General features: G+C 45.6%; 42 protein-coding genes. 12 read left to right on the forward strand and 30 right to left on the reverse strand.

Translation table 11 applies throughout. The annotated features are described in order from the left end of the window. Nucleotides 1-2 precede the first annotated feature (2 nt). From K5Q92_RS16510 to xthA, 3 genes are read left to right on the forward strand one after another with little or no spacing between them, the layout of a single operon-like run. Nucleotides 3-539: a septation protein A gene (locus K5Q92_RS16510; protein WP_259649599.1), complete on the forward strand. Its 537-nt coding sequence runs from the start codon at nucleotides 3-5 to the stop codon at nucleotides 537-539. Beyond that, on the forward strand, nucleotides 539-838 hold the full coding sequence (locus tag K5Q92_RS16515) for a YciI family protein (RefSeq protein ID WP_202721400.1): 300 nt from the start codon (nucleotides 539-541) through the stop codon (nucleotides 836-838). Before K5Q92_RS16510 ends, K5Q92_RS16515 begins: the two co-directional genes overlap by 1 nt. Before the next feature lie 18 nt (nucleotides 839-856). After that, the gene (gene xthA, locus K5Q92_RS16520) at nucleotides 857-1663 is read left to right on the forward strand and encodes an exodeoxyribonuclease III (protein WP_220770029.1); all 807 of its coding nucleotides are present in this window, start codon (nucleotides 857-859) and stop codon (nucleotides 1661-1663) included. Between the two features lie 150 nt (nucleotides 1664-1813). On the opposite strand, the gene K5Q92_RS16525 is transcribed toward xthA, so the two are convergent. The 3 genes from K5Q92_RS16525 to K5Q92_RS16535 all read right to left on the reverse strand — a co-directional run bounded on the left by K5Q92_RS16525 (nucleotide 1814) and on the right by K5Q92_RS16535 (nucleotide 5035). Further along, a complete protein-coding gene (locus tag K5Q92_RS16525; RefSeq protein ID WP_220770030.1) occupies nucleotides 1814-3262 on the reverse strand; it encodes a methyl-accepting chemotaxis protein in 1449 nt (482 codons plus the stop codon). A gap of 124 nt (nucleotides 3263-3386) precedes the next feature. Beyond that, nucleotides 3387-3875, reverse strand: a complete 489-nt coding sequence (locus tag K5Q92_RS16530; RefSeq protein WP_220770031.1) for a DUF1097 domain-containing protein — start codon at nucleotides 3873-3875, stop codon at nucleotides 3387-3389. A gap of 515 nt (nucleotides 3876-4390) precedes the next feature. Further along, entirely contained in the window at nucleotides 4391-5035 is a 645-nt protein-coding gene (locus K5Q92_RS16535; RefSeq protein ID WP_220770032.1) for an MBL fold metallo-hydrolase, read from the reverse strand. A gap of 293 nt (nucleotides 5036-5328) precedes the next feature. On the opposite strand from K5Q92_RS16535, the gene K5Q92_RS16540 reads away from it, so the two are divergent. Both K5Q92_RS16540 and K5Q92_RS16545 read left to right on the forward strand, forming a co-directional pair. Next, nucleotides 5329-6630 carry an alpha/beta fold hydrolase gene (locus K5Q92_RS16540; protein ID WP_220770033.1) on the forward strand — a complete coding sequence of 434 codons (1302 nt, stop codon included), beginning with the start codon at nucleotides 5329-5331 and terminating at the stop codon, nucleotides 6628-6630. A gap of 220 nt (nucleotides 6631-6850) precedes the next feature. Beyond that, nucleotides 6851-7045 carry a DUF4250 domain-containing protein gene (locus tag K5Q92_RS16545; protein ID WP_202721406.1) on the forward strand — a complete coding sequence of 65 codons (195 nt, stop codon included), beginning with the start codon at nucleotides 6851-6853 and terminating at the stop codon, nucleotides 7043-7045. Between the two features lie 19 nt (nucleotides 7046-7064). Here the strand turns inward: K5Q92_RS16545 and galK are convergent, their stop codons facing one another. The 3 genes from galK to K5Q92_RS16560 all read right to left on the reverse strand — a co-directional run bounded on the left by galK (nucleotide 7065) and on the right by K5Q92_RS16560 (nucleotide 10034). Beyond that, nucleotides 7065-8234 (reverse strand): galactokinase, encoded by a 1170-nt coding sequence (galK, locus tag K5Q92_RS16550; protein WP_220770034.1) that lies wholly within the window; start codon nucleotides 8232-8234, stop codon nucleotides 7065-7067. Continuing rightward, a complete protein-coding gene (locus K5Q92_RS16555) occupies nucleotides 8234-9301 on the reverse strand; it encodes a UDP-glucose--hexose-1-phosphate uridylyltransferase (protein WP_220770035.1) in 1068 nt (355 codons plus the stop codon). The genes galK and K5Q92_RS16555 overlap by 1 nt, the downstream gene beginning before the upstream one ends. A gap of 199 nt (nucleotides 9302-9500) precedes the next feature. Then, the gene (locus tag K5Q92_RS16560; RefSeq protein ID WP_220770036.1) at nucleotides 9501-10034 is read right to left on the reverse strand and encodes a lactoylglutathione lyase family protein; all 534 of its coding nucleotides are present in this window, start codon (nucleotides 10032-10034) and stop codon (nucleotides 9501-9503) included. A 136-nt stretch (nucleotides 10035-10170) separates the two neighbouring features. On the opposite strand from K5Q92_RS16560, the gene K5Q92_RS16565 reads away from it, so the two are divergent. Further along, on the forward strand, nucleotides 10171-11154 hold the full coding sequence (locus tag K5Q92_RS16565; protein ID WP_259649601.1) for a LysR family transcriptional regulator: 984 nt from the start codon (nucleotides 10171-10173) through the stop codon (nucleotides 11152-11154). Nucleotides 11155-11362: 208 nt separating this feature from the next. Further along, nucleotides 11363-13234 carry a methyl-accepting chemotaxis protein gene (locus K5Q92_RS16570; protein WP_220770037.1) on the forward strand — a complete coding sequence of 624 codons (1872 nt, stop codon included), beginning with the start codon at nucleotides 11363-11365 and terminating at the stop codon, nucleotides 13232-13234. Nucleotides 13235-13306: 72 nt separating this feature from the next. Here the strand turns inward: K5Q92_RS16570 and K5Q92_RS16575 are convergent, their stop codons facing one another. From K5Q92_RS16575 to K5Q92_RS16630, 12 genes are all read right to left on the reverse strand, one after another. Then, a complete protein-coding gene (locus K5Q92_RS16575; protein ID WP_220770038.1) occupies nucleotides 13307-15406 on the reverse strand; it encodes a glycoside hydrolase family 97 protein in 2100 nt (699 codons plus the stop codon). 105 nt (nucleotides 15407-15511) lie between these two features. Next, nucleotides 15512-17575 (reverse strand): hypothetical protein, encoded by a 2064-nt coding sequence (locus K5Q92_RS16580; RefSeq protein WP_220770039.1) that lies wholly within the window; start codon nucleotides 17573-17575, stop codon nucleotides 15512-15514. Nucleotides 17576-17743: 168 nt separating this feature from the next. Continuing rightward, nucleotides 17744-18634, reverse strand: a complete 891-nt coding sequence (locus K5Q92_RS16585; protein WP_220770040.1) for a helix-turn-helix domain-containing protein — start codon at nucleotides 18632-18634, stop codon at nucleotides 17744-17746. Nucleotides 18635-18739: 105 nt separating this feature from the next. Continuing rightward, complete coding sequence (locus K5Q92_RS16590; protein WP_220770041.1) at nucleotides 18740-20794, reverse strand: DNA topoisomerase III; 2055 nt, start codon at nucleotides 20792-20794, stop codon at nucleotides 18740-18742. 598 nt (nucleotides 20795-21392) lie between these two features. Next, on the reverse strand, nucleotides 21393-22907 hold the full coding sequence (purF, locus tag K5Q92_RS16595) for an amidophosphoribosyltransferase (RefSeq protein ID WP_220770042.1): 1515 nt from the start codon (nucleotides 22905-22907) through the stop codon (nucleotides 21393-21395). Between the two features lie 100 nt (nucleotides 22908-23007). Beyond that, nucleotides 23008-23496: a CvpA family protein gene (locus K5Q92_RS16600; protein ID WP_202721415.1), complete on the reverse strand. Its 489-nt coding sequence runs from the start codon at nucleotides 23494-23496 to the stop codon at nucleotides 23008-23010. Between the two features lie 115 nt (nucleotides 23497-23611). Further along, a complete protein-coding gene (gene dedD / locus K5Q92_RS16605) occupies nucleotides 23612-24259 on the reverse strand; it encodes a cell division protein DedD (RefSeq protein ID WP_220770043.1) in 648 nt (215 codons plus the stop codon). Further along, a complete protein-coding gene (gene folC, locus K5Q92_RS16610) occupies nucleotides 24252-25532 on the reverse strand; it encodes a bifunctional tetrahydrofolate synthase/dihydrofolate synthase (protein WP_220770044.1) in 1281 nt (426 codons plus the stop codon). Before folC ends, dedD begins: the two co-directional genes overlap by 8 nt. Nucleotides 25533-25700: 168 nt before the next feature. Further along, nucleotides 25701-26486, reverse strand: coding sequence for a tRNA pseudouridine(38-40) synthase TruA (gene truA / locus K5Q92_RS16615; protein WP_220770045.1), 786 nt, complete (start codon nucleotides 26484-26486; stop codon nucleotides 25701-25703). Nucleotides 26487-26651: 165 nt separating this feature from the next. After that, complete coding sequence (locus tag K5Q92_RS16620; protein WP_220770046.1) at nucleotides 26652-29780, reverse strand: FimV/HubP family polar landmark protein; 3129 nt, start codon at nucleotides 29778-29780, stop codon at nucleotides 26652-26654. Between the two features lie 180 nt (nucleotides 29781-29960). After that, complete coding sequence (locus K5Q92_RS16625; protein ID WP_220770047.1) at nucleotides 29961-30977, reverse strand: aspartate-semialdehyde dehydrogenase; 1017 nt, start codon at nucleotides 30975-30977, stop codon at nucleotides 29961-29963. Between the two features lie 2 nt (nucleotides 30978-30979). Then, entirely contained in the window at nucleotides 30980-32110 is a 1131-nt protein-coding gene (locus tag K5Q92_RS16630) for a 4-phosphoerythronate dehydrogenase (protein ID WP_220770065.1), read from the reverse strand. A 338-nt stretch (nucleotides 32111-32448) separates the two neighbouring features. Here K5Q92_RS16630 and K5Q92_RS16635 point away from each other — a divergent pair, with 338 nt between their 5' ends. Both K5Q92_RS16635 and K5Q92_RS16640 read left to right on the forward strand, forming a co-directional pair. Further along, a complete protein-coding gene (locus K5Q92_RS16635) occupies nucleotides 32449-32679 on the forward strand; it encodes a hypothetical protein (RefSeq protein WP_220770048.1) in 231 nt (76 codons plus the stop codon). Nucleotides 32680-33114: 435 nt separating this feature from the next. Next, nucleotides 33115-34401, forward strand: coding sequence for a hemolysin family protein (locus K5Q92_RS16640; protein WP_220770049.1), 1287 nt, complete (start codon nucleotides 33115-33117; stop codon nucleotides 34399-34401). Between the two features lie 77 nt (nucleotides 34402-34478). On the opposite strand, the gene K5Q92_RS16645 is transcribed toward K5Q92_RS16640, so the two are convergent. Both K5Q92_RS16645 and K5Q92_RS16650 read right to left on the reverse strand, forming a co-directional pair. Further along, complete coding sequence (locus K5Q92_RS16645; RefSeq protein ID WP_220770050.1) at nucleotides 34479-35399, reverse strand: ornithine cyclodeaminase family protein; 921 nt, start codon at nucleotides 35397-35399, stop codon at nucleotides 34479-34481. A 1-nt stretch (nucleotide 35400) separates the two neighbouring features. Beyond that, nucleotides 35401-36567: a DSD1 family PLP-dependent enzyme gene (locus tag K5Q92_RS16650; protein WP_220770051.1), complete on the reverse strand. Its 1167-nt coding sequence runs from the start codon at nucleotides 36565-36567 to the stop codon at nucleotides 35401-35403. A gap of 145 nt (nucleotides 36568-36712) precedes the next feature. Here K5Q92_RS16650 and K5Q92_RS16655 point away from each other — a divergent pair, with 145 nt between their 5' ends. Next, on the forward strand, nucleotides 36713-37621 hold the full coding sequence (locus K5Q92_RS16655; protein WP_220770052.1) for a LysR substrate-binding domain-containing protein: 909 nt from the start codon (nucleotides 36713-36715) through the stop codon (nucleotides 37619-37621). A 245-nt stretch (nucleotides 37622-37866) separates the two neighbouring features. On the opposite strand, the gene K5Q92_RS16660 is transcribed toward K5Q92_RS16655, so the two are convergent. Next, on the reverse strand, nucleotides 37867-38226 hold the full coding sequence (locus K5Q92_RS16660; protein ID WP_220770053.1) for a nuclear transport factor 2 family protein: 360 nt from the start codon (nucleotides 38224-38226) through the stop codon (nucleotides 37867-37869). A gap of 136 nt (nucleotides 38227-38362) precedes the next feature. Then, entirely contained in the window at nucleotides 38363-39574 is a 1212-nt protein-coding gene (gene fabB / locus K5Q92_RS16665; RefSeq protein WP_220770054.1) for a beta-ketoacyl-ACP synthase I, read from the reverse strand. 231 nt (nucleotides 39575-39805) lie between these two features. Here fabB and mnmC point away from each other — a divergent pair, with 231 nt between their 5' ends. Then, complete coding sequence (gene mnmC, locus K5Q92_RS16670) at nucleotides 39806-41731, forward strand: FAD-dependent 5-carboxymethylaminomethyl-2-thiouridine(34) oxidoreductase MnmC (RefSeq protein WP_220770055.1); 1926 nt, start codon at nucleotides 39806-39808, stop codon at nucleotides 41729-41731. Nucleotides 41732-41796: 65 nt separating this feature from the next. Here the strand turns inward: mnmC and K5Q92_RS16675 are convergent, their stop codons facing one another. The 7 genes from K5Q92_RS16675 to prmB form a co-directional block, all read right to left on the reverse strand. After that, a complete protein-coding gene (locus K5Q92_RS16675; RefSeq protein WP_259649602.1) occupies nucleotides 41797-42462 on the reverse strand; it encodes a DUF3313 domain-containing protein in 666 nt (221 codons plus the stop codon). Between the two features lie 294 nt (nucleotides 42463-42756). Continuing rightward, a complete protein-coding gene (locus K5Q92_RS16680) occupies nucleotides 42757-43281 on the reverse strand; it encodes an RNA methyltransferase (RefSeq protein WP_220770057.1) in 525 nt (174 codons plus the stop codon). Between the two features lie 48 nt (nucleotides 43282-43329). Next, nucleotides 43330-43599, reverse strand: a complete 270-nt coding sequence (locus tag K5Q92_RS16685; protein ID WP_220770058.1) for a YfcL family protein — start codon at nucleotides 43597-43599, stop codon at nucleotides 43330-43332. Nucleotides 43600-43729: 130 nt separating this feature from the next. Further along, the gene (locus K5Q92_RS16690; protein ID WP_220770066.1) at nucleotides 43730-44851 is read right to left on the reverse strand and encodes an ATP-NAD kinase family protein; all 1122 of its coding nucleotides are present in this window, start codon (nucleotides 44849-44851) and stop codon (nucleotides 43730-43732) included. Nucleotides 44852-44889: 38 nt separating this feature from the next. After that, nucleotides 44890-46053: an MFS transporter gene (locus tag K5Q92_RS16695; protein WP_220770059.1), complete on the reverse strand. Its 1164-nt coding sequence runs from the start codon at nucleotides 46051-46053 to the stop codon at nucleotides 44890-44892. Further along, nucleotides 46053-47147 carry a chorismate synthase gene (gene aroC / locus K5Q92_RS16700; RefSeq protein WP_220770060.1) on the reverse strand — a complete coding sequence of 365 codons (1095 nt, stop codon included), beginning with the start codon at nucleotides 47145-47147 and terminating at the stop codon, nucleotides 46053-46055. Before aroC ends, K5Q92_RS16695 begins: the two co-directional genes overlap by 1 nt. 135 nt (nucleotides 47148-47282) lie before the next feature. After that, nucleotides 47283-48227: a 50S ribosomal protein L3 N(5)-glutamine methyltransferase gene (prmB, locus tag K5Q92_RS16705; RefSeq protein ID WP_220770061.1), complete on the reverse strand. Its 945-nt coding sequence runs from the start codon at nucleotides 48225-48227 to the stop codon at nucleotides 47283-47285. A gap of 79 nt (nucleotides 48228-48306) precedes the next feature. Between prmB and smrB the strand changes: the two genes are divergently transcribed. Further along, complete coding sequence (gene smrB / locus K5Q92_RS16710; RefSeq protein ID WP_220770062.1) at nucleotides 48307-48837, forward strand: endonuclease SmrB; 531 nt, start codon at nucleotides 48307-48309, stop codon at nucleotides 48835-48837. Nucleotides 48838-48982: 145 nt separating this feature from the next. On the opposite strand, the gene sixA is transcribed toward smrB, so the two are convergent. Continuing rightward, nucleotides 48983-49453, reverse strand: a complete 471-nt coding sequence (gene sixA / locus K5Q92_RS16715; protein WP_220770063.1) for a phosphohistidine phosphatase SixA — start codon at nucleotides 49451-49453, stop codon at nucleotides 48983-48985. Between the last annotated feature and the right edge of the window lie 233 nt (nucleotides 49454-49686).

Here is a 49686-nt window from a genome sequence, read left to right on the forward strand (position 1 = left end):
AGTTGCTCGACTTTTTAGCTCTAATTATCTTTTTTGCTGTCTATAAATTTTTCGATATTTACATTGCCAGCGGAGCATTAATCGCTGCAACCGCACTGCAACTTGTCATCAGTTACATGCTTTATAAAAAGCTTGAAAAAATGCATCTTATTACGTTTGTGATGGTGGCGGTATTTGGCTCATTAACCCTTATCTTACACGACGACTCTTTCATTAAATGGAAAGTCACCATCGTCTATGCCCTATTTGCTATCGCCCTCGGTGTTAGTCAAATGATGAACAAGCCGCTGCTAAAAAGCATGCTAGGCAAAGAGCTTGTCGTCGAAGATAAAGTCTGGGCACGCGTCACTTGGTATTGGGTCAGCTTTTTCGTTGTTTGTGGCCTAGTGAATATCTATGTCGCATTTAGTTTATCTCAAGAGACTTGGGTTAACTTTAAAGTATTTGGCTTAACCGCACTAACGCTTATCAATACCGTGTTAACCGTGGTTTACCTGTTTAAAAACATGTCTGAAGAAGATCGTAAGGAACTTAAATAATGTGGTACATGATTTCATCGCAAGATATTGAAAATAGCTTAGAGAAACGTCTATCCGTTCGTGCAGATCACCTAGCCCGTCTGCAGCTTCTCGCTGACGAAGGCCGCCTATTGATTGCAGGCCCACATCCTGCAATCGACAGTGAAAACCCGGGTGAAGCTGGATTTACTGGCTCTTTAGTCGTTGCCGACTTTCCATCACTTGAAGATGCTCAGTGCTGGGCCGACGCAGACCCGTATATCGCCGCAGGCGTGTATGAGAGTGTCATCGTTAAACCTTATAAGTTAGTATTGCCGTAAAATTTAAAGGATCGAAAAGTGAAAATTGTTTCATTTAATATCAATGGATTGCGAGCTAGACTGCACCAACTTCAAGCCTTGATCGATAGCCATCAGCCCGACATTATCGGCCTGCAAGAGACTAAAGTTCATGATGAAGCCTTCCCCGTGGCCGATGTTGAAGCTATGGGCTATAAGGTACATTACCATGGTGGCAAGGCACATTACGGCGTCGCTATGCTATCAAAAGCTGAGCCTATCAAGGTACAAAAAGGCTTTCCAACCGATGAAGAAGACGCTCAACGCCGTATGATCATGGGCAGCTTCATGCAGGATAATGGCCGCACGTTAACGGTACTGAATGGTTATTTCCCTCAGGGTGATAACATCAACCATGAAACCAAGTACCCAGCTAAGCGCAAGTTCTATAAAGACTTAATGCTATACCTAAACGAGTATCACAGCAGCGACGAAGATATCGCGATTATTGGCGACATCAACATTTCTCCTGTAGATCTTGATATCGGTATTGGCGAGCCTAATGCTAAACGCTGGCTTAAAACCGGTAAGTGCAGCTTCCAACCAGAAGAGCGTGAATGGTTAAAGACGCTGATGGATTGGGGATTAGTCGACACGTTCCGTGAACTTCATCCTGAACGTAGTGAGCGCTATTCTTGGTTTGACTATCGCAGCAAAGGCTTTGTCGATAACCGTGGTCTGCGCATCGACGTGGTATTGGCAACCAAATCTTTGGCTCAACGCCTAACCGAGTCAGATGTAGATTACGATCTACGCGGCATCGAAAAGCCATCTGATCATGCGCCTATTTGGAGCACATTCAACTAGAGCAAGGGAAGTAACGCCTCATATATACGAGGCATCTTTAGTTAACAACTAACGTTTTTTCCATAAAAAAATGCCAGCTTATGCTGGCATTTTTATTATCGACTTAACTAGAAAATCAGCTTGTAGCTTAAGGTAAAGTTCGCTGTAAAATTAGCAGACCTTGTACCGAGCCAAAATCTGCTCTAAACCTTGAGAGGAACCTGCTAAATTAGCCGCTAAGCTCACCGAGTTCTGCGCGGTATCCTTGATGGTTTCGGCCTGAATTCGGATATCATTCAATTGAGTGGCAATTTCACGTGAAGCAACACTCTGCTCCTCAGATGATGCTGCAATTTGTGAGCTCATATCGAATACGATACTGATGGACTGTGCCATGCTAGCAACGTCTTGACCTACCGACTCAATCGCTATCCGCCCTTTGTCAGCCTCAGACACGATATCATTCGTAATATGAGACAGTTTTCCAGTGCCCGTTTGTAGCCCCTCGATCATCGACTGGATCTCAACCGTCGCCTGTTGGGTACGGCTAGCAAGCGTTCTCACTTCATCGGCAACAACCGCAAAGCCTCTTCCCTGCTCTCCAGCTCTCGCAGCCTCGATAGCTGCGTTAAGTGCCAACAGATTAGTCTGCTCGGAAATACTATTAATCGTAGTCACCACGGCGCCGATATCCGTTGCGGCATGTGACAGGTCTTCAACCGATACTGAGGCTTCAGAAATTTTTCCCGTTAACACACCGATACGCTCTATCGCTTCACCGATTAACTCCTGACTATTCGCTGCCTGAGTCGCATTCTGTTGGGTTTGTTCCGACGTGTTAGCCGCGCTATGTGAAACCTCTTCCACTGCCGCAGTCATTTGTGACATGGCCACAGCAACCGTATCCAAAAATTGATGCTGGTTATCGGTGAGTTCTTCGCTGCGCCCCGCTTGCTGAGTGAACTCATCAGCCGCTTCGTTAAGGGTTTGCGCATTATGCGAAATGGCCTGCACCATCTCACTCATGTTATCGGCGCTACGGTCAATCTCACGAGCGATTAGGCTGAAATCATCTTTACCAAAGAAGTTAAGTCGTTGGCTCAAATCACCGTCGGCTAAACGTTTAATGGCCATGTACATGTCCCACAGCCCCCCGCCAAGCGAGGTCGACACCCAGTAACTGAGCAGGTACAGAGGAAATAACCCGATAAAGGCTAGCAGCAACATCTTATTGGCATCAGCGAGTGCACTTTGCTCCCAATTTGCCACATCGACTTGATTGGTTAGTGCCTTATCACCAACTTGAGCGCTCACTGTGACAACATCATTGTGCCTTTCGGTCACAAGGCTATGGGTAACTCTCAGTCCTGCCTGTTGAGCAAACTCGACAAGCTCAGTTCCTGCCAGCGCTTGAGCGTTCGCGATAGCGGCATAGGAATCGATACTCGATTGCGCGCGACTTAGGGAGGAAGATTCGATTAAGGAGTTGCTACTGTTGTAATTGAACAGGGCGATAGCAGCGGTGATTAGTGTCACCATGGTACAAATCACCCAGAACTTACCGTTCAAGCTCAGTTTGATTAGTACAGCATCGACTTTACGAAAACTAATCTGTTTCATTATGATCTTTCCTTGGCTTAAGCCTTACGCATACCGCTCATATCGTGCCAATAGAAGCACTAGATTGAGGGCATGGGTAACTATTTTTATAATTTTTAATAATAACCCAGAGCAGTATTAGCAACTAAGATTCTTTTATCTCAGCAACCGAGGTCCCCTGCAGTCTTTGAGTCAAGTTAATAAGCTGACCTGTTAGTAAACTCATGCTATAACCCAGCACAGCACCAAGTAACAGCGGCGGAATAATCGCTGGGATATCAGCGCCCATAGCAAAGGTAATACAGCAACCGATAAAGGCACCAGGTATGAAGGCCAACTTTTGGTAGCTAGCTTGTAAGCACATGGCTGCTGTCGCAATCCCGGTAAAGGTGTACCCCATCAAAGGTGACACGAAGAAGCTGCTACCGGATATGATCAACCAGCCCCAAAACACACCTGACAAATTCGTTGTCATAGCCATCAGCATGCCCTTTATACCCGAATGTGTTTGAGCAAAGAAAGTGCTACAACTTAGAAAGCCTATCCAAGTCACAAGATGAAGCGCATCGGCAACACCAGCCCATACAGCTGCAAGTAATCCTGCCGAAATAGCAATCTGCCAACGATTTTCCATAGCCTACCTCTTTACGTTTAATCCGCTCAAAGTGAGCCAATTAGTATCAGGTGAGCTAAATTACCTTTTTTATATGTAAAAAAACACGATCCAGACCCAATTATCCGTGTCAATTGTCGATAAACCGCACAAAAATGCCAGTTTTGTAGTAAAAAAACTGATTAATTGCTAACAGGAAGTAACCTAGCAGAAGGATATAAAATATATTTTAGTGGTAAAAATGACCCACAGAGGTCGATATTTCAAGGCTAGAAGTCTACGACTTCGCTTAATGCATAGCTGTTAATCCGCAGGCAAGCCTCTAAGATAGGTACTAAGATAGGTACTAAGATAGGTACTAAGATAAGTCAAGGGGATAAGTGACGCTCTAACTGCCATGTGTCCTAAATCGTGACATACTCAAAAAGCAAAACAGCACTGCACTTACTATCATTAATCGCTGTGATTAAGCGCAATAGTTAAACACGGTGCTGTAAGCCACATTTTCTGGCGGTTAAGCTCAGCCTGTTTAAAGGCTAACTAAATAACTGATCGGCCACAAATGGGTTCTGTACACGCTCATCACCAAAGGTCGATAGTGGCCCGTGACCCGGGATAAACTGCACATCGTTACCTAATGGCCAAAGCTTTTGGGTGATCGAGTCAATCAAATCTTGATGATTCGAGAGTGGGAAGTCCGTTCTGCCAATAGAGCCTCTAAATAGCACATCACCAACCCAAGCCAGCTTTGCCGATTCGGCAAAAAACACCACATGACCAGGAGTATGGCCAGGACAATGTAGTACCTTTAGGACTAAATTGCCCACGCTAACTTCATCGCCCTCTTCGAGGTACTGAGACGGAGTAAAAGCATCGCAATGAACAAAACCAAAGTGTTGACTCTGTTTAGGTAAGCTATCTAGCCAGTAATCATCCGCTTTATGGGGACCCACTATCGGCACATTAAGCTGTTCAGCTAATAATTTAGCCGCGCCGACATGGTCAATATGCCCATGGGTCAGTAATACTTTTTCGATCACTAGGTTATTTTTACTGGCCTGTTCAAGGATCCGCTCGACATTCCCACCAGGATCGACCACGGCCGCCTTCATGGTTTCTTCGCACCAAATTAAACTACAATTTTGCTGAAATGGGGTGACGGGTATTAACTGATACTTCATCGATAATCACCTAAGACTCTATATTGCGCTGTGAATAGCTAAAGATTACGCGAAGTTGACCCTTTCGACTAATAGTTATTGGCAATTATTTGCCCCAAAGCTCACAAAAGCTGCACTATTTAGGCAACTAAGCAAGCTTGAGCAGTACCGAGTTCTTTTCAATCACATTAACACTGCATTGGTCATATTTTTTGGTATACAATCGGTGCGGTTTGCTTTGCTTGCAACAAAGACTCCAAGCCCAAATAAATGCTGAAAAATAAAAATCATACTCATCAAAAAAGGCCAACTTAATGACTTATGAATTCTCTGCCCAACAGACTTTTGCAGGCATGGTGAGCCGTAAACATCAATTTCGCTTACCGCTGGATTACCAAGAACCCGATGGCGAACAGATTACGGTTTTCGCTCGAGAGCTCTCAAGCCCTGAACACCTAGACAAAAAGCTGCCCTTTATCGTTTTTTTCCAAGGCGGGCCTGGATTTGGTGCCATCCGTCCAGCGGCGAGTGGCGGCTGGGTAAAGCGTGCGCTACAAGAATATCGAGTCTTATTACTCGACCAACGCGGCACAGGGCTTTCCACGCCAGTGAATTATGCCAGCTTAGCGCACCTATCAGCCTCTGAGCAGGCTCAATATTTAACTCACTTTAGGGCCGACAATATCATTCGTGATGCCGAGTCTATTCGTAAGCAACTCACCGAAGGTGAGAAGTGGAGCATCCTTGGGCAAAGCTTTGGCGGATTCTGTGTGCTCAAGTACCTAAACGATGCACCTGAAGGATTAACCGAGGCCTATATTACCGGCGGTATTCCATCGCTGACTCGCACTGCTGATGAAGTCTATCAAGCAACTTATAAACGTGTACTCGCGAAGAACCACGACTTCTTTAACCGTTTTAGCGATGCCCGCGAGTTAATTGACTCTCTAGTGAAGCATATTCAAGCCAACGAGGTTCGACTTGCCACTGGTGAACGGCTAACGGTTGAGATGCTGCAACTACTCGGGATTAATATCGGAATGGAACAGGGTCCTGAAAGTGTCTATTACCTACTCGAGCAAGCATTGACTGAAACGGCATCAGGGATCCAAGTTAATCCACTCTTCTTGGCTCATTTCTGCCAACTTCTGGATTTCAACACCAACCCGATTTTTGCCTTGTTACATGAGTCTATCTATTGTCAGCAAGCAGCATCTAACTGGGCGGCCCATCGAGTGAGAGAACAATACCCAGAATTTAACTACAGCGCCGATAAGCCGTTTCTGTTTACGGGTGAGATGATCTATCCATGGATGTTCGAACAGTTCAATAATCTAAAACCGTTGCAGCAAGCCGCCCAAAGCCTAGCCCAAAAACAGAACTGGCCAAGCCTGTATCAAGTCGACAAACTTGCTAATAACCAAGTCCCCGTCGCAGCAGCCATATACAGTGAAGATATGTTTGTTGAAATGCAGTACAGCCTAGAAACCGCAGCAAGCGTCGGTAACTTGAAGTATTGGCTAACCTCAGAATATGAGCACAACGGCATTCGTATGGATGGCGAGCATATTCTCGATAGATTAATCGCAATTAATCGCGGGGAAAAGCTGCGTTAATTAAGAAACACTTAAGCTTAATAGGACATTATGTAATCTGTTCCTCACCTGTATCACTTTCGCAAGCCTTTTTAAGGCTTGCTTTTTTTTGTCTTAAAATGCCCCCTTCTTCCCATTGGAAAATCCACGATTTAGCGCACATACTTTAATTATTATCGGTTCATCATCTATAAGGATCCGAACCGAACATAGAGCACATACTCAGCTTAAGGGGGCTTTTATGAACAGTGACAAACTCGCCACACTGCCGGCTGAGATCTTAGTCGGCATCGCAAATGAACACCTACGTTTAAACTGTAAAGATAGGCAGGCGCTATTTTATGATCTTGATATCGAAAGTGAGTTATTGGAGCAAAAGTTGGCGGCAAGCGGATTTGAGTATGATCCTAGCTGCAACCAATATAAGCCTCGCTAAAGCAACTGCAGCATAGCCACTAACTAAAAGCCCCTGCTTTTGCCGAGCAGACATATATGTCTGCCTTTAATCCCGTCTGTTTAAAGTAATCACGTTCAACCACGACTCTAACGGTATCAAGCAAACGATGGGGGACTAACGCGATAACACAGCCGCCAAAACCCCCACCCGTCATTCTCACGCCACCGCTTGAGCCTATCGCGCTCGATAGGCTACTAACAAGATAATCTATCTCTGGCGTCGTTACCTCAAAATCATCCCTTAAAGAAGCGTGAGAGTCTGCCATCAACTGGCTCATAAGCACAATATCCCCCTGACCTAATGCGTCAAATGCGCGCTCGGTTCGCACATTTTCGGTGATCACATGTCTTGCCCGCCTATAGAGCCGCTCCGATAAATCACTTTTGCCAGCCTCTAGCAGCTGTAGACTAACGCCGCGTAGTGATGACTGATTAAAAAACTTCGCAACCTCATTGCACTGCTGACGCCGCTCGTTATATTCACTGCCAACCAGCTGTCGTTTAACATTGGAGTTAACAATAACTAATCGCAAATTATCGGGAATCTTAGCGTAGCGGTAACTTAGGTCATTACAGTCGAGCAGCATCGCCTGCCTATCTTGGCCTAAGGCTGAAATAAGCTGATCCATGATGCCGCAATTACAGCCAACATACACGTTCTCCGCTTGCTGACCGATAAGCGCCGCACAAATTCCCTCTAGGTGAAAACCAAACAGCTCAGTTATCGCTTTAATAAGCGCTATCTCAAGCGATGCTGAAGAGCTTAATCCCGCGCCTTGAGGGAGAGTGCCACTTATGAGTAAATCACAACCCTGTATATTGACCTTACCCGTGCGTTGATTTTCCTGTGATAAAAGGTGGCTGAGCAGCGCCTGAAATACGCCTTTGACATAATGGCCCCAACCGATTTGATCATCAAAACTAATGGTATCTAACCCAAAGCTGAGTTTTTCGCCATTGATGTCACTGGCAATCACATGGATCTCATTATCATCACGTTTTCTCGCGGCAATGTAAGTCCCCATATCGATGGCAGCAGGCAGCACAAAGCCATTATTATAGTCGGTATGATCACCAATAAGATTGACCCGTCCGGGGGCATAGGTAACGACCTGAGGCTCACGTTTAAAAGCCTGATTAAACAACTCGCTAACGGTTTGCTTATCCATTAACTCTGCCCCTGTTGAGATAACTTGTAGTGTGGGCTGTTGGCATTTCGTAGACGCTCTGCCGCTTGCTCGGGAGTGAGATCGCGCTGAGTTTCAGCCAGCATTTCATAGCCCACCATAAACTTTTTAACGCTGGCACTGCGCAGTAAAGGTGGGTAAAAATGAGCATGTAATCGCCACTCGCTGTGCTCTAAAGTGTCAAACGGTGCACCTTGCCACCCCATAGAGTACGGAAAAGAGCACTTAAATAGATTGTCATAGCAGGTTGTCAGCTGTTTTAAGATCTCAGCTAGTGAGTTTTGCTCTGCCTCTCCAAGCTCCGTTATCCGTTTGATCTCAAATCGTGGCAGTAACAAGGTTTCAAATGGCCAGCCAGCCCAATAGGGCACGACCACCAGCCAATCATCGTTGTAGACCACGACGCGTTCCTGCCGCTCTAACTCCTTTTCTGCATAATCACCCAGCAGATTGCCGCCATATTGCTCTGTATATGCCAGCAGATTTTGCTGCTTTTTGGCCACTAAACTGGGTAACTGACTCTGAGCCCAAATTTGCCCATGGGGGTGAGGGTTCGAACACCCCATGGTTGCGCCCTTGTTTTCAAAGATCTGCACCCAAGAATACCGCTCTGCTAACTCTTCACTCTGGATCCGCCAAGTATGAATCACTTGCTCAATTTCCGCTGTTGACAGCTCAGGCAGCGTCTTAGAGTGATCGGCAGAAAAACAGATCACTCGGCTCTCTCCTCGCTCAGTGCTAAAGCGAAACAGCGGGTCGCTATCACTAGCGTCAGGGGTATCGGGGAGCAATGCCGAGAAATCATTTTGAAACACAAAGGTCGATTGATAATCTGGATTTATTTCACCATTGGCGCGGGTGTTACCGGCACACAAGAAACAATCCTTATCATAGGATGGCGCAGATAAGGGGGCAGTGGTCTCCACCTGCCCAAGCCAAGGTCGCTTAGCGCGATGGGGCGCTAGGAGTACCCACTCAGAAGTCAAAGGGTTATATCTGCGATGGGAGTGTTCATTGGGGTCAAACTCAGGGGCGGTTTGCTGCGTCATAAGCAAGGTTTTCAAGCCGTAGGATAATACTGGGTATGCTCGTCTAGTTAAGCCTGAGAGTCATTCCTGAAAAGGGGCTTTTAACTCCCATAAAACACTTAATTCCTTATACTCAAACGGTGATAAAGATTCACACGCATAAATAATACCAATAACCTCAAATGGCTATTGGTATTATCGATAGTCAAATATAGAACGATTAGCCGTTATACGCGCCACTAGAATAGTGAAGCTCATAGCTATGGGAGTAGATCTCGAGAATATTCCCAAATGGATCTTCCATATAGATCATGCGGTATGGCTTCTCTCCTGGATAATAATAACGTGGCGCCTTCATTCGCTTCTTACCACCTGCTGCGACAATCTTGTCGGCTAACCCTTCTACGTCAGGGTCTTGAACACAAAAATGAAAGATCCCTGTTTTCCAGTATTCAAAATTATCTTGTGGATTCTCTTGGTTCTTAAACTCAAAAAGCTCAACACCAATGCGGTCACCAGTGGAAAGGTGAGCGATACAAAATCGTTCCCAACCCGCACCGAAGACATCCGTGCACATCTCCCCTATCGCACTGTCATCTTCAACAACTTCGGTAGGCTCCATAATCAAATACCAGCCGAGTACTTGGGTATAAAATTCTACGGCAGCCTCGAGATCTGGCACAGAGATCCCAATATGAGAAAAGGTTCTGGGGTAAGGCATTGCCGATTGATGCGCTTGAGTGAACTGTGACATAACTGACCTCTTATTTTGTCGTTGATAGTGAACTTCATTTAGATGGCGTTAATATACTCAGCGAGAAACAGAATTTAAAATTATCATTTACTTTCATTTTGATAATTTTTAATTATCATTATTAGAGGCAAAGCAGATGACGGATCGTGATTATGGCTCTGCTCCTACTGGGAACTTCACCATGGCGTTAAAGCGACTTAGGTCGTCAATGCAAGGAACTCCAATGCTCAATCCTATTTGGTTACAAACTTTTAAGACCCTTATTGATACAGGGCACTTTACCCAAACCGCTGAAAAATTAAATATGACTCAACCGGGCGTGAGCCAACAGGTAAAGAAGCTAGAGCAAGCTTGCGGTCATGAGCTCATTAAAAGATTCAACAAGCAGTTTGAAATTACCGAGCAAGGTAGACAGGTTTATCAGTACGCTATCGAGTCTGCGAGTAATGAAACCAAGCTGATAGAAAGCCTAGGTTTTGACGCTCCCCACTCTGGATTATGCAGTCTGTCTTGCTCAGGTGCCTTAGCGCTCCTGTATTACCCAGAATTACTTAAATTACAACAACGCTACCCTGCACTCTCTATTCAATTAGAGGCGGCTCCCAACCATAAGATCTTAAAAGAGATAGCCGAAGCTAACATTGATCTTGGATTGGTCACCCACAAACCCAATAGCAGCGAGTTCCATAGCATCCCCATAGGCCATGAACCTTTATGCCTTATTTTGCCAAAACACTACAGGGATAAAGCGATCGACTCGAACGCTTTGAATCTATGTGGTGTAGTCAAACACCCTGATGCGGACCATTATTTATCTCTCTACTTTGATCAATGTGCCACGCCAGAACTTGCCGGGCTAAATATTGAAAAACTCCCCACGGCTAGCTACGTCAATCAACTTAGCCAAATTCTGCTACCAGTTTCCATGGGGATCGGCTTTACGGTACTTCCTAAGAGTGCATTCGATAGTTTTCCCCATAAAGAAAGGCTCTATGTACACATGCCAAAAACTGCGGTTACAGAGCAAGTTTACTTAGTTCATAAGCGTAACCGCCAGTTACCTGTACGCTATCGAATAATTGAAGAACTGTTAAAACAATGCCTAAGCAGCAGAGAATAACCTGGTTAATAATCATGCAAAAGCCAACTTAACGAGCTTAAGCGTGTAATTTATTTACACATTGTTGGGTTATTCACTTTTTGAACAGCAATAATTGTGCGAAAATACCCCCAAATAAGTGGTTAACTTTCAGTTAACCACATCTAATAACAGTCGCAGCCGTTCCTACAAGCCGAAACATCACTTACTTGTAAAAATAAGACATCAAATGAATTCATATTCGCTCAAGAAAAAAATTCTTCTCTCTGTTGTGCTCGCTTTTTCCGTCGTGATCGGACTTCTATCATGGCAAAGCTTTTCTAGCCAAAAGCAACTGCTATTGCAAAGCAGTGTGGATCAGGTGCGTCAACTTGGTGAACAGCAAGCTAAACGAATAGATGAGTGGTTAGCTGACCGACAAGGGATCGTGGCCGCTAGCGCCGCTAAAATAGATGGCGATAGTTTAAATGTATTGCAGCAAGCACAGCTATCAGGGCCTTTTGAGCTTTCCTATTTCGGTTCTCAAACTGGCCAAATGCTCGACTCAGACCCGAGTATCGACCGCACCGGATATGATCCCCGCAGCCGCACTTGGTATCAGCAAGCGATGGCGAAACAAGGCCCAATCTTAACTAAGCCCTATATCGATGTGGCCTATAACATTTTAGTCGTTTCAATGGCTCAGCCTGCCCCTGGCGGTGTAGTAGGCGGCGACCTATCCATTGCAAGTCTTGTCGATAGTGTTAACAGCATGCAGCTACCAGCAAAAGGTTACGCCATCATGATGCACAAAGATGGCACCGTTATCGCCTATAAAGATCACGCGAAGTCGATGGGACCGATTCAAAATATCGATCCACAACTGAATGCGCAGGTCGCATCGAAAAGTCGCCAGTCAGGAAGTCTATTGCCCTTGTACTTTCAAAGTGAGGGGCGAGATAAGCTAGTATGGGGAACCGAGATCCCAAATACCGACTGGGAACTGATTTTTGTTCTAGATAAAGACAGCCTAGAAGCGCCACTAACCACCTTGTTACTGACACAGGTTGGCCTCGCAACATTAGCACTAGTTGTTAGTATATTAGCTATCTCTTGGTTCCTAACGATTCTGTTAGCGCCACTTGGTCGTGTATCTCAAGCCCTTGCTCATATAGCCGATGGTAATGGCGATCTCACCCAACGCATTGAAATCGACAGTCATGATGAAGTCGGTGTATTAGCGAGCAGCTTTAATCGCTTTGTCACTAGCCAACATCAGCTGATCAGTCATATTCGTCAATTGGCCAGTGAACTAGAAACCGATGCTCAGCAAAGCTTAGCCACAAACCAAAATACGGTAAATGAGCTGCAACGTCAGCAGCAAGAGGTAACTATGGTTGCGACAGCAGTTACCGAGATGGCAAGTGCAACCCATGAGATCGCCGCGAATGCCGAAAATACCGCAACGGCCGCTCAGCAATCGGCCACCAGTAGCGAAGAAGGTAAAAGCTTAGTCGATAAGACCCGTAGCACCATTAACTCACTCGCTAATGAGGTCGGTGAAGCAACTGATGTCATCGGTGAGCTAAACCTGCATGCTCAAGCAATTTCGGGTATTTTGACCACCATTCAAGGTATCGCCGAGCAAACCAATTTGTTGGCGCTGAACGCAGCAATTGAAGCGGCTCGTGCTGGTGAACAAGGTCGTGGATTTGCCGTTGTTGCCGATGAGGTAAGAGTCCTATCTCGCCGCACTCAAGACTCGACGCAAGAGATCTACACCACGATTGAGACGCTACAAAACACGACTCAAAAGGCTGTGCTATTGATGCAAAGCAGCCAAGGCTTAGCCAGTAACAGCGTAGTCGATGTAAACGCAGCAGCTCAGGCACTTGAGGAGATCACTCAAGCGGTGAATGTTATTTCTGATATGGCGAGCCAAATTGCCACTGCAGCCGAAGAGCAAACTCAAGTCACCAATGAGATCACTCAAAATACCGTCGCGATTAAAGATGTCACTGATGACATCACCGAATCATCGATGGAACATTTGAATCAGGCACAAACCCTAAAAGATAGAGCCGATAACCTTAACTCTAAGGTCGAAACCTTTATCCTGTAAGTGATTACAGCAGCATAAAGGCAAGCCTATCGGCTTGCCTTTTTACTTAGCACCGCGTTACTTAGCGCTACATTATTTAGAATTGAGTACAGGACTCAAACGTGCCGCCCAACCACCGCTAGGCGCAAGCTGGATTTTAATTTGGCTTTGAGCCGTTACCGCTTCCCTCTTAACCGAATAATCACTTGCATAACGATGGGCATTCGCTCCATCGGCAATACTGTACATTTGGTACTGCGTGTTATCGCTACCAAGAAAGCTCAAATCTAGGGTGAATTCCCGCGCCTTTGAGTTACCCATCACGCCTATAAACCACTGCTTTCCCGAACGTCTCGCAATAATTATATGGTCGCTTATCTTGGCCGAAAGTACCTGAGTCTCGTCCCATACCGTTGGTACACTGGTGATAAATTCGGTGCTTTCATGCTCGCGAAGATAGTGTGATGGCGTGTCGGCGAGCATCTGCAGCGGACTTTCAAATACCACATACATCGCCAACTGGTGAGCCCGAGTGGTCTTGCTCATTGGGCGGTTGAAGTTAATATCAAAGTTTTCAGGTTGGGCGTTCACCATGGCGCCTGGCGTGTAATCCATCGGGCCAGCAAGCTGGCGAATAAACGGCAGAGTTAAGTTATGCTCCGCTGTGATGTAGTCGGCCCATTTATTATGCTCCAGCCCCCGCACACCTTCTCGAGTGATCACATTAGGGTAAGCGCGGCGTAAGCCCGCAGGCTTATATGAGCCATGAAAGTCCACCAAGAGTTTACGCTGTGCAGCTAGCTTGGCGATCTTCCAGTAATAATTGACCATGGCCTGATCGTCTCGCTGCATAAAGTCGACTTTTATCCCAGCAGCGCCCCATTGCTCAAATCTATCCAGTGCCACTTCAAGCTCATTGTCCAGCGTCTTCCAGATCACCCAGAGGATCACATTGACTTTTTTACTCTTACCGTAGGCGATGATCTCTTCAACATCGATTTCATCGACAACATTGAGGACACTGTCTAAATGATGCCAGCCTTCATCTAACACTATGTACTCGATGCCATACTTAGCCGCAAAATCGATGTAGTACTTATAGGTTTGGGTATTGATCCCAGCGTTAAAATCAACACCAAAAACATTGTTAGCATTCCACCAATCCCAAGCCACTTGACCAGGCTTGACCCAACTGGCATCGATAGCCAGTTCATCGGCCAACAAATAAGACAGCTCATTGGTGAGCAACTCTGCATCGTTTTGCGCAATGGCAAAGACACGCCAAGGAAACAGAGCCGAGGCTGACGAAGTGCTTATCGCCTCTCTGCTAGCAATATAATCGGCTCGCTGAATAATATGCTCATTTCTATCCGAGTCTTGCTTAAGCTCGCTCTTGAGTACAACTGCAGGAAAGCGGGCATTAAGCCCTTGCTTATCGTTACCCTCAAGCCAGAGGCCGGGATAATCTCTTAAGCCTGTCTCGGTAATAACCAGCTTAATATCATCGACATTCACTAATAGCGGCAAGCTAGCAAACTGCTCAGCGCCAATTTCCGATAATCGTTTCGGTAAATAAAGACGTTCGTTATGGCTGATGAAGCTTGTTTCCTCAGGAAAAAGTAGCCGATGGTCGCCATCAAAGTTCAACGATACTGTTTCACTGTTAACCACTAATCCCCCATCTTGCTCAGTGGTGAAACGGTAGGCCATCCCTTGGTCGAACAGCCTAAACGTGAGCGCGAGCTGGTTATCAAAACGCAGTGTCAGCTGATTATAGTGCTCTTGCACCCGTTTAGATTTTTGCTGCACATGGGGAGCGAGTTCACGGTTAACAGTAAGACGCTTAGCATCTATGACCTTAGCCTCACTTAAGTGCAACCTCATGCCTTGAAGCACGATATCGGCAACGGACTCTTTCAACACCGACTTACCCAATACGGTTAACGAATAACGAACGCCTTTTTCTTCTGGGTCGCTGACAGTTAACCGTAACTCGCCGCTGGGCGAGGTTAAGGTATATGGCCCTTTAAGCTCTGCTGCGTTAGCGGCTCCAATAGCTGTTAGTAATAAACCGAACACTAAAAAGTTAGCGAAGCGACTAACTAAGCGAATAGCTGAACGACTAACAAAACCATCAACTAAGCCGCTAGCTATCCAGATCTGAATTACTAATTTATAAGATAATGTCTTCATTGATCTCCCTAGCCAAGCTTGAACAAGCAAAGCGCTAATTAAACAGTCAAAGCCAATAAAAGCAGGTTAAGTGGTATTCGCTTAACCTGCTTCGATTGCTCAGCCTTATAGACTGACACTGATAGGAGATTGACCGTCCCAGCTAAACTGCTGCAGCCCGCCCTGCTCCTGCTCTATGGTGACATTAAAACCTTGCTCACTACCTTCTACACGGCTTACACAAACATCGAAGTGACTCTCGAAGGCTCGAATATGCTTCAAGCACATATTGTCCCAAGTTGTTGGCAGATAAGGCGCAATATCGAAACGTTTGAAACCCGTTGGCTCTATACCAAAAATGCCTTCGGTTACCACGCGGGCATAGAGCGCACTCTCAGCTGACAAGTGGCGCTGATCACCTTCAGGCCACGCCTCGACAGCGTAAGGTACATGCTCGCCTAACAAGCGTTTACGTGAGTAATATTTAAAGTAACGCATTGCAGTATCTGTCTCTTGGGCTGCAAAAATTCCTCTAAAGGCATAAAGAGTTGCACGGTCCCAGAAGGTTTTATTACCCGCTTCACTGTAGATCCCATCTGCGCTCCATAAATGTTCAGATAATACAGCGGCAAGAGTTTGATCTTTTCTGTCAAAAACACCGAAGGAGAATGGCAGCGCAATCCAGGCTCTTAGCTTATCGTTCCCCTCATAATATTGATAAGTATCGAAGCCTTGCACATTGGCGCCAAAATAGGCCTCAATATCGTTAGCCAGCTTTTTTGCACGCTGTTGGTAGTCGCTAGCTAAGGCGTGACGTCCAAGCTCATTGTTCAAGTGGCTCGCCGAAATCAAGGCTCCATAGGTCAACATATTGGTGCTTAAGTTAACATCGCCCGCTGGAAAACGCCCTTCTAGCTCATCGCTGTCCGATGCAATAACCCCCTCATCCGTTTGCTTAGCGAAACTAAAATCGATACACCAATCGATCAGCGGTAGCAGTGCTTTGGCCTGCTGCTTATCGCCATAGGCCAGTGCAAAACGGCTAGCGCCATAGGCAATCATGGCGCAGTCCCCCCTATCACCTGCGCCATTCCAGATATCGTCACCTTCGGCAATAATCGATGACGGAATCGCCTTGCCCTCATCATTCATAAAGCGAGCAAAGTGTTCGAAACTATTAATCGCCGACTCGTTACCGACATCATTACCAAGAAACGGAAAGAAAGGATTGATATATTCTGCCTGATCGTTGGCCCAGATAGCGGCGTAATAACGTCCGCCGCCAGGCGCATGCATCAAGCCGCCCTTGGTTCGAAAAATGGACTCGGCGCTACGTAACTTAGCAAACTCAAACATCTTATTGATGTTCTCATCAGGTGTATTCAGCTGCAGGTTTTGATTCAGGCTCGCCACATACTCATCACGTAGCGCAACCTCTTTTGCCCCATCAAATTGTCGACTTTGTCCCGCTTTGGTGGCCTTAAAGTCCAGATAGACGGTCAGGCTGTCATCCGGTGCGAGATTAAATTCACCCGCTTTATCACTGCTGGCTTCGATTCGGTAGCTACCATAAACTCCCTCTTCGGCTGGAGTATCGATGCGGTAATCAAGTGCATCGATACTCAATGCCACCGCCTTATCGCTAGCATTACTAAAGGTCAGCGCCTCAATCATCACTGGCTGCGTGGTGCTCGGAGATAATAGACGCGTGAGGGTAATACCTTGCCCAATTTGACTCGTCAGGGTAAGACGACCATCGATTCTCGCCTGTTTAAGCTGCTCTTGGTCGACAATTTGACCATTAACGGCAACTCGGGGCGAAACAGAAAGCGGGAAATCATGGATAAGGCTGGCGTGGGTATCGTTTGGTATGGTGCGCAGCATAGGCCACACTAACTTTCTTGTTAGAGTCAGTGAGCCATCGGCATCGCTGCCATAATAGACAATAGCAGAGGCTTGCTCACCACTCATTTCGATATGGTCTTGATGACTATCGTTCACATGCCAAACTAGACCATTATCGGTAAGCTGCCAACGGTCGTTAAGCGTATCGGCCAATCCATTTAAATACTGCTCTTTTTCTTGTGCTTGGGCTGCGTCACTGGCTAGCTTACTTTCAATTTTAGAGTCATTTGAACAAGCGGATAAAATAGCGATGGCACAGGCTGAGGTGACAAATAGTTTTCTCATAGTTATCTCGTGATATAGGGCGATATTCAAGTCAGCGACTTAGCTAATAACCCAGCAATATCATCGCAGGTTATTAAAACTAATCAAAAATTCGTTAAAACTGATTGAAGCACGAACAATCACGAGCACTCTTACTAAAAAGCCGTTAAGCCTTCCTAAAAAATCACCTTAACCAATTACCTTGCGCCTAAACTCCAGTGGTGACATGCCATATTCACGCTGAAAAATATCGTAAAAGCGACTCACGGAACCAAAGCCAGCTTCAAGGGCAATATTGAGTACAGGGCTTTGAGTATCAATGAGTAACGCCTGAGCATGCTGCAGCCGAAGCTGATTAATATACTGCTTGATCGACACCTTCATCACCCGATTAAATAGCTTCATGGCATAGTTTTTATGTAGGCCCGTTGAGCTTGAAACATTTTCAATTGTGATTTTTTGATCGTAATTGTCGGCAATATAACGCAGCATACTTTGAATATGGTTTAAGCCGCCGAAGACCTGCTTATCTTCCAACGTCTCTCCCTGGTTAGTCACCCGCTTGGCTAACTCGAAGGTACTGTAATCTTCTATGGACATGCGCCTGATCCTACCTCGGATCTCATTAATTACCTGACTCGCTAGTAAGGGGACTTGACGCTTAATATCGCTTTCCCAGATCTGAGTCAGTTCTTTGTCACAGCTGTATAAGCTGTCTGAGACAATCACCTCACCGTGCAGTAGCTGACTCACAAAGTGACTGGGCAACATCCAAGTTAAAAATGATTGTAGCGGGATATAGATATTAACCAGTTCACCGTCACCACGAGAAGCCGTCATTTGATGGGGGAAAGAAGCCCAGAAGATGATCATTCGCCCTTCTGGCACAGTGATCTCTTGGCCATTAATCAAATAATCTGCCGAGCAGTCAAATAGATAATTGATCTCTATATGGCCGTGCCAATGGCTATGGGGCATGACAGCCGGTTTTTTGCGATGAAAGCCAAACTGAGTATCCTGAGCTTGCACAGCTAATGGACTGGCTTCATTAAAGGAAATTTTCTCAACCCATTCAAACATTTGTCTAACCCCACCCTTGCTGTTAGGAGTCAAGCTACCCCATAGGCCTTAGTTAAACAATTGAAAGTTACTAAACAAGAACTGAGGTTGAGTTACTGGGAACTCCTATGTGCCCGATTTTTTCCTCACAGCTGCTTTCTTCGTCGTGGCTGCTCTCTTAGATGTCGCCTTGTTTGTTACCTTAGTTGTTGTAGTTTTTTTAGTTGCAGATGTGGCCTTCTTGCCCGAATAACGGCGCTTCTTAAAGCCGCCATCAGGCGCTTTAACTCCCTGTAGCGATGTGGGTAACTGCGCACCAGCCTGTGTGATCAACTGCTGCAGTGATGCTAGCAAAGGCTCCATAAAACTCTGGTATTTTGCCTCTTTGCGGCTTATAGCATCAAGGTTATTTTCCCAAAGCGCAGTCATGTCGGGTGTCGTCGCACTCTGAGGTAAACTGTTTATCAAGCCTTTACCGACCTCTGTAGCCAAAATAGACTTACCTTGGCGAGTTAAGTAGTTGCGCTTAAACAGCAGCTCGATTATCCCGGCTCTCGTCGCCTCAGTACCTAAACCGTCAGTCTCTTTTAAAATTTTGCGAATTTCACTGTCAGTAACATAGCGGCTAATGCCTGTCATGGCACTGAGCAGAGTGGCATCGGTAAAATGCTTAGGTGGCTGAGTCTGCTTCTCCAGTAGCTCACCGCGTTCGCAGAGCAACTCTTGGCCTTTTTTAAGGGCGGGAATATTGGCTAAATGTTCATCGTCATCGGATTGTGACTGCGCAGCTTGGCTTCTTTCTTGATCCGCTTTCGTTGACTGCTTGAGTAGTTGCTTCCAACCAAGCGCCACCTCTTGCTTGGCCTTAGTCTTAAATAAACCACCAGCGATGATGATCTCAACTTGGGTCTCTTTATAAAGATAAGCCGGATAAAACTGCATTAGGTACTGACGTGCGATCTGCAGATATAGCTGCTTTTCCGCCTGACTAAGGTTAGATAAGTTTGCGGTTTTCTCGGTGGGGACGATGGCATGATGAGCATCGACCTTCTTGTCGTTCCACGCCTTAGATTTAAGTTTGGCATTAGGCTGCTCGCAACCAGTCACCAATTCGCTCGCGCCGCTCAGCACCGCACCGATAACACTCGGCGCTAGAGCATGTTGTTCGACAGGAAGATAGCGGCTATCTGAGCGGGGATAAGTAATCAGCTTGTGTTTCTCATATAACGACTGACAAGTATCGAGCACAGATTTTGCGCTCATGCCAAAGCGCTTAGCCGCATCGATCTGCAGCGCCGACAGGCTATAAGGCAAAGGGGCATTTTGCTTCTTGTCTTGCGCCACCACCTTTTCGACCCTTGCGTTTTGACCGCTTATACGACCAACGACGTTCTGCGCTAACCCTCTCGACAGCACCCGCCCCTCTTCATCCATATAGGGCTGACAGGCCTCACTCGGTTGCCATTTTGCGCTAAACCGCTCTTGATTATCAGTTGCGAGGTGCGCCAACACCTCATAGAAAGGTTTAGAGACAAATTCGGCTATCTCGGCGTCACGGCGCACCACTAAGCCGAGCACAGGAGTTTGCACCCGCCCGACAGACAGCACACCTTGATAACCGACCTTACGACCTTGGATGGTATATGCCCGAGTCATGTTCATACCATAGAGCCAGTCGGCGCGAGAGCGCGCAAGTGCCGATGTCGATAACGGAATAAACTCACGATTTGAGCGTAATTGTCCCAGGGCTCTTTTCACCGCTTGCGGATTCAAATCGCTGATCAACAACCGCTGAGCATTCTGTAACTTTGCCCCTTTCACACCAAGATGAGCGATGATCTCATCGACTAGCAGCTGTCCCTCTCTATCTGGATCGCCCGCATTAACTAGCTGTGAAGCCTCCTTCACTAAGCCTCGTAGCACAGCAATCTGGCCACGCATCTTATATTTAGGCTTCATCTTCCAAGTCTCTGGCACGATAGGCAGATGCTCAAACTTCCATGACTTGTATTCTGGCGAGTAAGCATCGGGCTCTGCTTGCTCAAGCAGGTGGCCAACACACCAAGAGACGCAATCACCATTGGCTGCACGAATAAAGCCATCGCCTTTCTTTAGCGGTTTAGGCAACACATCGGCAATGGCTCTTCCTAGGCTTGGTTTTTCAGCAATATATAAGATCATGAGCAAGAATTAGGATTACTGTATAAATTAACAGTAACTGTACCTTGAAGCGCCGAAGGGTGCAAACGAAAGCCGAAGCGCTACGGCTATTTGCTGCAGAACTGGTTAGCTTTTATTCAAAGAGTGTAAATTATATTGAGAATAATTCTCATCTAGTGCTTTAATGACTCAAATTAATCAAGGGGAGATAACCATGCTAGCAACCTTAAGCCCACGTGGGGTTAGACTCGACAAACTCATGCTGTATCATTTTTTGCTAATAACTTCTTGGTTACTTATCCTGTCCCCTTTTATTTATTTTGCCTTTGGCGCTGCACCATTAATATTGACTAGCCTTTTGATCCCGCTCACCTGCATTAGCACCTTAATAGGGTTAAAATTAGGCCACGGCTTTGGTAAAACCGCGTCAACGTTGCTGTTTGCAAGCTGGATGGCAGTATGGGCACTCCACCTCTACCCCGCAATATAATGCAGACAAACATTTCCTTGAGAAACGAGCCAACGCAAGCAAACCTCTCAAAGAGTGCTTGATACCCCGTCAAATTCAAGACACAAAAAAACCGAGCAATAGCTCGGCTTTTTTAATTAACGTGTCGGCTTATGGATGACAAACGTTATGCATCTCTAAGTTAGTACCGATATCTTTGCTACGGTTCGCCTTAGCATCGTCGTTACGTAACTGAGTAAGGTGATCTAAGTAAGCTTGGTCAACATCATTGGTGACGTATTTACCGTCAAATACTGAGGTTTCAAAACGCTTAACCCCTGGATTTTCCTTACGTACCGCTTCAACAAGATCCTCAAGTGACTGGAAGATCATGCCATCGGCACCGATCAGCTTAGTGATCTCTTCAACATCTCGGCCGTGAGCAATTAGCTCATTGGTGGTCGGCATATCGATGCCATACACGTTCGGGAAGCGGATCTCTGGTGCTGCAGAAGCGAAGTATACTTTTTTAGCTCCCGCTTCACGTGCCATCTCAATGATCTGCTCAGATGTCGTACCACGCACGATTGAATCATCCACTAATAAGACGTTCTTACCCTTAAACTCATCGCCAATCGCGTTAAGTTTACGACGTACAGACTTCTTACGCTCTTGCTGGCCCGGCATGATAAAGGTGCGGCCGATATAACGGTTCTTTACGAAGCCTTGGCGATATGGCAAATCCATATGACGCGCAATTTCAAGGGCGATATCGCATGATGTTTCAGGAATAGGAATAACCACATCAATATCATGATCCTCCCACTCTCTTTTAATCTTCTCACCCAGCATGGTTCCCATATTAACACGGCTGCTATAAACAGAGATGTTGTCGATGGTTGAGTCTGGACGTGCAAAATAGACAAATTCAAAAATACAAGGAGAGTAACTTGGCGAATGTGCGCATTGGCGAGTATAAAGCTCACCTTCTAGAGTAATATAAACCGCTTCACCCGGTGCGACATCACGCATAAACTCAAAGCCAACCGCATCGAGGGCGACACTTTCAGATGCGATCATATACTCGGTGCCTGACTCAGTTTCATGCTTGCCAAGCACTAACGGACGAATGCCAAACGGATCTCTAAACGCAACGAGACCTTGACCTATAATCATCGCAGCAACGGCATACGCGCCACGAGTAATATCGTGTACCTTTGCTACCGCGTTAAACACATCATCAGCGCTAAGATCATCGGAAGTCGTCTGTTGCAGTTCATCGGCCAGCAAGTTAAGCAGCACTTCAGAGTCTGAGGTAGTGTTAACGTGACGACGTTGCTTGATTAGACGCTCATGCAACTCAACCGTGTTGGTTAAGTTTCCGTTATGAGCTAAAGAGATACCAAAAGGAGAGTTGACATAAAACGGTTGAGCTTCAGAAGCGCTAGAGCTTCCTGCTGTAGGGTAACGCACGTGACCTATGCCTGCATTACCTTGCAAACGTTGCATATGTTTTGGCTCAAAAACGTCCTTCACCAAACCATTGGCTTTACGCAATCTAAACGCGCTGCCATCAACGGTCACAATGCCAGCAGCATCCTGTCCACGATGCTGGAGCACAGTCAGTGCATCATAAATGGTTTGATTAACCGATGACTGGCCAACTATTCCGACAATACCACACATGGGTAAGCTTCCTCATTGTAAGATGTTCTATTATTTAATATTTTTGCCTTAAGTGAGACTTAATATCCCTACCTAAAACCAAGTAATGCTTTAGTGCATTTTATATTTTGGGTACAAAGCTTGAGGTGTTTTCCAAGTAGTCAAAGAACCACTGGATCACAACTCCAAATTCGGGCACGAGTGTAGAATCCTGCCACCAATCTGTGTTGGGTGCTCCGGTAAAAGCATCCATAAAAAACAGTAACGCGCTAACGATCAATGCGCCCCTAAGGGCACCGAAACACAAGCCAAGTACTCTATCGGTACCTGACAATCCGGTTTTAGAAACCAATTGACCTATTAAGTAATTAACCAAGGCGCCAAGAATAAGGGTCGATACGAACAAGATGGCAATCGCCACACCGTTGCGAACCATTTCATCTTGCATTTGAGTAAGGTGCGTAGCGAGTTTAAGATAAAACTGGCTAGCAATAAAAAAAGCAGCAAACCAAACCACGAGAGACATGGCTTCTTTTACAAAACCACGTACCAAACTGATCAAAGTTGATAGTCCGATAACGATAATTATGGCGTAATCAATCCAAACCATTTAAGAAATTATCCAGCATAGGGTTTAAGACGGCGCGATTCTAACAGAGACAGAGTTATTTCTCACGCTTTCGCGGCGAAATAACTTTTTCTCGGACAAAGACAATCACAATTTATTATTTTTCAACGGGATTATAAGCAACCACTCGCCCTTTAAGCTTGGTCAACTTCTCGATATCGGCTTGCATACGGCTTAGCTTATCTTTAGAAACATTTGGGCCGACGAACACCTTAGTCAACTGACCATCAACTGGCTTGGTCGGCAAGGTGTATGCGGTAAAGCCTTTATCACGAAGCCGTTTTACTAGGCCTCTGACGTTAGCCGCATTATTAAAGCTACCCAACTGAATCGTCCAAGCGGCCTTAGGCATAGCGGTAGGCTTTACGGTTTCAGTTGCTGGCTTATTGACTGGAGTGCTGGTGTTCTTAGCTTCCGACTTTTGACTCTGGCCGCTTTCTTGGGCTATGTGCCAAGTGGCATCACCGGACTGAGTGCCATCACCGGATTGATTGACATCACCAGACTGAGAGTCATCACCGGATAAAGAGCCTTCAGCAGATCCATTGCCTTCGGCGCCTAGATCCAACGTTTCAATGTCCTGCTCAGGCAGCTCACTTGTTTGGATTTCAGGTCTAAGAGGAATTTCAGCAAACTGCTCTTCTTCGCGCTGCTTCTTACCATCCAATATATCGGGTAAAAAGATCACCCCTAATGCCACAATGACGATGACACCAACCAGACGGTTTTGAAATTGACTAGACAAAATTCTCTCCCTTAAACAAATCTTTAAAGCCTGCAACAGTGTAAAATGAGCCAAATACAATTACCACATCTTCCGGGTGTAATTGGGCTTTCATCGCCTCCCAGGCGGCGCTCATCTCGGTATATGTAGAGGCCGCAACACCTAATGGCATCAAGGCTGCGAGCTCTGCCGCCGTCGCGCCCCGTGGTACAGACAGATCGCATAAGAACCACAAGTCCACATCGGCAGATAAAGTCTGCAGCACCGAGCGAGCATCTTTATCTTTTAGCATGCCGCAAAGCGCAACTAAGCGACGTTTTGGCATAGATGCTAAACGAGACTGCAGGTAACGCGCCGCATGAGGGTTGTGGGCCACATCCACAATCACACGAGGTGAGTCGTTAAGACATTCTAAACGCCCCGCTAATTGTGTGGTTCCAACCGCTTTGGCAATAATATCTGCTGAAATCTCAGGACAAAGGTGCTCTAACACCGCAATCACAGTGGCCGCATTTGGCTGAGGCAAATAGGGAAGCGGCAAATTACCTAAGTCAAAGCGCTGACCCTGATAGTGCCAATCTTTATCGCTACAGCGATAACTAAACTCACTATCGACTCGGTATAGTGATGCACCGATTCGATTAGCCACATCCAATAGCGAGGTTGGGCAATCCGGCTCCCCTACAATAGCAGGTCTATTGGCTCTGAAGATCCCTGCCTTTTCCGCGCCGACCAACTCTCGGGTATCACCTAGGTAATCTTGATGATCTAAATCGATAGAGGTCACCACCGCAATATCAGCATCGATTAAGTTGGTCGCATCTAAACGGCCACCAAGACCGACTTCAAGCAGCACCACATCCAGCTTTGCCTGTTTAAACAGGTATAAGCCTGCAAGGGTTGCGTATTCAAAGAAGGTTAATGAGATCTCGGCGCGCGCAGTTTCGATTGCCTCAAAAGCAGCAACCAGTGACTCATCACTCGCATCAACGCCATTTATCCGCACGCGTTCGTTATATTTAAGTAAGTGCGGCGAACTATACACGCCGACCGTTTTCCCTGATAACTGCAACGCGGCCTCGAGCATGGCACAGGTTGTTCCTTTACCATTGGTGCCGCCTACAGTCACGATCTTAGTCTGGCCAAGATTGTTTAAGCCCATGCGCTCCGCGACTTGTGAGACTCGTCCCAGCCCCATATCAATTTCAGTTGGGTGAATCGCCAACAAGAAATCTAACCAAGTATCCAACGTTGCCCCCTTTTCGGGTGCAACTAAGCTTGCTCTGTTATCCACAAAAATTTATCCATTAAAAGCGGTGAAAGATCTATGCCTTAATTAAGCGATTATCTGTATTAAGCTATCATCCGTAACAAACATTAAGCGCGGCTTATTGCTTATATGACTCGTCGACATGGCTAATTTCAGCTTGGATTCGCCATGTCGGTACTAGTCTTGTGAAAATTAGTCCAGCATGAATAGTGGGCCAAGCGACAGCTTAGGCAGCTGATAACTTTCAGGATACGTTACATCCACAAGGTACAAGCCATTGGGTTTAGCCGTTGCTGCGGCCTTAGTTCTGTCTTTAAGTGCCAGTAGTTGCTCAATCCATTCGACAGGTTGATTACCTAGGCCGACTTCTAATAATGAGCCGACAATATTTCGTACCATATGATGCAAGAAGGCATTAGCCTTAATGTCGACACAGATATACATGCCTTGACGAGTCACGTTGACTTCATGCACACAGCGAAATGGCGTATTAGACTGACACTGAATAGCTCTAAAACTGGTAAAATCCTGCTCTCCAAGCAAATACTGCGCAGCTTGATGCATCTTCGCTTCGTCAATATCCCCAGGGTAGTGACTCACACCACTACGCAAAATACCTGGGCGTAGCTGATGGTTGTAGATCATGTAACGGTAACGTCTCGCCGTAGCGGTAAAACGGGCATGAAACTCATCATCAACGATTTTTACCCAACGCACCGCGATATTGTCCGGTAGATTAACATTGACACCTAGGCTCCAAGCCGACTCTTTTCGAACCGCATTGGTTTCAAAATGAACCACTTGGCCTGTAGCGTGAACGCCTGCATCGGTGCGACCTGCACACTGAACAGCAATAGGCTCATTCGCTACGATTGAAAGCGCTTTTTCTAGTCGCTCCTGTACTGTGTCAACTTCCGCCTGACGTTGCCATCCGAAATATTGACTACCATCGTACTCTATACCTAGCGCAACTCGCATCCCACACCTCAATCACTCGGTTAAACAGTTACCCGATGCGCCTGTTACTGTTTGGCTCATACATCGAATAAACGAAATCTTTTAATAGCCGGCGATTCTAGCATACTCAAGGTAAACGATAAGTATAAAAAAGGCGCCATAGGCGCCGTTTTTATACTGTTATATTTAAACTAACTCTTTGAGTAAGCCTGCCGCCTCAGCCTGCTGACGGTCATTACCATCAAGCTCAACCTCTTTTAACAGCGCCCGTGCACTGTCACTATCGTCGATCTCAATATAAGCGCGGGCCAAGTCTAACTTAGCGTTGACCGAGTTTTCCTCATCATCGACATCAACCATAGGGGTATCCCCCTTCAAAGAGTCTAAGTCACCCATGTCGACATCTAGCTCCTTATAAAGATCAGTTTCACCGTTATCTTCATCGGCTTCGCTCAAGAGTCTGTCGATATCGATAAACCCATTATCTTTCTGGAAGGTGGTTAAGTCGTGCATCGCTACCGCACTCTTACCTTCGCTATTCGCACTCGCCTCTTCTGCGTCGAGCGCTGCTAGGGCTTCATCTACCGTCAGCTTACTATTATCATCGAGGGTAAAAGTCTCATCATCGGTCAGTGCAAGATCGATATCCTGTGAACTGCCCTCAGATGCTAGGCCTTTAAGTAACTCGTCATCGGAAAGATCGGCGGACGCATCATTTGCAACACCGAAATCCAGTGTGGTTTCAGTGTCATCGTCCTTCTGATTTACGATGCTTTCCCAGTCAATAGTGTTTTCTTCAACCTTCTTATTCCCCTTAAGGTCATCAAAGAAACCACTCTCTTTCTCACTCTTTGGTAGTTGAGTTTCTTCGACTTTTACCTCAGGCTCTTTTGAATCAAACTCTTCATCTGGCAGGGTAAAGTCAAGTAGATCTTCTGATGCGTTAACCTTGCTCTCTTGACTAGGCTTAGTGCTCGCGCTATCAAAATCACTTAAGTCGAAATCTAAGCTATTGCTCTCTTGAGTCTTTGTCGGGGCAGGCTCAGTTATCTCAACACTCGGCTCCTCATGTGATTCTAGTTTCGCCTCTGTTTCTAACTCTGGCTTCGAAGTGAGCTCTGCTTCAGCGTCAACTGTAGGCTCACTCTCAACTGCTGGAGTCTGAGGGTCAGCACTTGGCGCCTCAAGGTCCGCAAGTAATGCATCAAGTTCACTATCGAGCTCACTCTCAGGTTTATCTGCATCGCTATCCTTGTCTAATTCAAGCTCGGCCGCGATTTCAAAGCCTGCCTCTAACTCGGCGGCCATCTCATCTGAAAGTGTATCGATATCTTTGTGCTCATTAGCGTCATCTTGAGGCTTATGTTCTCCCTCAAGCTCTGCCAATAATGCATCCAGATCATCTTCACTACCCGCTGATGGTTCAGCATCACCTGCAGTGCTAACAGCCAGCTCTTGTGCTGACATGTCCTCTGCTGTGGGCTTGTCAAATCCAGCTAGCAAGGCATCGATGTCATCATCTTGAGTGCTAGCTTCAACCTCTGTTACCTGCTCTTGTGCAGACTCGTCCTGTGTTGCGGGCTCGTCAAATCCTGCAAGCAAGGCATCGATGTCATCATCTTGAGTGCTAGCTTCAACCTCTGTTACCTGCTCTTGTGCAGACTCGTCCTGTGTTACGGGCTCGTCAAATCCTGCAAGCAAGGCATCGATGTCATCATCTTGAGTGCTAGCTTCAACCTCTGTTACCTGCTCTTGTGCAGACTCGTCCTGTGTTGCGGGCTCGTCAAATCCAGCTAGCAAGGCATCGATGTCATCATCTTGGGTGTTAGCTTCAACCTCTGTTGCCTGTTCTTGTGCAGACACGTCCGATGTTGCGGCTTCATTTTTAGCTTCCTGCTCCTCAAAGCCTGCTAACAGCGCGTCTAAATCGTCTTCTTGGGCACTGATTTCTGTACCTGTTGTATCGGTCGGTTCATCAAAGTCTGTCTGTAAAGAGCCGAGAGCGTTTTCAGCTGTTTTATCTTCAGGCTCATCAAACCCTGCCAGCAACGAATCTAGATCGTCTTCTTCTGCCGTTTTCGCTCCAGCATTAAACTCGTCCCCTTGCTCCTGCTCTCCCATGGCCTCGGCCCACAAGTCATCTAATGACTGGCCTTCATCTAGCGCCTCTTCAACCACGACATCTTGCTCTTCAGCCTGACGAACCACACTCGCGGTCGCGATATCTTGTAATGATTTATCCTCATCATGGGTATCATCGGTATCGAGGTGAACAGCTAAATCATCGGCATCATCGGCTTTAGCAAAATCTGGATCAATCTCTTTATCAGCAGCGAGTTCATCTTTATCAGCAGTTAGTTGCTGTTCATCTTGCGACTCCCCGGCACTGTTTTCGTTTCGACGACGGATAAACAGCCAGAATAAAGCTACGACAAGTAACGCTGGAATGACGGCACCCGCCACCAACAACAGTGGGTTATCCATTATGGTTCGCCACAGATCTGACGTCGGCTCCTGCTTTGGCGCACTCAATGCTGCAAGTTGCTGCTGTTTAAGTTGCAGCTCTTGATCTAGCGCTTCATTCTCAGATTTGGAGTCTTGCAACGCCTGTTTTAGCAAGGCGTTCTCTTCTTTTAGCTGGGTAATTTCCTGCTGAAATGCCTCTGTATCCGATGAACCCACGACAATTTCATCGCTTGCTCGCGCAAGCTCATCTTTTAACTCTAGATTTTGTGCCTGACTCTCTTCGAGTTGCTTGGTTAGTGCATCAACCTCTGCTGACAACTCTGCAATCAGTGGATTAGGCTTAGCGGCAACAGGTGGTTTAGCGAGGGTAGTCGCATTCGCGCTTTCAACTTTTTCGGCCACCGCTTTTGTCGTTACACTCGGCTTATTTGGCTTCGCGGCAACAGCAGTTGATGACCAGTTACGGTCGTTACGCTCGGCACGTGCTTTAGCATCGACCTGAGAGGTCTGCAGCATCACAGCTTTCGTCGGCACCAATAAAATCATACCGCGCTCTAAGCTGTTATAATTCTTGCTTGAAAATGCATGGGGGTTGGCGTCATACAGAGCCGCCATGACTTGATACACGGTAACGCTATTATCTGGCTTTACGGCTTGAGCGATACTCCAGAATGTATCTGACGACGTTGTCGGGCCATATTGACGAACGCTCTGCTCATTGAGTTTTACTTGACCATCAGGCCCAGTAATTTTTAATGGCTCAGCAACAACAGAATTAATCGAAGGGGCGGCAATAGCCACTAACCCTGTGGCAAATAAACCGACAAGATGCGAAGTGCGAAAGTTCATCAATCCTTCCCTTTAAAGCACGCTGGAGTCACCACCCTGGTGACGAGCTTTAGGCATTGTATTTATTGAGATTACTATAAACTAGATTCTACTGCCCTGCTACTGTTCACAACTTTAAAACATAAAAAGCCCGCGTAATGCGGGCTTTTTAATCAGATTAGCTAACTGCTAGATTAGAAGTTAGTAATAATCTCTAATCAAAACCTCTGCGATCTGAACACTGTTAAGTGCAGCACCTTTACGGATGTTATCTGAAACAACCCAAAGGTTTATGCCGTTTTCGTGTGAAATATCTTTTCTCACGCGGCCAACATAGACAGGGTCGGTTCCAGCACCTTCTGTTACCGCCGTTGGATAATCTTCATCGCCTTCGAACAGTTCAACACCCACTGCGCCTCGTAATACCGATTTAACATCTTCGGCATCGACAGGTTGCAGAGTCTCTAGGTGAATTGCCTCTGAGTGACCGTAAAATACAGGTACGCGCACGGCAGTTGGGTTAACCACGATGCTATCATCACCGAAGATCTTCTGGGTTTCCCACACCATCTTCATCTCTTCTTTGGTGTAGCCGTTATCCATAAACTTATCAATTTGTGGCAATACGTTAAACGCAATTTGCTTCGGATAAGTCTTAGGCTCAACGGGTAAGCCCTGTAGCAGCTTAGCGCATTGTCCTGCTAACTCTTCAATCGCTTGCTTACCAGAACCTGAAACTGACTGATAGGTCGCTACGTTAATACGTGAAATACCGTAAGCATCATAGATAGGCTTAAGTGCAACTAACATCTGAATCGTTGAACAGTTAGGGTTAGCAATGATATTGCGGTTTCTAAAATCAGCAATCGCTTCAGGGTTCACTTCGGGTACCACTAGTGGTACGTCAATGTCATATCTAAAGTGAGAGGTGTTATCGATAACAACACATCCATTTTCAGCGGCAATAGGTGCCCACTTAGCTGAAACATCACCACCAGCAGAGAAGAAACCGATTTGAGCCTGTGACCAGTCAAAAGTGTCTACATCTAAAATTTCGACCTGTTTACCGTGGAAGCTTACCGTATTACCGGCGCTGCGACTGCTGGCTAATGGATATAAATTAGCAACCGGAAAGTTACGCTCTTCGAGGATCTCAATCATTGTTTGACCCACTGCGCCCGATGCACCTAATACGACAACATTAAATTCCTGCGACATAATTACAGCTCGACTCCTGAAAACCCTAAATTGGACAACCAATTTACATCAGTTTGCCCCGTATTGCCTACCTTTAATGCGCTAAATTCGCGGCGATGAGTGTGATTTTTTCTCATATGATCGAACCCTTGCTTATTTAGAAACTGTTTTCTAAATAATTCGTCATCATCGCGCAGATCATAGACAAATCTAGCTAGCTGCAATAACGCTCTTTCATCGCTGATTTCAGTTAGGTTAACTTGCTCACTCCAGAGGAATGGCAGCAAAGATCCCATCTGTTTATCGGCCTCAATGTTAAGTACCTCTGCTAACTTTTGATACAGCATATAGGTACCACGTGCCTTACCTTCTAAAGAGTAACCTGCAATATGCGGCGTGCAAAACTCAATGTAGGGTACAAGCTCGGGCATAGGGTGAGGCTCGCCTTCCCAAACATCAAGCACCACCTTGACATCATCACGCTGTTGTTTGAACTTGATCAGCGCGCGGTTATCAATGACTTCACCGCGGCAACAATTAACCAGCCAAGTATTTTCACCGAGGCTATTAAGTCTTGCTTCATCAAACAGGTACCAGGTTCTATGCTCACCATGTTTTGTTATCGGCACATGTAGGCTAATCACATCGCACTTTTCAATTAAGGTATCTAAGTCCACGAAGCTACGCGGATCGCCACTCTGCTCTAACAATGGGTCATTAAGCAGCACTTCAATGCCATAAGCCTCAAGGCACCTTGCGACTGCTGTACCGGTATTGCCTGCGCCAACAATCCCCACAACCTTGCCCTTAAGTGGGCTGTTAAAGCGCTGCGCCAACTCAAGCATGGCAATAAAGGCAAATTCGCCCACAGCGGTAGCGTTACAACCCGGCGCATTAGAAAAAGGAATGCCGCGACTTGCAAGGTAATCCAGATCGACGTGATCCGTACCTATGGTGGCACTGCCAACAAATTTCAGTTGGTTATTATTTGCCAATAAGGCTTGATTCACCTTGGTGACCGAACGAACCAGTAGCACATCGACATCGCTAACTTGTTCGGCTGTTAACTCCCTACCATTTACGGTTTCAATCGTGCCCAAATCACCAAACAACTGCTGAACATAGGGCATATTTTCATCGGCAAGGATCTTCATCATGATTTCCAAAAAGTGTGCAGAATGCGTGTGAGCAGCATTCTAGCAAGATGGGCTATTCATTAGAAACATAAGGACAAAAAATAGCATTGAAAATATACGAAACCATCTACATAACAAAAAAGCTTACTATCAAGTATCTAGTGTAAAATTTTTCATTTTTATTGAGCAACTGACAAGTTGTTCAACAAAGCAGCAAATGTTAAGTTTCATGGATATAAAAGTGTTAAAACAGCAACGAGTGATGGGTAGGTTTTCGCTTTAACCTAAAGGTTTGCGAGTGCGGGTATTGGAATGAATGCGAACCCAGTTATGTGTTTTTGTAAGTAGGGAGTGATATGTCAAAGATATTGGATGCAATGGAAATTCGTGGTCGTAAAACTGAATTTAAAGTGACGATGGTCTTGGCATTTATTTTAGTCGCTATTTCATTTTTTGCTGTAGGGTTTATCTATGCAAATGTACCTCAGACTGAAATATTATTGACGTTAATAATATTTTTGGGAGGTGTAAATGCAGCCTTAGCTTATTACCTATGTAAAAAATTCGACAGTTTATCAGGTACATAGCAAGACTAAAAAGCTGCCTCCGCCATCAATTGTCGATTTTCTTGCATAAACCGCCCCTGATCGCGCCAACGAATTTTCAGGCATGGCGACATATTTTTAACGAAAGGAATCATCAATGAAAACCAGTTTATTATCAAAACCCAGCGGATATTTCTGGGGTTCCCTCATCATGTTTTTAGGTTTGATTTATAACGTTATAGAACAGGATCTGTTTGGTTCTGCGTTGTTTTTATTCTCATCGGTCATACTCTTGTCTATCGGCTGTGTCAAAAGCCGATCGTGATGAGATAAAAATAAGCTTGTGAGCCCCCTCAATTCAATCTCATTATCTTGCCTTCCCCACTTAAAGGAGCCTCATTGTTCTAATCGACAATAAGGCTATATAGGAGTATAAAAACATAGCGTACATGTGCGATTTATCATTTGAGGTTCACATTGGATATTGCCATTTTATTTGTTTTAATTCTGATTAATGGTGTGTTTGCTATGTCAGAAATTGCATTGATGACGGCAAAAAAGAGTCGATTACAAAAACTGGCTGCTGAAGGAAGTCATGCCGCCGCCAAAGCAATTAAGTTAGCTGAAGAGCCAACACAATTTCTATCAACCGTTCAAATTGGTATTACCGTCATTGGTATATTGAATGGCATTTTAGGGCAAGCGGCCTTGGCTGGTCCTATATCTGAATTAATCATCTCTTTAGGTTTTCCAGCAACGCTAGCACTTACTATTTCAACCGCCTCAACGGTCGTTGTCATAACATATGTGTCGATAGTCATTGGTGAGTTAGTACCAAAACGCATTGCCCAATTTCATGCGGAGCGCATCTCAACTTTAGTTGCACCACTCATTAGCTTTCTAGCATCTATTTCTCGGCCTTTTGTTTTCCTACTTTCTGTCTCGACAGACGCCTTACTACGTTTGCTCGGTCGTTCAAGTAAAGATGCAACTTCAATCACTGAGGATGATATTCATGCGTTGCTGGACGAAGGCTCAGAGCAAGGTGTAATAGAAAAGCAAGAACACTCTATGGTTCGTAAGATCTTTCAGCTAGATGATCGAAAAGTGGTGTCATTAATGACACCAAGAAGTGAACTTGTTTATTTTGACACCGAGCAGTCGTGGGATGAAAACTTACCAAGGCTATTGCGCTCAGATTATTCCATTTTTCCGGTGACCCGTGGTGGTATGGATAATATTCTTGGTTTTACCACCGCTCGTTTTTTATTAAAAGCTGCACACCAAGAACACAAAATTAAGTACTTAATGCGTAATTTGTTGCCGTGTTTGACAATTTTAGAGAATACATTTGGCAGTCAATTGCTGGAGTTATTGAAAACAACAGGTGAAGAGATCGCATTGGTTGTCGATGAATACGGTGATGCTCAAGGTATTGTGACCCAGAAAGACTTACTCGAAGCACTTGCTGGTGAATTTAAATCGGCAAATCCTAATGACTCATGGGCTAAGCAAATCTCGGCCGCGGAGTGGATATTTGATGGCGCTATTCCAGTTACAGTGTTGAAAGAAAATTTAAATCTAACTTCCTTGCCAGAGGAAAAAGAAGCTGATTATCAAACGCTAACTGGCATGTTTATGTGGCTAACGTCAAACGTTCCTACTGTGGGAGACAAGCTTAAATATCAAGATTGGAGTTTTGAAGTGCTTTCAATCGATAACAATAAAGCCAGTAAGGTACGGGCCACCCTTAATAAGAGCTAACAAGCCAGCAGCTGTTGCTACTGGCTGTATGTGCTCGTCTTTAACTTAACTCGCACTTTGCTGATTGCTGACTCAGCTCATTGCAGGCTGAGCTCTAGCAGTTTAGCGGCGACAAACAGGTCTTGAATGGCGATGCCTGAACTATCAAAAATAGTGATCTCATTACTATTAACCCGCCCAGCAGATTGACCTGTAATGACACTGCCTATCTCTTCTACTTGCCCATTTTGAGTATGTTGAAATTCACCGATGACTATAGACTGCGCTCGGTAGTCACAAAATAAACTTGCGTCTTGATACAGCTCTACGGGCAACTCCTGTTTACCGACTTTATCTGCGCCCATGGCGGAGATATGAGTACCGGATTTAACCCAGCCAGCCTCAAACAGCGGAGCTGTGGCTGTGGTTGCGGTCACGATAATATCTGCATTATCACAAGCATATTGCGCGCTAGCTATTTCGCACTCAGCTTGTAAGCCTCTATCGATTAGGCGTTTAATAAACTGCTCACAGCGAAGCTTATCTCGACCAACAACCATCACCTTAGTGATATCGCGCACTTCTGCAATAGCTAATACTTCGTACTCAGCTTGATGACCAGTACCAAATATTGCCAATACTGTTGCGTCTTTTCGCGCCAAATAGTCGACTGCAACCGCGTCAGCAGCGGCTGTGCGGTATGCATTAACCTGTGTTGCCGCAACCACGGCAACCAGCTCACCGGTTTCGGGACTTAACAAAAACACATTGGTGCCATGGCACGGTATGTTTTTAGCCTGATTACCTGGCCAGTAACTGCCGGTCTTCCAACCTACCAATGTCGCCGTTGACGCTGACTTCATTGAGAACATGGAGTCGGTTTGAGGACCAGATGCATTCACCACGGGAAACAGCGTGGCTTCGTCAGTCGTGGCGGCGATAAATGCATCTTTTACTGCCGAATAGGCCAGTTGATGGGTGATCAGTTTTGCAGTTTGCGCTTCATTTAAATATTGCATATTACCAGCCTTGAATTCGGTTCCAGATCTCATAGGTGTTATCTTGTGTATCAAACACATGGTAGTGTTGATGCATAGAGGCTGTAGCGCAGGCATGATTTGGTAGAATATGCAGTCGACAACCTACTGGAAAATCATCAAAATTAATCTGTTCATCACCAATGGCTGCAACAATCCCATGCTCTTGGTTAACGCCAATCACCTGCAGGCCTTCAGCGAGCTTTCCATCAGGTTGTGCGACTAAACCATAGCCGCAATCCTTAGGTTGCCCCGCAGTGCCGCGATCTGCTGACAGTGCCATCCAACCCGCATCAATAAACAACCAGCCCTTGTCTTTGTTATGACCAATAACCGTGGTCACTACACTTGCTGAAATATCTTCTAGCTGACACACGCCAATTCCAGTCATCACTAAATCGAAGAAACCATATACCCCGGCTCTCACTTCTGTTATGCCACTTAAGTCTTGATAACTATGGGCGGTAGGGGTTGAACCGACGCTAACTATGTCACAAGGGATCCCTTCGGCGCGCAGGTTATTAGCCGCTTTCAAGGTCATTTTAACTTCGTTTTGGGCTGCCTCAGCTAGCGACTTGGGATCGAAACAAAGATAAGACTCACCAGCATGAGCAAGTACACCGTGAAAACTCGCTGCGCCTAGCTGTAGTATATTAGCGATTGCAATAAGCTTAGGATCATCTGGGTGAATACCGCCTCTATGCCCATCACAGTCCACTTCGATTAATGCCGCAATGACGCAGCTGTTATCTTGGCAGTATCTATTTACAAACTCAGCCTGCTCTATGGTGTCCAGCAGTACTCTAACCTCTGCCCCTTTAGCATTAAGCTGCTCAATTCTTGGTAATTTTCCCTCTGAAATGCCGACCGCATAAACGATATTGGTGTAGCCCTCACCTGCCAGCGCCTCGGCTTCTTTCACCGTAGATACAGTAATTGCGGATGTTTTTTGTGGTAATAAATGCTCAACCGCTTCGAGTGCTCTAACCGTTTTAAAGTGAGGCCGCAGCTCGGCTCCTAAAGCTTCAGTCTTGCTGCGTAATCGCACTAGGTTTTTCAGCATTCCCTGTTTATCAACCAATAAGAAAGGCGTATCTAGGCTCTGGTAGCTCTCTAGCAGCTTGGGATTTTGGCTTTCACTAGCAAACATGAGTATTTCCTGCTCTATCAAATAAGTCATTGCTGATTTTTCTGTATGTGAGCAACATCAAATCAGCGAGTAGAACAGAAGTATCCAAGAAATTAGTTTTGTTTTACATTAATACTTATTAAGGTATTAATTAGGTTCAAGCTAAATGATCACCACTGAAGATCTCAGATTTATCACCACTATTGCCAGCCATAGAACCTTAGCCGATGCGGCAAGAGCGTTAAATATTACTCCGCCATCGGTGACACTTAGACTGCAACATATTGAAAAAAAACTGTCGATTAAACTTATCCAGCGCCCATCAAGAGTCGTGAGCTTAACCGAAGAGGGACAGCTGTTACTGGATAAAGGCCTGCCTATTTTGCGAGGACTCGATGAGCTACAAGAACAACTTGATGAATTGAAAGAGCATGTGTGCGGCAAACTGCGAGTATTGGCGCCGCTTGGATTTGGTAATGACTATATCGCGCCGCTACTGGGCGAATATAAAATCCAGCACCCACAACTGGATATTGAGCTAGAACTCTCCGATAACCCCAATTGGTCGAGCCATCATAAGTGGGATGTGATTATTTATATTGGGGCGCTTAATGACTCTTCATTAAAGATGATCACCTTGGCCAAAAACCAACGCTTTGTCTGCGCCGCTCCAAAATACCTTGAGCAAATGGGCACGCCTAAAGCGCCGCAAGATCTGCTCAAACATAGATGCATCGCATTAAGGGAGAATAACGAAGACGTCACCTTATGGCCTTTTACTAAACTGTCTGACAACAAACTTGAGATGATCAGGATCACCCCAACGCTTGCCAGTAACGAAGGCCGCGTCATTAAAGATTGGGCCACAGCAGGCCTTGGGATCATTATGCGTTCTGAATGGGATGTACAACCACAGATAAATAGCGGCGAATTAGTACGACTACTGCCTGAATATACCTTGCCTAACGCCAACATCGTTGCGCTATTAAGTAGTCCAGAGAAAGAGCGTTCGGCGCGCATTTCTGGCTTTATTCAACTATTGAAACAGCGACTCAACCCGCTGCCTTGGAAGTAGGCAAGCAATATATAAACCAAAACACAAACAGCTTTAGTTAGTAACACTGACTATATAAGCGAGAATAAAAACAAGAGATTGAGGGTTTAGCTGAAGATTAATTTAACCGTTTTTAGTCTATTAAGATGCTAGGCATATTAATTACCTAGGGCAGTGATTGAAGCTAAACTGCTAACGCAGAACAAGCGCACTTTATTGATGATAACCCTATCTTAATCTAAATTTAGCGCACATTTGGGACTGTTTTAAAAAGCACTCTTCCACTGCTCTGTGTCTACGAACCATCTCTCTTCGTAGATTTTATTGCCTTCAAACTTAAACAACACACATAACTGAGATCCGGCGACTTTATTGGACTTCCATTCGACGATTGAAATCACTTCATTTTCTCCCTCAATTTGACGAAGTTGTGTAATCTCAAAACCAGGGGGAAGAATTTGACCAAGAGAGTCCAAAGCGCTGCGAAAAGCCTGCCGCCCTTCGAGTACATCGTTTTGTCCCGGCATGATGAATGACATATTCTCAACATAGTCAGCCACCAAGGCATCAAAACTCCCTGCACCTACCGCTTGCCAACCACGCTGTACGATATCTGCTAACTTCATTCGCTTTCTCCTATATTGTTTATCACAAACTAACTATAGAAGGGATTTAGGCTAATTGGAGTCACGGCAAAACAAGATACAAAAAAGGAAGCCGATTAAGGCTTCCTTTTTAATTTAGTTTGTTGCTAAGTACGAGTTACTTGTACTTACGCATAACCAAAGTTGCGTTAGTGCCACCAAATCCGAAGCTGTTGCTCATCACAGTGTTAAGCTCTTTCTCAGTCATTTCAGTCACAATCGGCATACCTGCAGCTTTTTCATCAAGATTATCGATGTTGATGCTTGGGGCAATGAAATTGCTTTCCATCATGATCAAGCTGTAAATCGCTTCGTGTGCACCCGCTGCACCTAACGCGTGACCTGTCAGAGACTTAGTCGATGCGATTGCAGGTAGGTTATCACCAAAGGTTTCACGTAGTGCTTCAAGCTCACGCATATCACCCACAGGCGTCGATGTACCGTGAGTATTGATGTAATCAATTGGCGTATCAACATCTGCAAGTGCCATCTGCATACAACGCACCGCACCTTCACCTGATGGAGCGACCATGTCATAACCGTCTGATGACGCACCATAACCGACCACTTCAGCGTAGATTTTTGCGCCACGTGCTAGAGCGTGTTCTAGCTCTTCAACAACCACAATACCGCCGCCGCCAGAGATAACAAAACCATCACGGTCTGCATCATAAGTACGAGACGCTTTGGTTGGCTCGTCATTATACTTAGTCGATAGTGCGCCCATAGCATCAAAGCCCATGGTTAGCGTCCAATCCACTTCTTCTGAACCACCAGCAAACACCATATCTTGCTTACCCATTTGGATAAGCTCAACCGCGTGGCCGATACAGTGTGCACTGGTTGCACAAGCAGAACTGATCGAGTAGTTCATGCCTTTAATCTTAAATGGCGTTGCCAAACACGCGCTAGCAGTGCTCGACATGATACGTGGCACAATGTATGGACCAACGCGCTTCACGCCTTTTTCACGTAATGTGTCAGCTGCTTGAACCTGATTAGCTGAAGATGCGCCGCCCGTGCCTACGATAATACCGACACGTGGGTCTGAATACTGCTCTTCAGTTAAATCCGCATCTTTAATCGCTTCTTGCATTGCGATGTGTGCGTAGGCTGCTGCATTCCCCATAAAGCGAAGCGCTTTACGGTCAATATATTCTGATGGGTCAATCTTAATGTCGCCCCAAACATGACTACGCAGCTTCATTTCTTCAAACTGATCTGAGTGGGTAATACCACTACGACCCGCTTTTAATGATTCGGTGACTTCTTGCTTGTTGTTACCGATACTTGATACGACACCAAGTCCAGTGATCACGACTCTTTTCATTATTAACTTTCCATTTTGTACATCTAGTACCAATTTTGCTGCACCAATGGTATCGCTTTTCATCCATTTAAGTGGTCAGCTTTCCATAAGGAACACAAAAATAATGCCCATTATGAGACCTTACGTATAATCTTTTCCAAAATTTGCCCATAAAAATGTACAATTCAGGGCGACTACCGCGGATTATAAAGCATATTTGCAAGCGCTTAATTTAACATTAAAGACGTAACCATGACAGTAAGTAAAACTCTTAAGCAGGTCATCGATGCCAAAACCTCTCAAAACTGGGTCATTGGTCAGCTAGGTTTAGGCTCTATTGCCACATTTCAACAGCGTATTACTCTCCTTTCGCAGCATAAAGATAAACGGATTACGCTAAAAGTTTTTGCCGATATCAATGATGACTCACGCGCACTTCTTGCAGATAAAGCGCTGGCGAAATTACTGTGTCCTAAAGAAAGCGTTTCTTTAACGGCGATAACAGGCTGTCAACGAGTCATAGTTAATGATGGTCGACTCATTATCGACTTTTATCTTGGGCAATACCTCACGCAGCTACAAGCTGTGCCCATGGTTAGCAAGGGGATTATCAAAAACTGGCATATCGCTAGCGATGCAGACCAAAATCAGTTAACACCAACACTGTTTTGGCAATTAGCAAAGCTAAGTAAAAATGATGCGCAGTTGAGCCTTGCTGATGAATTGACTTCAGAACTCCAGCAACAGCTTTATATACAGGCCGAGCACGTGGGGCTTTATCGCTATAATGCCGAAGATGATGAACCGAGTCATAAGGCACTTCGCTACGATGATATCTGTTTCCAAGAAAGAACGGCTATGCGCGCTCAAAGCCAAGAATTACAAGCACCTTACCCCGTTTGTCCCGCTCCATTTACTGACGATGTAAATCATGGTATTGCCATTATTGGTGGCGGGGTTGCCAGCGCATGCTTAGCACTATCACTGGCCGAACGACAGCAACAAGTCAGCCTTTTCTGTGAGGATTCAGCCTTAGCCCAAGCCGCTTCGGGCAACAAACAGGGAGCTATCTATCCCCTGCTCACTCCAGATAACAACACATTAAGTCAATATTTTCAGCAAGCTTATCTGTTTAGCTTACAAAGATTGAAATCACTAGCCGCACAAGGCCATAAAATAGATTTTGACCTCTGTGGCGTGGTACATACAGGGCATGATGAACGTAGTCGCAAGCGAGTGGCTAAGATTATCAATGGTCACGCTTGGGAGCCCGGTATCGCCCATGTGATTAACGCTGAGCAGGCCTCAAGCATTGCTGGGGTTAACATTGATGACGGAGGGATTTTTTACCCGCAAGGTGGTTGGGTCTCTCCGCAGGATTTTACCCGTGCAGCATTCAAGCAAGCGCAGCTGATTAGCGATGTGTCTCTTAAGCTCAACACCCAAATAACGCAAATCAAACACCTAGATGGCCAATGGTTTGTTAGTAGTAACAGCGAACAATTTGGCCCTTTTAAGGCGCTTGTGGTTGCAAACGGCAAGTCGATTACGCAATTTCAACAGACACAATATTTACAAGCGACGGGCTTTAGAGGCCAAGTTAGTCATGTGCCCTCTCGGGCTAAACTTTCTAAACTCAGCACAGTACTCTGCGCCCATGGTTATATGACACCGAGCAACAATGCCTTGCATTGTCTGGGAGCCAGTTATGTTAAAAATGCTGCTGATACTCACTACAGCCCGAATGAACAAGTCGAGAACTTACACAAAATTCAACACAGCTATCTGGGCCAAGATTGGGTAGAGGAGATCGATGTTTCCGGCCATAGCGCCCGTGTTGGCGTACGTATGGTAACCCGGGATCATGCTCCTATGATGGGACCCGCTCCTGATCTCGACTCAATAATGAGCTTGTATCAAAACCATCAGTTAACGCCTGAAAGTCGAGTCTATTGGCAAAACCATAATGCGCCAGTTCACCAAGGGCTATATGTACTAGGCGGTCTAGGCTCACGTGGATTAAGCTCTGGGCCACTAGCTGCCGAGGCGCTAGCGGCACAAATTTGCGATGAGTTAATGCCTATCAGTCGCGACTTTGTGGCGCTGCTTAACCCCAATCGAATGTGGATGAGAAAACTATTAAAAGGCAAAGCTTTAGAATTTACTAACGAGGTTTAGTTCCCCCTTAGCTGAAAACCAAGAAAGCGCCTGAGCGGCGCTTTTATTTTCCCAAAACCAAGCGATTATTTAGCCCCAGCGTTCATAAGCGCGTTTTTAAAATCATTTATCCAACGGCGATAAACTGTTTTGACATCGCCCCAATTAAATACTTGAGTATTTTGACTCCACTGATTAAAGCCTTCACCTCTGTCGGCGGCTTTGGCTAACACTTCACCAGTTGCCCCATCTTTAATAACCGCAAGCAACATCATAGAGCCGGAGTTCTCTGTATAAGTTCGCCCCATTGAGCTAAAGCTTCTACGACTGGATTCTAGTGGCGCACTGAGGCGAATATCAGTAACCGCAGCCTCAATGACTAAGGTATTAGGGCCAGGCTTAGTCACCAACTCAAATGGTTGCTCACTATTAAAGACTTCTTTAACTGTCAGTTGAAATTGCTCTGACATTTTAATTAATGCTTCTTCGGGCAAGTCATAGGTTGCGTTCAAACCATCGGCTCTTCTATCTATCCTTGGAGGCTTGTAATCAGCTGGATGATCGTTCGTCACCTTAACTGGTTCGAAATACAGCTTAGTGTACTTCCCCCAGTTTACATCGGGACGAGCATAGGAAAGGTCTAACTTAGAGTGGTCAACTCTAATCAAGCCCTCTTTAGTGACCTCGGCATCGGGGCCTTGCTGTAGGCTTGCCGGCTCAGAACTACAGGCTGTTAAGCCTAGAGTCGCCATAAATATTATAGCCTTTAAATTCCGCACGTTTGTCACTGTCATCATTTTCCATTCTTCCCTAAACATTTGATATTAGTGTTTGATCCGTTAGCTTCAAACGACATCTACGTAGCAACTCACTAATTTAGTTATCATTAAATATGGATAGAAATACAGTGCGAGTCAATTAAGCCACTAAAACAATTAAGAGGTTATTAAAAATGACTATACAGATTAAGGACAGGTACAAAAAAGCCAGCAGGGAGTGCCAACTGGCTTAATCATCGCATTTATTTATTTTTATGCTAAACAGGATTAGCGCTTAACCTTAACGCGATTGTTAGTATCTCGACTACTGCGGATCAGATCGTCACTAGCGATAGAAGCTGACTTAGCGAGTCTGTCGTAAAGCAACACATTCACCGAGGCCGCTAAATTCATACAACCTACCGTAGGCACATAGACCACCGCATCCGCACTATTAATGACTTGTTGGCTGATAGTGCCATCTTCAGGCCCAAAGATGTAGATCGCTTTTTCAGGGTGCTCAAACTCAGGTAATGGTATAGCCCCTTCCACTAAATCGACACACACGACTTTCACATCCGGCTCTATCGCCTCAAGCAAAGATTCCACTTTACTCAATGGAATAGAGCTACTGGCACGTTTGGTATCGGTATTGTATTGCGCCGTTCCATTACTCGCCGCCAACTCATAACGTTTACCGGTATAAAATACGGCGTCGGCGCTATAACATCCCGCTGCACGCATAATGCCGCCAACATTCGTTGGGCTCTTTGGATTCACAAGGCCTATAGCAGCGAAACTAATCTTACTCATAAAAGCTTAAACTCTCATCACCCAATCTATTGCGCTCAATGCCAAGCATTAAGCGGCTAGCTTCTCACTCAATTGTGTCCACGCATCGTTAACCAATGCGTAATCTGTATCACTTAGTTCTTCTCTTGCTAATGCCAAACACTCGGTCATCTTAGCTTCTAAGGCGCTTAGGCCCTGCTCACTCTCAACTTCAAGCTGTGAAAGCACAACGGCCACATGGCCTTGTAGATAGCCACTTGCAAATAACGCATCATCATCACCTTCGGCAACAATGGTTTCAATCCAGTCTTGTAGTGTTTGCTCGTACTTCTCAATCATCGAGGGCTCCGCATTATTCTCGTTTGGTGTGCAGTTCAATAGCCATTGAACCTTGTCACGCCAACATATCTTCAAATCGTAAATTGACATCACTAAGCGCAGATTGCAGCAAACTCAGTGACAAGTGTTATTAGGCTAAATCCGGATTCGCGACTTGGTACATCACGTAATCGTGATAGCCAGTAATCACCTTGTAGTAACCCGTAAGCGCTTTATCTAATTCAGGGTCGCCACTATCCACAATTAATGGCCTACCATCAAGTGCTTTTAGCTTTGTTTTTGTCGCTAGTATAACAATATTATCTTTACCTACACGCCTTACAAGTTCAGGGCTTAGCTGCTGATTGCCTCTACCTAAAACGTGCCCTTGACCACCAATTAAAGTGATAAACAGCTTTAATGCTTTAGTTTCAGTGAGCTGTAATAGCTCATTGGCGGACAGGTCGCTCGCCACTAGGGCCTCATCTTGAATAAGGTCCACCCCTAGCAGAGTGTTTTCAAGACCTAACTCACTCATAACAGCTGCAACAGTGCTGCCTGACCCCATGATGCACAGATTATCTTCCATCTGTTCAATCGCTTCAGCGGCAATATCGGCAAGTACCAGCTCATCACTCTCTTTACCGCCCATCTTTACCGCTTGTACATACCTTGGCTCTGCAGGTACCTGCATCTCACCGAATCGCTTGGCCCGCACCACGCCTGTTCTAAATGCAACTTCATCGATATCCATTACATCAGCACTCATCAAGCTGACTAAATCACCATCGAGCAACATTTTAACTACCATGCCCGAAGCGTGTGGCGTTATACCATAAACCCCTGAGTGAATTTTAACTCCGGCAGGAACCCCTAACACGGGCATCTTATCATCTGCAACGGCGTACACATCGCGAGCTGTACCGTCACCTCCTGCGAATAAAAGCAGATCTAAAGTCTCATTTAATAGCTCTGCAACAACTCGTTGAGTGTCTTGGGCTTGAGTCTGTTGTGGTGCTTGATAAACAACGCGAGTGCTAAAGCCCATCTGCTTAGCAATCGTTTCACCCATATCGCCCGAAGCCGTAATCACCTCGATACGTGCCTTATAGGGTTCAATCACAGCTAGAGCCTGTTGCATTCTCAGGTGTGCTTTTGGCTCTGCACCTTTGGCTATGGCCTCTGCAGCCACGCCGTCGCTGCCCTTCAAAGCGACACTGCCTCCAAGACCTGCGAGTGGATTAATGATTAGACCTAGACGAAACTTCCCCACAATGATGACTCCATTTTTACGTTGTAGGTTAATACCCGTTAAGCTGCTTGTGCCTCGGGCTTCGGAATAAATAACACGGCTAGCATAGATATAAACGCGCATGCAGCCGCAAAGATCCAGGTTGACACTGCACCAGTACCGTCACCCCAGATAATGCCGCATAACCAAGTCCCTAATGCACCGCCCACACCAAAGCTTAAACTGGCATAAAGAGCCTGCCCCTGACTGCGGCGGCTTACATCGAAGTGCTTATGAATAAACTGAATTGATGCCGCATGAGTTAAGCCAAAGGTGAAGGCGTGCAACACCTGACTGATACTCAGGAAAACAATGTTTTCAACACCGTAGGCCAGTAATAGCCAACGCACAGCAGTTAAACCTATACTCACCACCAGCAATAGCTGTACCCCAAAACGCCCCAATAATTTTGGTGCATACATAAACATCACGATTTCGGCCATGACGCCTAGTGCAACAAAGATCCCCGCCGCCGCTTCGGTATAACCTGCTTGCTTTAAATACAGTACGAAGAAGCCGTAGAAAGGCCCTGCACTCATCTGCAGTAACATTGCCGAGATCAAAAACCAGATTAAGGCTCTATCGAAGACAAAAGGCTTACGCTTTTGTGTCTTATCGACAGCAGCGCGGTTAGACGGCAGTGGTAGTGCACTGACTAACATGCCAATAAACAATGACATACCGATATAAGGCAAGATCTGCGGCCCAAAGTAATCAATGGCAAAACCGCCACCAACCACTAACACGATATAACCGATACTGCCCCAACTACGGATAGCACCGTATCGGTTGGCATCGTCACCTAAGGTTTCGAGGGTTATCACCTCAAGCTGGGCCAATATCGCGTTCCAGAAAAAGGTATAGACCGCGAGGCTAACCGCTAGGTAGGTTAAACTACCATCATAGAAGAAGGTCAGATAACTTAAGGCTGCAGCACCTGCGCCAATTTTAATCAACTCAGAACGCATGCCCGTTCTGTCGGCGACAATAGCCCATAGGTTAGGCGCAATGATCCGCGTGGCCATTAAAATAGCGAGTAGGAAGCCTATTTCTTGGGCGTCAAAACCACGACTATCAAAAAAGACTCCAAGATAAGGCACCATGATGCCCAAGATTGAAAAGAAAAAGAAATAACATGCACAGAGCCAGCGAAGTTGCTGCTCTGTGCTTTTGGGTTGAAACATTAACGCATTCCGATAATAGGTGTACTGCTGTTCACATCCATATTTTGTGCACGATGACGTAACAGGTGATCCATCAACACAATCGCCAGCATAGCTTCAGCTATTGGTACCGCTCTGATCCCCACGCAAGGGTCATGACGTCCTTTAGTAACCACTTCAGCCACTTCACCTTGGGCATTCATACTTTCGCCCGGCACACTAATACTCGAAGTCGGTTTCATCGCGATATGTGCAATGATTGGTTGACCCGAAGAGATCCCACCTAAAATGCCGCCCGCATGGTTTGATGCAAAGCCTTCTGGTGACATCAAATCTCGATGCTCAGAGCCTTTTTGATTCACGACTTCGAAACCATCACCAATCTCAACGCCTTTAACGGCATTGATGCCCATTAGCGCATGAGCGATATCAGCGTCCAATCGGTCAAACACTGGCTCGCCAAGGCCTACCGGTACGCCTGTGGCAACCACTGAGACTTTAGCACCTATGGAGTCACCACTCTTTTTAAGCTCACGCATATACTCATCTAATGAATCTAGCTTTGATGCATCAGGGAAGAAAAAGGCATTTTGCTCAATCTGATCAAAATCGACGGTCTCTGCAGCAATAGGTCCAAGCTGTGAAAGGTAAGCATGAATTTCAACGCCGTGAACTTGTTTTAGATATTTTTTAGCGATAGCTCCTGCTGCAACGCGCATTGCCGTTTCACGAGCCGATGAACGTCCGCCACCGCGATAGTCGCGCTGTCCGTACTTTTGTTGGTAGGTATAGTCCGCATGTCCAGGGCGGAACAGATCTTTAATATTGGAGTAATCTTTACTGCGCTGATCGGTATTTTCTATCAGCAAGCCGATTGAAGTACCCGTGGTTTGCCCTTCAAACACACCAGACAGAATACGCACTTCATCAGGTTCACGACGAGCTGTTGTATATCGTGAGGTACCTGGACGACGTCTGTCTAGGTCGTGCTGCATATCCGCTTCGGTCAACTCAACACCAGGAGGACATCCATCGATAATACAGCCTATGGCAACACCGTGACTTTCACCGAATGTTGTTACTACGAAATTTTGACCAATACTGTTTCCCGACATTCGATTTATCGCCCTCTATCTCTTTATTCTAATTTTCATTTACCCGCGCTTTGTCGGTAAATTCCTTCTAATACCAATCTGAATGTAGGAGTACTAATTGGTATAAGCCGCAGGCAAGCCTGCGGCTAAAGTCTATTATTCACTATCTTTATAGATAGCGAAAAGTGATTCATTTTCAACTAGCTGATCGCGAGTTAGTACAAACACACCATCACCGCCATTCTCGAACTCAATCCAAGTAAATGGTACATCAGGGAATTGCTCACTTAGATGCACCATAGAGTTACCGACTTCAACTACGAGCAAGCCATCTTCGGTTAGGTAATCGGCCGCATTCGCAAGAATACGCTTGGTGAGATCTAAGCCGTCGCGTCCCGATCCTAAACCGATCTCTGGCTCATGATGATACTCCTCTGGCATATCGCCGATATCTTCCGCATCCACATATGGCGGATTAGACACGATTAAGTCGTAATGCGGGCCTTTTGGAATCGCAGAAAATAGATCTGACTCCATCGGGAATACTCTATCCATCACCTCGAGTGTTTCAATGTTGATCTGTGCAACTTCTAGCGCATCGACACTGATATCTAACGCATCGACCTCTGCATCTTCAAATTCATAAGCACAAGCGATAGCGATACAACCACTACCAGTACATAGGTCCAGTACACGGTTAACAGGCTTATTATATAGCCAAGGACTAAAACGATTAGCAATTAACTCGGCAATTGGTGAGCGTGGAACAAGCACTCGCTCATCCACATAAAACTCAAGCCCTGCAAAATTAGCCTTGTTGGTTAGGTAAGGTACAGGCAAGCGCTCTCTTACTCGGCGAATGATAAGCTCAACAATCTTGTGCTTCTCACTGCTGGTTAAATTAGAGTGAATAACTTGCTGACCAATTTCTTCTGGCAGATGCAACGCATGAAACACTAACGCAATCGCTTCGTCCCATGCGTTATCTGTACCATGACCATAATAAATATTTGCATCATTAAAACGACTGACACCCCAACGTAGCATATCGCCAATAGTACGTAATTCTGTTACCGCTTCATCAACAAAAATCTTATCCAAAATTCACTCCAACTTTTTAATTCGGACTCATTGTAACTGAACTCTATTCATATGGCATCGGATTCAATAAAATAGAGTGATGAATAAAAGCAAAGATAAAGACGATTTGGCCCTTTTTGCAGAACTGACCAAAGGCATAAAACCTTTGCAGCAAAATAAGCGCCATTTCATAGCGGCTCCCAAGGACCGAAAAATAATTGAAGAGAAAGAGCAGCAGCTGCATGCCGATAGCTATTTCTCCGACACCTACCAGCCTCTTTTGCCTGTCAATGGACCGATGAAGTGGGCCCGTGATGATATAGATAACCATGAAGTTAAGCGCTTACGTCGTGGAGACTACGTGCCAGACCTATTGCTAGATATGCATGGTATGCGTCAAACAGAGGCAAAGCTCGAACTCGCTGCACTAATCCAAGCTTGCATCAAGCAGCAAAGCCATTGCTGCTGCGTGATGCATGGCCATGGTACGGGAATATTAAAACAAAACATTCCTATGTGGTTGGCGCAGCATCCTCATGTCAAAGCCTTTCACCAAGCCACTAAAGAATGGGGCGGAGATGCTGCGCTTTTAGTATTAATTGACATTGGTGACCAACCCTATCGCCGCTAATGTCTGTCGCTCATAGTTATAAATAACTCAAACTAAAAAAGTCCAAATAACAGGCCTAAAAGTAAAAAAGTGAGTCATTACTGACTCACTTTTTTATTATATTTAAGTTAGAACATTCCCAAGCTAACAACCTAATGCATTTTAGCTAACTAATTGAGTGTGGTGCATGTTGCCAAACCAGACTATTTCTCTCGTTCGCTCTTTCAATCAAGGTCACTCCAGATGTCGCAAACAACGGAGGCTCAATGCCTGGTACTAACTCACTCACTAGGTAACCTAACAGCGGCATATGTGCGATCACTAACACATTGTTAGCTTGATACTGCTCTGCGTACGCGAGCACGAGATCGGCGACTCGACTTGGGTCGCCAGAAGGTACTAAGTCGTCTAACGTGATCCACTTATGAGGTTCAGGGAAGTGCTTACTGACTTCTTGCCAGCTTTGCTGAGCTCTTAAGTAGGGGCTCACCAGTACCAAGTCGAATTCTTTGATAGTAAGCCCTAACCAGTTGCTCATCAAAACGGTGTGATGACGGCCGATATCGGTAAGGGTACGCTCCCTATCGGAGTGAGCATTATAACCCGCTTCACCGTGACGCATTAAAAATAGCTGCATACTGCGTGGCTACTCCCAATTCTTTATTGTTATTTTTTAATTGTAGTCCGATTCTAATCGCCAACATACCGTTATTTCATTAATAATTAGTCGAATAGATCGATAACGACTAAAATATCACATAAAAGCATCGGACGGCTGAGCTCTGAACCTTAACTCAAACCTGAGACTAATTTAATCAAACTGTCGTTAATTTGACTGATGGCAAAGGTTGTATTTGAAGATAAGTAAAA

The sequence above is a fragment of the Shewanella sp. MBTL60-007 genome, from assembly GCF_019654915.1.
Lineage (GTDB): Bacteria > Pseudomonadota > Gammaproteobacteria > Enterobacterales > Shewanellaceae > Shewanella.

Excerpts from the sequence above, each read along its gene's own strand:
- K5Q92_RS16680 (WP_220770057.1), bottom strand. The coding sequence starts at position 43,281 with ATGAGTAAGATTAGTTTCGCTGCTATAGGCCTTGTGAATCCAAAGAGC.
- fabB (WP_220770054.1), bottom strand. The coding sequence starts at position 39,574 with ATGAAAAGAGTCGTGATCACTGGACTTGGTGTCGTATCAAGTATCGGT.
- K5Q92_RS16675 (WP_259649602.1), bottom strand. The coding sequence starts at position 42,462 with ATGGCGACTCTAGGCTTAACAGCCTGTAGTTCTGAGCCGGCAAGCCTA.
- K5Q92_RS16515 (WP_202721400.1), top strand. The coding sequence starts at position 539 with ATGTGGTACATGATTTCATCGCAAGATATTGAAAATAGCTTAGAGAAA.
- K5Q92_RS16620 (WP_220770046.1), bottom strand. The coding sequence starts at position 29,780 with ATGAACTTTCGCACTTCGCATCTTGTCGGTTTATTTGCCACAGGGTTA.
- K5Q92_RS16645 (WP_220770050.1), bottom strand. The coding sequence starts at position 35,399 with ATGCAATATTTAAATGAAGCGCAAACTGCAAAACTGATCACCCATCAA.
- K5Q92_RS16660 (WP_220770053.1), bottom strand. The coding sequence starts at position 38,226 with ATGAAGTTAGCAGATATCGTACAGCGTGGTTGGCAAGCGGTAGGTGCA.
- aroC (WP_220770060.1), bottom strand. The coding sequence starts at position 47,147 with ATGTCGGGAAACAGTATTGGTCAAAATTTCGTAGTAACAACATTCGGT.
- K5Q92_RS16655 (WP_220770052.1), top strand. The coding sequence starts at position 36,713 with ATGATCACCACTGAAGATCTCAGATTTATCACCACTATTGCCAGCCAT.
- sixA (WP_220770063.1), bottom strand. The coding sequence starts at position 49,453 with ATGCAGCTATTTTTAATGCGTCACGGTGAAGCGGGTTATAATGCTCAC.
- K5Q92_RS16635 (WP_220770048.1), top strand. The coding sequence starts at position 32,449 with ATGTCAAAGATATTGGATGCAATGGAAATTCGTGGTCGTAAAACTGAA.
- K5Q92_RS16600 (WP_202721415.1), bottom strand. The coding sequence starts at position 23,496 with ATGGTTTGGATTGATTACGCCATAATTATCGTTATCGGACTATCAACT.
- K5Q92_RS16525 (WP_220770030.1), bottom strand. The coding sequence starts at position 3,262 with ATGAAACAGATTAGTTTTCGTAAAGTCGATGCTGTACTAATCAAACTG.
- K5Q92_RS16685 (WP_220770058.1), bottom strand. The coding sequence starts at position 43,599 with ATGATTGAGAAGTACGAGCAAACACTACAAGACTGGATTGAAACCATT.
- galK (WP_220770034.1), bottom strand. The coding sequence starts at position 8,234 with ATGGATAAGCAAACCGTTAGCGAGTTGTTTAATCAGGCTTTTAAACGT.
- K5Q92_RS16650 (WP_220770051.1), bottom strand. The coding sequence starts at position 36,567 with ATGTTTGCTAGTGAAAGCCAAAATCCCAAGCTGCTAGAGAGCTACCAG.
- purF (WP_220770042.1), bottom strand. The coding sequence starts at position 22,907 with ATGTGTGGTATTGTCGGAATAGTTGGCCAGTCATCGGTTAATCAAACC.
- K5Q92_RS16590 (WP_220770041.1), bottom strand. The coding sequence starts at position 20,794 with ATGATCTTATATATTGCTGAAAAACCAAGCCTAGGAAGAGCCATTGCC.
- K5Q92_RS16555 (WP_220770035.1), bottom strand. The coding sequence starts at position 9,301 with ATGACGCAGCAAACCGCCCCTGAGTTTGACCCCAATGAACACTCCCAT.
- mnmC (WP_220770055.1), top strand. The coding sequence starts at position 39,806 with ATGACAGTAAGTAAAACTCTTAAGCAGGTCATCGATGCCAAAACCTCT.
- K5Q92_RS16695 (WP_220770059.1), bottom strand. The coding sequence starts at position 46,053 with ATGTTTCAACCCAAAAGCACAGAGCAGCAACTTCGCTGGCTCTGTGCA.
- K5Q92_RS16570 (WP_220770037.1), top strand. The coding sequence starts at position 11,363 with ATGAATTCATATTCGCTCAAGAAAAAAATTCTTCTCTCTGTTGTGCTC.
- truA (WP_220770045.1), bottom strand. The coding sequence starts at position 26,486 with ATGCGAGTTGCGCTAGGTATAGAGTACGATGGTAGTCAATATTTCGGA.
- K5Q92_RS16530 (WP_220770031.1), bottom strand. The coding sequence starts at position 3,875 with ATGGAAAATCGTTGGCAGATTGCTATTTCGGCAGGATTACTTGCAGCT.
- K5Q92_RS16535 (WP_220770032.1), bottom strand. The coding sequence starts at position 5,035 with ATGAAGTATCAGTTAATACCCGTCACCCCATTTCAGCAAAATTGTAGT.
- K5Q92_RS16575 (WP_220770038.1), bottom strand. The coding sequence starts at position 15,406 with ATGAAGACATTATCTTATAAATTAGTAATTCAGATCTGGATAGCTAGC.
- K5Q92_RS16565 (WP_259649601.1), top strand. The coding sequence starts at position 10,171 with ATGACGGATCGTGATTATGGCTCTGCTCCTACTGGGAACTTCACCATG.
- smrB (WP_220770062.1), top strand. The coding sequence starts at position 48,307 with ATGAATAAAAGCAAAGATAAAGACGATTTGGCCCTTTTTGCAGAACTG.
- K5Q92_RS16625 (WP_220770047.1), bottom strand. The coding sequence starts at position 30,977 with ATGTCGCAGGAATTTAATGTTGTCGTATTAGGTGCATCGGGCGCAGTG.
- K5Q92_RS16560 (WP_220770036.1), bottom strand. The coding sequence starts at position 10,034 with ATGTCACAGTTCACTCAAGCGCATCAATCGGCAATGCCTTACCCCAGA.
- K5Q92_RS16545 (WP_202721406.1), top strand. The coding sequence starts at position 6,851 with ATGAACAGTGACAAACTCGCCACACTGCCGGCTGAGATCTTAGTCGGC.
- K5Q92_RS16580 (WP_220770039.1), bottom strand. The coding sequence starts at position 17,575 with ATGAGAAAACTATTTGTCACCTCAGCCTGTGCCATCGCTATTTTATCC.
- K5Q92_RS16540 (WP_220770033.1), top strand. The coding sequence starts at position 5,329 with ATGACTTATGAATTCTCTGCCCAACAGACTTTTGCAGGCATGGTGAGC.
- K5Q92_RS16630 (WP_220770065.1), bottom strand. The coding sequence starts at position 32,110 with ATGAAGATCCTTGCCGATGAAAATATGCCCTATGTTCAGCAGTTGTTT.
- K5Q92_RS16585 (WP_220770040.1), bottom strand. The coding sequence starts at position 18,634 with ATGTTTGAATGGGTTGAGAAAATTTCCTTTAATGAAGCCAGTCCATTA.